Annotated in this window: 56 protein-coding genes and 1 riboswitch (1 of these 57 cut by a window edge); of the genes, 24 read left to right on the top strand and 32 right to left on the bottom strand. The window is 73.4% G+C overall.

All coding sequences use genetic code 11. The features are described from left to right. The 3 genes in view from ACGF12_RS14380 to ACGF12_RS14370 are tightly spaced (at most 49 nt apart) and all read right to left on the bottom strand, a layout consistent with a single transcriptional unit that may run on beyond the window. A protein-coding gene (locus ACGF12_RS14380; RefSeq protein ID WP_393028631.1) for an adenosine deaminase crosses the window boundary here: on the bottom strand, nucleotides 1–806 show its 5' portion. It extends 193 nt beyond the left edge of the window; the window shows 806 of its 999 coding nt (coding positions 1–806); the start codon lies at nucleotides 804–806; its stop codon lies beyond the left edge, outside the window. Between the two features lie 49 nt (nucleotides 807–855). Next, nucleotides 856–2,157: an MFS transporter gene (locus ACGF12_RS14375; RefSeq protein ID WP_393028629.1), complete on the bottom strand. Its 1,302-nt coding sequence runs from the start codon at nucleotides 2,155–2,157 to the stop codon at nucleotides 856–858. Next, nucleotides 2,154–2,747, bottom strand: a complete 594-nt coding sequence (locus ACGF12_RS14370) for an ArsR/SmtB family transcription factor (RefSeq protein WP_393028627.1) — start codon at nucleotides 2,745–2,747, stop codon at nucleotides 2,154–2,156. Before ACGF12_RS14370 ends, ACGF12_RS14375 begins: the two co-directional genes overlap by 4 nt. A gap of 152 nt (nucleotides 2,748–2,899) precedes the next feature. Between ACGF12_RS14370 and ACGF12_RS14365 the strand changes: the two genes are divergently transcribed. Beyond that, nucleotides 2,900–3,181 carry a DUF6158 family protein gene (locus tag ACGF12_RS14365; RefSeq protein ID WP_393028625.1) on the top strand — a complete coding sequence of 94 codons (282 nt, stop codon included), beginning with the start codon at nucleotides 2,900–2,902 and terminating at the stop codon, nucleotides 3,179–3,181. Nucleotides 3,182–3,298: 117 nt separating this feature from the next. Next, a complete protein-coding gene (locus ACGF12_RS14360) occupies nucleotides 3,299–4,687 on the top strand; it encodes an NADP-dependent succinic semialdehyde dehydrogenase (protein WP_393028623.1) in 1,389 nt (462 codons plus the stop codon). 30 nt (nucleotides 4,688–4,717) lie between these two features. On the opposite strand, the gene ACGF12_RS14355 is transcribed toward ACGF12_RS14360, so the two are convergent. Together ACGF12_RS14355 and ACGF12_RS14350 are read right to left on the bottom strand one after the other, a co-directional pair. Next, nucleotides 4,718–5,002, bottom strand: a complete 285-nt coding sequence (locus ACGF12_RS14355) for a hypothetical protein (protein ID WP_393028621.1) — start codon at nucleotides 5,000–5,002, stop codon at nucleotides 4,718–4,720. Between the two features lie 59 nt (nucleotides 5,003–5,061). Continuing rightward, nucleotides 5,062–5,994: a Ku protein gene (locus ACGF12_RS14350; protein WP_393028619.1), complete on the bottom strand. Its 933-nt coding sequence runs from the start codon at nucleotides 5,992–5,994 to the stop codon at nucleotides 5,062–5,064. 117 nt (nucleotides 5,995–6,111) lie between these two features. Here ACGF12_RS14350 and ACGF12_RS14345 point away from each other — a divergent pair, with 117 nt between their 5' ends. The 4 genes from ACGF12_RS14345 (at nucleotide 6,112) to ACGF12_RS14330 (ending at nucleotide 10,551) form a co-directional block, all read left to right on the top strand. After that, nucleotides 6,112–6,342 (top strand): hypothetical protein, encoded by a 231-nt coding sequence (locus tag ACGF12_RS14345; protein WP_393028617.1) that lies wholly within the window; start codon nucleotides 6,112–6,114, stop codon nucleotides 6,340–6,342. A gap of 251 nt (nucleotides 6,343–6,593) precedes the next feature. Then, nucleotides 6,594–8,033: an amino acid permease gene (locus ACGF12_RS14340; RefSeq protein ID WP_393028616.1), complete on the top strand. Its 1,440-nt coding sequence runs from the start codon at nucleotides 6,594–6,596 to the stop codon at nucleotides 8,031–8,033. Nucleotides 8,034–8,667: 634 nt separating this feature from the next. Next, nucleotides 8,668–9,348, top strand: coding sequence for a transglycosylase SLT domain-containing protein (locus ACGF12_RS14335; RefSeq protein ID WP_393028614.1), 681 nt, complete (start codon nucleotides 8,668–8,670; stop codon nucleotides 9,346–9,348). 198 nt (nucleotides 9,349–9,546) lie between these two features. Beyond that, a complete protein-coding gene (locus tag ACGF12_RS14330; protein WP_393028612.1) occupies nucleotides 9,547–10,551 on the top strand; it encodes a glycosyltransferase family 2 protein in 1,005 nt (334 codons plus the stop codon). 6 nt (nucleotides 10,552–10,557) lie between these two features. Here ACGF12_RS14330 and ACGF12_RS14325 read toward each other — a convergent pair whose 3' ends face one another. Then, the gene (locus tag ACGF12_RS14325) at nucleotides 10,558–10,755 is read right to left on the bottom strand and encodes a hypothetical protein (protein ID WP_393028610.1); all 198 of its coding nucleotides are present in this window, start codon (nucleotides 10,753–10,755) and stop codon (nucleotides 10,558–10,560) included. 242 nt (nucleotides 10,756–10,997) lie between these two features. Between ACGF12_RS14325 and ACGF12_RS14320 the strand changes: the two genes are divergently transcribed. Continuing rightward, nucleotides 10,998–13,883, top strand: coding sequence for an FAD-binding and (Fe-S)-binding domain-containing protein (locus ACGF12_RS14320; RefSeq protein ID WP_393028608.1), 2,886 nt, complete (start codon nucleotides 10,998–11,000; stop codon nucleotides 13,881–13,883). Nucleotides 13,884–13,885: 2 nt separating this feature from the next. Here ACGF12_RS14320 and ACGF12_RS14315 read toward each other — a convergent pair whose 3' ends face one another. Together ACGF12_RS14315 and ACGF12_RS14310 are read right to left on the bottom strand one after the other, a co-directional pair. Continuing rightward, nucleotides 13,886–14,392: a hypothetical protein gene (locus tag ACGF12_RS14315; protein ID WP_393028606.1), complete on the bottom strand. Its 507-nt coding sequence runs from the start codon at nucleotides 14,390–14,392 to the stop codon at nucleotides 13,886–13,888. Nucleotides 14,393–14,434: 42 nt separating this feature from the next. Beyond that, nucleotides 14,435–14,839, bottom strand: a complete 405-nt coding sequence (locus ACGF12_RS14310; RefSeq protein WP_393028604.1) for a DUF1453 domain-containing protein — start codon at nucleotides 14,837–14,839, stop codon at nucleotides 14,435–14,437. Between the two features lie 85 nt (nucleotides 14,840–14,924). Between ACGF12_RS14310 and ACGF12_RS14305 the strand changes: the two genes are divergently transcribed. After that, the gene (locus ACGF12_RS14305) at nucleotides 14,925–15,335 is read left to right on the top strand and encodes a PaaI family thioesterase (RefSeq protein ID WP_393028602.1); all 411 of its coding nucleotides are present in this window, start codon (nucleotides 14,925–14,927) and stop codon (nucleotides 15,333–15,335) included. 85 nt (nucleotides 15,336–15,420) lie between these two features. Here the strand turns inward: ACGF12_RS14305 and ACGF12_RS14300 are convergent, their stop codons facing one another. Together ACGF12_RS14300 and ACGF12_RS14295 are read right to left on the bottom strand one after the other, a co-directional pair. Continuing rightward, a complete protein-coding gene (locus ACGF12_RS14300) occupies nucleotides 15,421–15,873 on the bottom strand; it encodes a CBS domain-containing protein (RefSeq protein WP_393028600.1) in 453 nt (150 codons plus the stop codon). A 76-nt stretch (nucleotides 15,874–15,949) separates the two neighbouring features. Further along, entirely contained in the window at nucleotides 15,950–16,894 is a 945-nt protein-coding gene (locus ACGF12_RS14295; RefSeq protein ID WP_393028747.1) for a slipin family protein, read from the bottom strand. A gap of 228 nt (nucleotides 16,895–17,122) precedes the next feature. On the opposite strand from ACGF12_RS14295, the gene ACGF12_RS14290 reads away from it, so the two are divergent. Further along, nucleotides 17,123–17,896: a uracil-DNA glycosylase gene (locus tag ACGF12_RS14290; protein ID WP_393028598.1), complete on the top strand. Its 774-nt coding sequence runs from the start codon at nucleotides 17,123–17,125 to the stop codon at nucleotides 17,894–17,896. Nucleotides 17,897–17,943: 47 nt separating this feature from the next. Here ACGF12_RS14290 and ACGF12_RS14285 read toward each other — a convergent pair whose 3' ends face one another. Further along, entirely contained in the window at nucleotides 17,944–18,822 is an 879-nt protein-coding gene (locus ACGF12_RS14285; protein WP_393028596.1) for a CHAD domain-containing protein, read from the bottom strand. Between the two features lie 159 nt (nucleotides 18,823–18,981). Here ACGF12_RS14285 and ACGF12_RS14280 point away from each other — a divergent pair, with 159 nt between their 5' ends. The 3 genes from ACGF12_RS14280 (at nucleotide 18,982) to ACGF12_RS14270 (ending at nucleotide 21,362) form a co-directional block, all read left to right on the top strand. Further along, the gene (locus ACGF12_RS14280; RefSeq protein WP_393028595.1) at nucleotides 18,982–19,656 is read left to right on the top strand and encodes a hypothetical protein; all 675 of its coding nucleotides are present in this window, start codon (nucleotides 18,982–18,984) and stop codon (nucleotides 19,654–19,656) included. A gap of 154 nt (nucleotides 19,657–19,810) precedes the next feature. Further along, on the top strand, nucleotides 19,811–20,626 hold the full coding sequence (locus ACGF12_RS14275; protein ID WP_393028594.1) for a DsbA family protein: 816 nt from the start codon (nucleotides 19,811–19,813) through the stop codon (nucleotides 20,624–20,626). A gap of 79 nt (nucleotides 20,627–20,705) precedes the next feature. Beyond that, nucleotides 20,706–21,362: a vitamin K epoxide reductase family protein gene (locus tag ACGF12_RS14270; protein ID WP_393028593.1), complete on the top strand. Its 657-nt coding sequence runs from the start codon at nucleotides 20,706–20,708 to the stop codon at nucleotides 21,360–21,362. Between the two features lie 7 nt (nucleotides 21,363–21,369). On the opposite strand, the gene ACGF12_RS14265 is transcribed toward ACGF12_RS14270, so the two are convergent. The 4 genes from ACGF12_RS14265 to ACGF12_RS14250 form a co-directional block, all read right to left on the bottom strand. Then, complete coding sequence (locus tag ACGF12_RS14265; RefSeq protein ID WP_393028592.1) at nucleotides 21,370–21,870, bottom strand: NUDIX domain-containing protein; 501 nt, start codon at nucleotides 21,868–21,870, stop codon at nucleotides 21,370–21,372. Between the two features lie 128 nt (nucleotides 21,871–21,998). Then, nucleotides 21,999–23,072, bottom strand: a complete 1,074-nt coding sequence (locus tag ACGF12_RS14260; RefSeq protein WP_393028591.1) for a serine hydrolase domain-containing protein — start codon at nucleotides 23,070–23,072, stop codon at nucleotides 21,999–22,001. A 29-nt stretch (nucleotides 23,073–23,101) separates the two neighbouring features. Continuing rightward, nucleotides 23,102–23,617 carry a GNAT family N-acetyltransferase gene (locus tag ACGF12_RS14255; protein ID WP_393028590.1) on the bottom strand — a complete coding sequence of 172 codons (516 nt, stop codon included), beginning with the start codon at nucleotides 23,615–23,617 and terminating at the stop codon, nucleotides 23,102–23,104. 24 nt (nucleotides 23,618–23,641) lie between these two features. Beyond that, complete coding sequence (locus ACGF12_RS14250) at nucleotides 23,642–24,034, bottom strand: ankyrin repeat domain-containing protein (protein ID WP_393028589.1); 393 nt, start codon at nucleotides 24,032–24,034, stop codon at nucleotides 23,642–23,644. Nucleotides 24,035–24,418: 384 nt separating this feature from the next. On the opposite strand from ACGF12_RS14250, the gene ACGF12_RS14245 reads away from it, so the two are divergent. The 3 genes from ACGF12_RS14245 (at nucleotide 24,419) to ACGF12_RS14235 (ending at nucleotide 26,989) form a co-directional block, all read left to right on the top strand. Continuing rightward, nucleotides 24,419–24,613 (top strand): hypothetical protein, encoded by a 195-nt coding sequence (locus ACGF12_RS14245; RefSeq protein WP_355669189.1) that lies wholly within the window; start codon nucleotides 24,419–24,421, stop codon nucleotides 24,611–24,613. Nucleotides 24,614–24,724: 111 nt separating this feature from the next. Next, on the top strand, nucleotides 24,725–26,338 hold the full coding sequence (locus ACGF12_RS14240) for a hypothetical protein (protein WP_393028588.1): 1,614 nt from the start codon (nucleotides 24,725–24,727) through the stop codon (nucleotides 26,336–26,338). 276 nt (nucleotides 26,339–26,614) lie between these two features. After that, nucleotides 26,615–26,989, top strand: a complete 375-nt coding sequence (locus tag ACGF12_RS14235) for an RNA polymerase-binding protein RbpA (protein WP_355365562.1) — start codon at nucleotides 26,615–26,617, stop codon at nucleotides 26,987–26,989. A gap of 166 nt (nucleotides 26,990–27,155) precedes the next feature. On the opposite strand, the gene fxsA is transcribed toward ACGF12_RS14235, so the two are convergent. The 5 genes from fxsA to ACGF12_RS14210 form a co-directional block, all read right to left on the bottom strand. Beyond that, nucleotides 27,156–27,734: an FxsA family membrane protein gene (gene fxsA, locus ACGF12_RS14230; protein WP_393028587.1), complete on the bottom strand. Its 579-nt coding sequence runs from the start codon at nucleotides 27,732–27,734 to the stop codon at nucleotides 27,156–27,158. A 55-nt stretch (nucleotides 27,735–27,789) separates the two neighbouring features. After that, entirely contained in the window at nucleotides 27,790–29,439 is a 1,650-nt protein-coding gene (gene lnt / locus ACGF12_RS14225; protein ID WP_393028745.1) for an apolipoprotein N-acyltransferase, read from the bottom strand. A gap of 181 nt (nucleotides 29,440–29,620) precedes the next feature. Then, the gene (locus ACGF12_RS14220) at nucleotides 29,621–30,079 is read right to left on the bottom strand and encodes an N-acetyltransferase (RefSeq protein WP_393028586.1); all 459 of its coding nucleotides are present in this window, start codon (nucleotides 30,077–30,079) and stop codon (nucleotides 29,621–29,623) included. A 33-nt stretch (nucleotides 30,080–30,112) separates the two neighbouring features. After that, nucleotides 30,113–31,729 (bottom strand): amidohydrolase, encoded by a 1,617-nt coding sequence (locus tag ACGF12_RS14215; protein ID WP_393028585.1) that lies wholly within the window; start codon nucleotides 31,727–31,729, stop codon nucleotides 30,113–30,115. Between the two features lie 31 nt (nucleotides 31,730–31,760). Continuing rightward, complete coding sequence (locus tag ACGF12_RS14210) at nucleotides 31,761–32,201, bottom strand: Lrp/AsnC family transcriptional regulator (RefSeq protein WP_045694655.1); 441 nt, start codon at nucleotides 32,199–32,201, stop codon at nucleotides 31,761–31,763. A gap of 382 nt (nucleotides 32,202–32,583) precedes the next feature. Here ACGF12_RS14210 and ACGF12_RS14205 point away from each other — a divergent pair, with 382 nt between their 5' ends. Continuing rightward, a complete protein-coding gene (locus tag ACGF12_RS14205) occupies nucleotides 32,584–33,057 on the top strand; it encodes a hypothetical protein (protein WP_393028584.1) in 474 nt (157 codons plus the stop codon). A gap of 101 nt (nucleotides 33,058–33,158) precedes the next feature. On the opposite strand, the gene ACGF12_RS14200 is transcribed toward ACGF12_RS14205, so the two are convergent. After that, nucleotides 33,159–34,322 (bottom strand): acyl-CoA dehydrogenase family protein, encoded by a 1,164-nt coding sequence (locus ACGF12_RS14200; RefSeq protein ID WP_393028583.1) that lies wholly within the window; start codon nucleotides 34,320–34,322, stop codon nucleotides 33,159–33,161. A 213-nt stretch (nucleotides 34,323–34,535) separates the two neighbouring features. Here ACGF12_RS14200 and ACGF12_RS14195 point away from each other — a divergent pair, with 213 nt between their 5' ends. Continuing rightward, complete coding sequence (locus ACGF12_RS14195; protein ID WP_393028582.1) at nucleotides 34,536–35,168, top strand: uridine kinase; 633 nt, start codon at nucleotides 34,536–34,538, stop codon at nucleotides 35,166–35,168. Nucleotides 35,169–35,589: 421 nt separating this feature from the next. Next, the gene (locus tag ACGF12_RS14190; RefSeq protein ID WP_393028743.1) at nucleotides 35,590–37,521 is read left to right on the top strand and encodes an AAA family ATPase; all 1,932 of its coding nucleotides are present in this window, start codon (nucleotides 35,590–35,592) and stop codon (nucleotides 37,519–37,521) included. Nucleotides 37,522–37,590: 69 nt separating this feature from the next. Here the strand turns inward: ACGF12_RS14190 and ACGF12_RS14185 are convergent, their stop codons facing one another. From ACGF12_RS14185 to ACGF12_RS14135, 11 genes are all read right to left on the bottom strand, one after another. Next, nucleotides 37,591–38,577 (bottom strand): NAD-dependent epimerase/dehydratase family protein, encoded by a 987-nt coding sequence (locus tag ACGF12_RS14185; protein ID WP_393028581.1) that lies wholly within the window; start codon nucleotides 38,575–38,577, stop codon nucleotides 37,591–37,593. A gap of 98 nt (nucleotides 38,578–38,675) precedes the next feature. After that, nucleotides 38,676–39,722: a hemolysin family protein gene (locus tag ACGF12_RS14180; protein WP_393028580.1), complete on the bottom strand. Its 1,047-nt coding sequence runs from the start codon at nucleotides 39,720–39,722 to the stop codon at nucleotides 38,676–38,678. Next, entirely contained in the window at nucleotides 39,719–41,062 is a 1,344-nt protein-coding gene (locus ACGF12_RS14175; protein WP_393028579.1) for a hemolysin family protein, read from the bottom strand. Before ACGF12_RS14175 ends, ACGF12_RS14180 begins: the two co-directional genes overlap by 4 nt. 207 nt (nucleotides 41,063–41,269) lie before the next feature. After that, nucleotides 41,270–41,710 (bottom strand): PH domain-containing protein, encoded by a 441-nt coding sequence (locus ACGF12_RS14170; protein WP_393028578.1) that lies wholly within the window; start codon nucleotides 41,708–41,710, stop codon nucleotides 41,270–41,272. 138 nt (nucleotides 41,711–41,848) lie between these two features. Next, a complete protein-coding gene (hisG, locus tag ACGF12_RS14165; RefSeq protein WP_380611313.1) occupies nucleotides 41,849–42,697 on the bottom strand; it encodes an ATP phosphoribosyltransferase in 849 nt (282 codons plus the stop codon). A 60-nt stretch (nucleotides 42,698–42,757) separates the two neighbouring features. Further along, on the bottom strand, nucleotides 42,758–43,030 hold the full coding sequence (locus tag ACGF12_RS14160) for a phosphoribosyl-ATP diphosphatase (RefSeq protein WP_218200151.1): 273 nt from the start codon (nucleotides 43,028–43,030) through the stop codon (nucleotides 42,758–42,760). A gap of 102 nt (nucleotides 43,031–43,132) precedes the next feature. Beyond that, nucleotides 43,133–43,606: a 6,7-dimethyl-8-ribityllumazine synthase gene (ribH, locus tag ACGF12_RS14155; RefSeq protein WP_393028577.1), complete on the bottom strand. Its 474-nt coding sequence runs from the start codon at nucleotides 43,604–43,606 to the stop codon at nucleotides 43,133–43,135. Between the two features lie 84 nt (nucleotides 43,607–43,690). Next, the gene (locus tag ACGF12_RS14150) at nucleotides 43,691–44,962 is read right to left on the bottom strand and encodes a bifunctional 3,4-dihydroxy-2-butanone-4-phosphate synthase/GTP cyclohydrolase II (RefSeq protein WP_393028576.1); all 1,272 of its coding nucleotides are present in this window, start codon (nucleotides 44,960–44,962) and stop codon (nucleotides 43,691–43,693) included. Further along, nucleotides 44,959–45,606 carry a nicotinamide riboside transporter PnuC gene (locus ACGF12_RS14145; protein WP_393028575.1) on the bottom strand — a complete coding sequence of 216 codons (648 nt, stop codon included), beginning with the start codon at nucleotides 45,604–45,606 and terminating at the stop codon, nucleotides 44,959–44,961. The genes ACGF12_RS14150 and ACGF12_RS14145 overlap by 4 nt, the downstream gene beginning before the upstream one ends. Beyond that, a complete protein-coding gene (locus ACGF12_RS14140; protein WP_393028574.1) occupies nucleotides 45,603–46,280 on the bottom strand; it encodes a riboflavin synthase in 678 nt (225 codons plus the stop codon). Before ACGF12_RS14140 ends, ACGF12_RS14145 begins: the two co-directional genes overlap by 4 nt. 230 nt (nucleotides 46,281–46,510) lie before the next feature. Beyond that, nucleotides 46,511–46,638, bottom strand: a riboswitch (FMN riboswitch). Between the two features lie 327 nt (nucleotides 46,639–46,965). Further along, nucleotides 46,966–47,280 (bottom strand): antibiotic biosynthesis monooxygenase family protein, encoded by a 315-nt coding sequence (locus ACGF12_RS14135; RefSeq protein ID WP_393028573.1) that lies wholly within the window; start codon nucleotides 47,278–47,280, stop codon nucleotides 46,966–46,968. Between the two features lie 212 nt (nucleotides 47,281–47,492). On the opposite strand from ACGF12_RS14135, the gene ACGF12_RS14130 reads away from it, so the two are divergent. From ACGF12_RS14130 to ACGF12_RS14105, 6 genes are all read left to right on the top strand, one after another. Beyond that, the gene (locus ACGF12_RS14130; RefSeq protein WP_393028572.1) at nucleotides 47,493–48,188 is read left to right on the top strand and encodes an MSMEG_1061 family FMN-dependent PPOX-type flavoprotein; all 696 of its coding nucleotides are present in this window, start codon (nucleotides 47,493–47,495) and stop codon (nucleotides 48,186–48,188) included. A gap of 158 nt (nucleotides 48,189–48,346) precedes the next feature. Beyond that, nucleotides 48,347–48,763 (top strand): HIT family protein, encoded by a 417-nt coding sequence (locus ACGF12_RS14125; protein WP_393028571.1) that lies wholly within the window; start codon nucleotides 48,347–48,349, stop codon nucleotides 48,761–48,763. A 142-nt stretch (nucleotides 48,764–48,905) separates the two neighbouring features. Next, the gene (locus ACGF12_RS14120; protein ID WP_393028570.1) at nucleotides 48,906–49,949 is read left to right on the top strand and encodes a serine hydrolase domain-containing protein; all 1,044 of its coding nucleotides are present in this window, start codon (nucleotides 48,906–48,908) and stop codon (nucleotides 49,947–49,949) included. 251 nt (nucleotides 49,950–50,200) lie between these two features. After that, nucleotides 50,201–51,001, top strand: a complete 801-nt coding sequence (locus ACGF12_RS14115; RefSeq protein ID WP_393028569.1) for a hypothetical protein — start codon at nucleotides 50,201–50,203, stop codon at nucleotides 50,999–51,001. A gap of 101 nt (nucleotides 51,002–51,102) precedes the next feature. Beyond that, on the top strand, nucleotides 51,103–52,287 hold the full coding sequence (locus tag ACGF12_RS14110) for a thiolase family protein (RefSeq protein ID WP_393028568.1): 1,185 nt from the start codon (nucleotides 51,103–51,105) through the stop codon (nucleotides 52,285–52,287). 101 nt (nucleotides 52,288–52,388) lie between these two features. After that, complete coding sequence (locus ACGF12_RS14105; RefSeq protein WP_393028567.1) at nucleotides 52,389–53,582, top strand: alpha/beta hydrolase family protein; 1,194 nt, start codon at nucleotides 52,389–52,391, stop codon at nucleotides 53,580–53,582. Nucleotides 53,583–53,785 lie beyond the last annotated feature (203 nt).

Raw genomic sequence — 53,785 nt, 5'->3', positions numbered from 1 at the left:
GAGTTGACGGTGACCAGCAGGCCGGCGTCGAGCATCTCGCGCAGCGGGTGGTCGGCGAGGGTGTCGACGCAGCGCAGGCGGACGTTGGAGAGCGGGCAGAGGGTGAGCGGGATCTGCTCGCGGACCAGGCGGGCGACGAGTTCGCCGTCCTCCAGGCAGCGCAGGCCGTGGTCGATCCGCTCCACGCCGAGGACGTCCAGCGCCTCGGTGATGTACGAGGCCGGCCCCTCCTCGCCCGCGTGGGCGACGCGGCGCAGGCCGGCCTCGGCGGCCCGCCGGTAGACCTCGCGGAACTTCGCCGGCGGGTTGCCGACCTCGGCCGAGTCCAGGCCGATGCCCGAGATCCGGTCGAAGTAGGGGCGGGCGGCCTCGAAGGTCTCCAGCGCCGAGTCGGCGGACTCGTCGCGCAGGAAGCACATGATGAGCTGGGTGCTGATGCCGTACCGCTCCTCGCTGCGCGACAGCGCCCGCGTCAGCCCGTCCACCACCACGCCGAGCGGCACCCCGCGGGCGGTGTGCGCCTGGGGGTCGAAGAAGATCTCGGCGTGCCGCACGCCCTGCTCGGCGGCCCGGGCCAGGTACGCGTCGGCGAGGTCGGCGAAGTCCTGCTCGGTGCGCAGCACGGCCATCAGCGCGTAGTAGAGGTCCAGGAAGGACTGCAGGTCGCTGAAGGAGTACGCCTTCCGCAGTTCCTCGGTGTCGGTGTACGGGAGCGCGACGGCGTTGCGCTCGGCGAGGGCGAAGGCGAGTTCGGGCTCCAGGGTGCCTTCGATGTGCAGGTGGAGTTCGGCCTTGGGAAGCGGCATCAGCGATCTGTCCGGAGGTAGTGGGGCGAACCCGAAGATAGGGAGGAATTCATCCTATGATCTCTCCCGGCTGTGGGGGCGTGGTCGGCAGCTCCCGGACGGTGCGCAGCGGCGACAGCAGCGGGAGCGCGCCGCACAGCGCCATCAGGCCGGTCATCACCCACATGGTGGCGCGCAGCCCGATCACCGCGCCCAGTTCGCCGCCCGCCAGGGCGCCGAGCGGGATGGTGGCGTGGTTGGCGAACATCAAGGTGGCGCTCACCCGGCTGAGCAGCGCGGGCGGGGTGTAGGACTGCCGGAAGCTGGCGAGCACGACGTTGACGAACACCACCGCGGCGACCACGAAGAGCAGCCCGACCAGGTAGAGCACCGTGCCGAGGCCCGGGCCGGCCAGCGGCATCAGCAGACCGAACGGCGAGGCGGTGACCAGCACGATCCGCACCCCGCGCGCGCTGCCCAGTCGCCTGCAGAGCGGCCGGGCCACCAGCGCGCCGAGCACTCCGCCGACCGCGCCGGCCGAGGCGAGCCCGCCGACCCAGCCGGGGGCGATCCCGGCCACCCGGACCAGGAACAGCGCGCTGATCGACTGGTAGCCCATGAGGGCGAAGTTCACCGCCGCGCCGTAGAGGGTGAAGGAGCGAAGGTAGGGGTCGCGCAGCAGGAAGGCCAGGCCTTCCCGGACCTGTCGCGGCAGGCTCTCCCCGGCGGGCTCGGCCGTGACCGGCCGGGGCGTGGTCCGGATCCGCAGCAGGGTCACCGTCGCGATCAGGAAGCTCACCGCGTCGGCGAGCAACCCGGCCGTCGCGCCGAGCAGTTGGACGGTCAGGCCGGCCAGTCCGCGGCCGGCGACCTCGGCGGCCGAGGCGCTGCCCGCCAGCTTGGCGTTGCCCTCGATCAGATCCTTGGCCGGGACGAGTTCGGGCAGGTAGACGTGGAAGGCCGCGTCGAAGAACACCGAGGCGACCCCGCTCAGGAAGGCGACGGCCAGCAGCTGGGCCAGGGTGAGCACCCCGAACCAGCCCGCCACCGGCACGCTCGCGAACAGCGCCGCCGAGCTGAGGTTGCAGGCGATCATCACAGCGCGCCGGGACACCCGGCCGACCCAGACCCCGGCGGGCAGGCCGAACAGCAGCCAGGGCAGCCAGACGGCGCCGGTCAGCAGGCCGGCCGCGATCGGCCCGACGCCCAGGGTGAGCACCGCGACCAGCGGCAGCGCGATGGAGGTGATGCTGCTGCCGAGCCGGCTGACGGTCTGCCCCGCCCACAGCAGCCGGAAGTCGCGCTGGGCGAACAGGCCCCAGCGGGAACGGACCTGAGGGCTTTCGGACGGCGGGGAGAGGGTGCTGGTCACGGCTTGGCCGGGACGCTGTGGGAGAAGGCGAGGACGGTCTCGCGCTCCCGCCCGTCCTGGGGCACCGGCCGGTCGGCCCACTTCTGGATCACCGCGTGGAGGTCGGCGGCCAGCTCCCGGGCCTCGTCCGGGGTGAGCCGCAGCCAGGCCTGGGTGGCCACCGAGCAACCGTCCCGCCAGTCGGGCCCGTACCCGCCGCGCCGCACGGCCCATTCGCGGACCAGCTCGACCTGGCGTTCCAGCAGGATCGACCCGGCCGCGTCCGCGACGGCCTCGGCGACCGGATCGCCGTCGAAGTCGACCCGGGCCCAGCTGAGGTCCTTGTCCGCGAGCCGCCACCAGCGCTCGCGCCGGTCCCGGGCGAGTTCCGGCGCCTCCACGATCAGTCCGCTCTCGGCCAGCACCTTCAGGTGGTGGCTGACGTTGCCGACCGCCTGTTCGGTGCGCTCGGCGAGCTGCCCGACGGTGGCCGGGCCGTGCACCTTGAGCAGGTCGAGCAGCCGGCGGCGCAGCGGGTGGGTGAGGGCGGCGAGCACCCGGGAGTCGGAGATCTCCCGGGTGCCGCGCGGTTGGTCCGTCGTGTCGTCCATGGCTGGAGAATATCCACAAGAGCTCTTGTACGACAGCCCTTTTACAACTTCCCTTGTGCAATTCGCCGGCACATCCCACTCACCAGCACGGGTGTACGAGAAGGGGCCACCGGGCACCCGGTAAAGGGGGCTTCCGCCGAGGAGGTACCGAGATGCGGCACGCCAACGACCCGCACATCCGGCCCGAGGGCATCTCCCCGCACGCTCTGGGCAACGACACCCTGCTGCACGAGCTGGAGCAGCTGCACCGCACCCGCCACGAGACCTTCCTCTACGGATCGGAAGAGGCGCTGAAGCGCCACACGCTGCGCACCGGGGAGCTGGAGGCCGAGTACCTGCACCGCTTTCCCAACCGGCAGGTGACCGCGGCCCGGACCAGGGCCGGAGCCCGGGCCCGGGAGGCGGCGGCCCGGGTGGAGTCACTGCCGGAATGACGGACCGGCCCTCACCCCCGGCGGGACACGCCGGGCGGCGGTGGCGCGCCCGGGGCGGGCCGTCGGGGAGGGTGTGAGGGCAGACGCACCGGACCCGGACCCATCAGGGAGCCCCGCATGCCCATCGCCAGCGTCAACCCCGCGACCGGCGAGACCGTCCAGACCTTCGAACCGCTCGACGCGGCCGGGATCGAGCGGCGGCTGGCCCGCGCCGAGGCCGCCTTCCACAGCTACCGCAACACCTCCTTCGCCGCCCGCGCCGAGCTGCTGCGCCGGGCCGCCGACCTGCTGGACCAGGACCAGGAAACCGTCGCCCGCACCATGACCGAGGAGATGGGCAAGCCGCTCGCCGCCGCCCGGGCCGAGGCCGCCAAGTGCGCCAAGGCGATGCGCTGGTACGCCGAGAACGCCGAGGAGCTGCTCGCCGACGAGCACCCGGCCCAGGCCGACGTGGCCGACTCCGGGGCCGCCCGCGCGTACGTCCGCTACCGCCCGCTGGGGCCAGTCCTCGCCGTGATGCCGTGGAACTTCCCGTTCTGGCAGGTGATCCGCTTCGCCGCGCCGGCCCTGATGGCGGGCAACGTGGGGCTGCTCAAGCACGCCTCCAACGTGCCGCGGACGGCGCTCGCGATCGAGGAGCTGTTCCGGCGGGCCGGCTTCCCCGAGGGCTGCTTCCAGACCCTGCTGATCGGCTCGGGCGCGGTCGAGGGCGTGGTCCGGGACCGCCGGGTCGCCGCCGTCACCCTCACCGGCAGCGAGCCGGCCGGGCGGTCGGTCGCCGCCGCCGCCGCGGACGAGGTGAAGAAGGCGGTGCTGGAGCTGGGCGGCAGCGACCCGTACGTGGTCATGCCGAGCGCCGACCTGGAGGCGGCGGTGGGCACCGCCGTCCGGGCCCGGGTGCAGAACAACGGCCAGTCCTGCATCGCCGCCAAGCGCTTCATCGTGCACACCGACGTCTACGACCGCTTCACCGCGGCCTTCACCGAGGCGATGCGCTCACTGCGGGTCGGCGATCCGATGGACGAGGCCACCGACGTCGGCCCGCTGGCCAGCCGCCAGGGCCGGGACGACCTGGAGGAGCTGGTCGAGGACGCCCGCACCCACGGCGCCCGGGTCGAGTGCGGCGGCGGCCGCCCGATGGGCTGGGACACCGGCTACTTCTACGAGCCGACCGTGCTGACCGGCATCACCCCGGCGATGCGGATCCACCTGGAGGAGACCTTCGGCCCGGTCGCCACCGTCTACCGGGTCGCCGACCTGGACGAGGCGGTGGCCGTCGCCAACGACACCCCGTTCGGGCTCAGCTCCAACGTCTGGACCACCGACCAGGCCGAGCAGGAGCGCTTCGTCCGCGACATCCAGGCCGGCGGGGTCTTCTTCAACGGCATGACGGCCTCCCACCCGGCGCTGCCCTTCGGCGGCGTCAAGCGCTCGGGCTTCGGCCGGGAGCTGTCCGGGCACGGCATCCGGGAGTTCTGCAACGTCACCACGGTGTGGATCGGCTGAGCCCTCCCGGACGCCGTTCCACCGGCCGGGTCAGGAGGCCGCCATCCGGTGCCTGCCCCGGCCGGGCGTCGCCCAGCGCGCGAGGACGCCGGCCAGGGCGATGAACGTCAGGAACCAGAAGAAGGCCATCAGGCCGAGCATCGGCGCCCAGTTCGTCTGGACGCCGACCATGGCCAGGCCGATCGAGAGCGCGACCATGAAGGTCACGACGGTGGGGCTGAGGCTGAGCAGCCAGCGCCACGCCCGGTGCCCGAGGCTCGGGTTCGGCGGGGCGTCGGGGCCGGTTTCGGCTTCCTTGTAGGTGAGCAGGTCCATCGGGATCGCCTCCAATGCTGGACGGGACGGTGGGCGGGACGGAACGCCTGGCCCGGAGGTCAGGAGGCCTTGCGCGGAGCCGTGGACTTACGGGCGGGTGTCTTCTCGGGTGTCTTCTTCGCCGAGGAGGTCTTCCTGGCGGCCGCGGCGGTCTTCTTCGCCGGGGCGCGCTTGCGGGGCGCGGGCTCCTCCTGCGGCTCCGCGGCCGGCGCCCGTCCGCCCTTGGCCTGCTTGAGGCTGCTGCGCAGCGCCTCCATCAGGTCGATCACGTTGTCCGGCGCCGGGCCGGGCTCCTCCTCGTGCGGCAGCTCGACGCCGTCCAGCCGGGCGGTGATCACCTGCTGGAGCGCCTGCTGGTAGTCGTCGTGCAGCTGGGAAAGGTCGAAGTCCTCGGAGAGGGTGTCCATCAGCGACCGTGCCATCTTGAGCTCCTGCGGCCGGACGGTGGCGTTCCCCTCGGGCGCGATCCCGGCCGCCGGGCGGACCTCGTCGGGCCAGATGCAGGTCTGCAGCACCAGCGTCCCGTCGTGCACCCGCAGTACGGCGGGCGACTCCCGGGTCCGCAGCGCGATCTTGGTGACCGCGATCTGCCCGGAGTCCACCAGCGCGTCGCGCAGCAGGGCGTACGGCTTGGCGGCCGCCTGGTCGGCGACGCCGACGTAGTACGCCTTGGAGAACATCAGCGGGTCGATCTCGCCCGCGTCCACGAAGGCCAGCACGTCGATGATCTTCTTGCTGGGCAGCGGCAGGTCCGCGAGGTCCTCGTCGGTGAGGGTGACGGTCCGGCCGTCCGGCGACTCGTAGCCCTTGGCGATCTCGGCGTACGGGACCTCCTTCTCCTCCCGCTCGCAGTACCGCTTCATCCGCACCCGACCGCCGTCCTTGGCGTGCACCTGGTGCAGCGGGACGTCGTGCTCCTGGGTCGCGGAGTAGAGGTGGACGGGGATGCTGACCAGCCCGAAGCTGATCGTCCCCTTCCAGGTGGTCTGCATGGGGTCGCTCCTGAACAGGCCGAGCGGCGTCGGAATTGCCCCGAGACTCCCACTCTGCCCGGGTTTGCGTCGATCGGCCACACCGCGTCCACAATGGGCCGGAGGAGGTCGATGCCGATGACCGTCCGGAGCCGGAGGAGCCTCGGCGGCCCGGCGCCGCCGCCGGAGCGGACCACGTACCGGGTGGCGTACGCGGTACGCGGCGAGGCCGTGGCGCGGCGGGCCGAGGTGACGCTGCTGCCCGGGCACTCCCAGGAGTCCGACGTCCCCCGGATCCTGGCCGCCCGCCTCACCGGGCGACCGGCGGACGCCGAACTGATCACCGTCCTGGAGCTCCGCCCGGGCTGAGTTCCGGAGCTCCCGCAGGGCATGGCGACCTTCCGCCACCCTGACGAATGGTCAGATTTGAGCTTTTCCCGCCACCTCCGCACCCACTCTGACCTGGCCCTTTATATTCGGTAGGCGAACAGTTATCAAAAGATTGTTCCGATACTCGGGCGTAGAAGTTACGTTTCACCGCATTGCGCGGGTCTGTCCCCCACCCTCCGGCGCGACGAGCCGAGGGTCATGCCGCGCTGGAAAGGCACAGGGCACCCTTGATGAGTGCGAAGACCACCAAGCCGGCGGTAGCCGACTCGGCTCCCGGCCAGTCGGGCCCGATCGGACACGGCGGCGACGGCCACCTGAAGGCCGGGCTCAAGAACCGCCACCTGTCGATGATCGCCATCGGCGGCGTGATCGGCGCCGGCCTGTTCGTCGGCTCCGGCGCGGGCATCGCGTCCACCGGCCCGGGCATCCTGCTCTCCTACACCCTGGCCGGCGTGCTGGTCGTGCTGGTGATGCGGATGCTCGGCGAGATGGCGGCGGCCGACCCGCAGAGCGGCTCCTTCTCGGCGTACGCGGACCGCGCGCTGGGCCGCTGGGCCGGGTTCACCATCGGCTGGCTGTACTGGTTCTTCTGGGTCGTCGTGCTCGCGGTCGAGGCGACCGCCGGCGCCAAGATCCTCAACAACTGGGTGCCCGGCGTGCCGCAGTGGGGCTGGGCGCTGATAGTGATGGCAGTGCTGACCGCCACCAACCTGTTCTCGGTCGCCTCCTACGGCGAGTTCGAGTTCTGGTTCGCCGGCATCAAGGTGGTCGCGATCGCCGCGTTCCTGGTGATCGGCACCCTCGCCGCCTTCGGCGTGCTGCCGGGCACCCACGCGGTCGGCACCAGCAACCTGACCGGCCACGGCGGCTTCCTGCCGCACGGCGTGGGCGCGGTGTTCACCGGCATGCTCACCGTGGTCTTCGCCTTCATGGGCAGCGAGATCGTCACCCTGGCCGCCGGCGAGTCCGAGGACCCGGAGAAGGCGGTCAGCAAGGCCACCAACAGCGTGATCTGGCGCATCGGTGTGTTCTACCTGGGCTCGATCCTGCTCGTGGTGACCCTCCTGCCCTGGGACTCCGCCGACGTCAAGGCCAGCCCGTACGTGGCCGTGCTGGACCACGTGGGCATCCCGCACGCCGGCCAGGTGATGGACGTGATCGTGCTGACGGCGGTGCTCTCCTGCCTCAACTCCGGGATGTACACCGCCTCCCGGATGGCCTTCTCGCTCGGCCAGCGCGGCGACGCCCCGAAGGCCTTCGCGACCGTGACCTCGCGCGGCGTGCCGCGGGTGGCCATCCTCTCCTCGGTGGTGTTCGGCTTCATCGCCGTCTTCTTCAACTACGCCTACCCGGAGACCGTGTTCGCCTTCCTGCTGAACTCCTCCGGGGCGGTCGCGCTGTTCGTCTGGCTGGTGATCTGCGCGACCCAGCTGCGGATGCGCAAGATCATCGAGCGCGAGATGCCCGAGCGGCACACTGTCCGGATGTGGCTGTACCCGTACCTGACCTGGGTCGCCATCGGCATGATCGGTTTCGTGATGGCGTACATGTTCACCGACGCCGACGGTCGCAAGCAGATGTACCTGTCGCTGGCCGCCGCGGTAGTCGTGATCGCGGCCTCGGCCGTGGTCGGCCGACGCCGACGGGCGGCGGTCGCCGCGCAGTCCTGACCCGTCCGGGCCGCGCCAAAAACGCCGGGCCCGGGAGCCGTTGCGGAGGCTCCCGGGCCCGGTTTGCCGTTCCGGGCCGGTGAATCAGCCCGCGCAGGTGACGAAGCGGTCACTCTGCGCCGAAGTCGGCGCCGCAAACATGTGAGCCCGCCCACAGGGGGTTTCGCATCTACGGTCCTCGATAGTGGACGCCTCGGGCCCACCGGCCGCCCCGCCGCCCCGACCGGAACCCGGCCGCGCCCGCAGTCGCCGCGCCCGGCCCGAAGAACGCAGGCCACCGGCCCTCGCACCCTCGTGTACCGCCATTGCCGCCCGCCCGCGACTCACAGGTGAGCAATTCGGACAAATCGCCCCAAACTACTCGCCATGCCCGGCCGCGCCCTCCTCGCAGCCACTACCCGACGTAGTAGCGAGCACCTTTGCCACCCGTCCTCGGCCCTGCCAAGAATGGCCCGTCGCCAGGCAGCGCCGGCCGGCCCCGTCCGCCGTGCGCAGCCCGCCAGCCCCGCCGTCACCGTCGGGGCGCCACGGCCGTCCCGGACGGCCGCGCGGGCCCCGCTCACCCGGAGCCCACGCGAAGCCCCGAGCCCAGTGCCACCGGCACGGCCCCCGACGGAAAAGGACCGCCCGCTTCATGCAGCTCAGCCATGCCCGCCGCAACTCCCTGATCACCGGCATCGCCACCCTCGTGGTTTCCGGCGCCGCCACCGCCGCCCTCGCCATCCCGCAGACCGCGCACAACACCGAGGCCGTAGCCCCGGTGGCCGCCGTCGTGGCGGACGGCAAGCCGGCCGCCGACCAGGCCCAGGCTGACACCGCTGCCGCTGCTGCCCAGCAGACCACCCAGGAGGCCCAGGCCGCCCAGGCCGCCCAGGCCAAGTCCGAGGCGGACGCCACCGCCCAGGCGCAGGCCCAGGCCGCCGCGCAGGCCCAGGCCGAGGCCGAGGCGAAGGCCCAGGCGGACGCCAAGGCCCAGGCCGACGCCGCCGCCTCCCGCTCCCAGCAGCGCCAGGGCCTCAGCAGCTACTCCGGCACCCCGCAGCAGATCGCCGCGCAGATCGTGCCGGCCGGCCAGCTGCAGTGCTTCAGCAACATCGTGTTCCGCGAGAGCAGCTGGAACCCGCTGGCCGTCAACGCCTCCTCCGGCGCCTACGGCCTGGTCCAGGCGCTGCCCGGCTCCAAGATGGCCTCGGCCGGCGCCGACTGGCGCACCAACCCGGTCACCCAGATCAAGTGGGGCCTGAACTACATGAACACCCGCTACGGCAGCCCCTGCTCCGCCTGGTCGTTCTGGCAGGCCCACCACTGGTACTGAGCCGACCCCCGCTCGGCACCCCCGGCCCGCGACGCGCACCCCGCGTCGCGGGCCGTGCCACGTTGCCGGTCGGCGTGTGCACGCCCAGAAGGCGGCGTGAAGATATGGCGCACGGTCGTACGATTTGCCACGATTGCCCTGGGTTACGCACCGTCAGGGCTTTGCCACGGTTCGCGCGCCCTCTTACGCTCCGGCGTCATGCCCTCACCCCTGATCAGCGTCGTGCTCCCCGCCTACGACCAGCACGGACAGCTCGCCGACTGCCTGGACCCGCTGCTCGCCCAGACCCTGGCGGACGTCGAGGTGATCGTGGTCGCCGACCGCTCCCCGGAGACCCCGGGCGGGCTCGCCGACGCGTACGCGGCACAGCACCCGCGGGTCTCGGCACTGCACCTGAACGCGGCGGTCGGGGTCGGGGTGGCCCGGAACGCGGGCGCGGCGCGGGCCGCCGGCGAGTACCTGCTGTTCCTCGACGCCGACCACCTGCTGCCCCGGGACGCCCTCCAGACGCTCGCCGACCGGCTCAAGCAGACCGGCCCGGTGGACGTGCTGCTGTTCGGCCACTCCCGGCGCCACAACGACCGCGACTGGCCCGGCGGCGCCGAGGCGCTGCTCGCCGAGACCGGCCCCGAGGTGTTCGGCCCCTTCGACCAGCCCGCGCTGTTCGGCGCGCCACCGCTCATCTGGGACCGGCTGATCCGCCGCGGCCACTGGGAGGAGCTGAAGCTCGCCTTCCCCGACGGCAGGTACGAGGAGGTCCCGGTCGCCCACGCGGCGCTGATCGGCGCGCAGAAGGCCGCCGTACTGCCGCGCGAGTGCGTCCAGCTGCGCCGCCGGGAGACCGTCCACCCGGCCGGCGGCCCCGGCAGCAGCGTCTTCGACCTGTTCGACCAGTACGAGCGCAGCTTCGCCCTGCTGGAGGACCAGCCGCACCTGTACGCGGTGCGTGACGCGCTGTTCGTCCGGATGATCCGGCACTACCTGTTCGTCTTCGACCTGGCCGGCTGCGTCTCCCGGGCCGAGCGCCCCCAGTTCTTCCACCGGGCCGCCGAGCACCACCGTCGCTTCCAGCCCCCGGGCCACCGCAAGCCGGGCGGGCGCGAGGGGATCAAGTTCTCGCTGCTGGCCGGCGGCGCCTACCCGGCCTTCGAGGTCGCCAAGCTCTCGCACATCGCGCGCGGCACCATCACCGGGCGGAAATAGCCGGCCTCAGACGTGCGCCGTCCCGCCCTCGGCCGCCATCGCGGCGGCGGCCCGGCGGGCGCGTTCGGCCCACACCTCGGCGGGCAGCGGCGGCAGCACGTCCATCCACAGCGGCAGCGTGGAGCCGCGCAGCTGCGTCAGGCCCTCGGGCCGGGCGATCAGCCACAGGTGCAGGTGCGCGCCGCCGCCGCCCCAGCGGTTCACGTGAACAGATGTCCCAGGACGGCGCGCCATCCGTCGGGACGGGCGGGCGCTCGCCGATCGGCAGGCGGGCGAGGTAGGCGCCGGGGCCAGCCGGGTCCGCGACCGTGGGATCGATGATCATGAGCGCCGAGGGTGCCACACGCCACCCCTACGGCGGTACCCCCGTCGTGCCCGGTACCCGTACGGCGCCCCGGCTGCGATCATCGGCGGAGCCGCTGCCGCACCCGCCCGGGAGGTCCCTGGTGAGCCGTCCGTCCGCCGCCCCTGGGGCCGCGCTGGCCCGTGAGCTGGCCGCCGTGCTGCGCGGGGAGGTCCGCTTCGGCGCCGCCGAGCGGACCGTCTACAGCCACGACGCCTCCAACTACCGGCAGCTGCCGCTCGGCGTGGTCAAGCCCGCCGACCTGGACGACGTGCGCACGACGCTGGCGCTGTGCCGCGAGTACCGGGTACCGGTGGTGCCGCGCGGGGCGGGGACGAGCATCGGCGGGCAGGCGATCGGCCCGGGCGCGGTGGTGCTGGACTTCCGCCGCCACCTCGGCTCGGTGCTGGAGATCGACCCGCAGGCCCGCACCGCGCGCGTTCAGCCCGGCACCGTGCTGGACGACCTCCAGCGCGCCGCCAAGCCGTACGGGCTGCGCTTCGGCCCGGACCCGTCCACCCACAGCCGCTGCACGATCGGCGGCATGATCGGCAACGACTCCTGCGGCTCCCACTCGCTCGCCTGGGGGCGCACCGCGGACAACGTGGAGCGGCTGGAGCTGCTGCTCGCGGACGGCACCGAGCTGACCGTCGGCGGCCGACTCACCGCCGCCGAGCGGACAGCGCTGCGCTCCGCACCCGGGCGGGTCGGTCAACTGCACCGTGAGCTCCAGGAGTTCACCGACCGCAACCTGGCCACCATCCGGCAGGGCATGCCCCAGCTGCCGCGCCGCACCTCCGGATACCCGCTGGACGCGCTGCTGCCCGAGCAGGGCCACGACCTGGCCCGGGCGCTGACCGGCACCGAGGGCACCTGCGCACTGCTGCTCGGCGCCACCGTCCGCCTCGTCGAGGACCCACCGGCGCGTGCCCTGGTGGTGGCCGGCTACCCCGACGAGGGCGCCGCCGCCGACGCCGTCCCGGCGCTGCTGCCGCTGGGCCCGCTGACCGCCGAGGGCATGGCCGCCGACCTGATCGCCGCACTGCTCGCCGCCGGCCCGCGCCCGCCCGCGCTGGACCGGCTACCCGCGGGCGAGTGCTGGCTGTTCCTGGAGACCGGCGGCGCCACGGCGCTGGAGGCCTACCAGGCCGCCCGCCGGCTCGCCGACGCGGTGCGCCGCGAGCCCTCCGCCACCGTCGCGCTGGTCACCGACCCGGTGGAGCAGCGCCAGCTGTGGGCGGTCCGGGAGGCGGGCGCCGGGATCGTCACCCGGCTGCCGGGCGGCGGCGAGGCCTGGCCCGGCTGGGAGGACTCCGCCGTCCCGCCCGAGCGGCTCGGCGACTACCTGCGGGACCTGCGCGCCCTGCTGCGCCGGCACAGCCTGCGCGGCGTCCCGTACGGGCACTTCGGCGACGGCTGCGTGCACCTGCGGATCGACTTCCCGCTGGACGAGCCCCAAGGGGTGCTGGTGTTCCGGGAGTTCCTGGAGCAGGCGGCCGATCTGGTGGTGTCGTACGGCGGCTCGCTCTCCGGCGAGCACGGCGACGGGCAGGCCCGCTCCGAGCTGCTGCCGCGCATGTATCCGCCCGAAGTCATCGACCTGTTCGGCGAGTTCAAGCGGATCTGGGATCCGGGGAACCTGCTCAACCCGGGCGCGCTGGTGGACCCGCGCCCGCTCGACGCCGACCTGCGCTTCGTCACCGGCCCGCGCCGCCCGCTGCCGCTGGCCCTGCCGTACGAGCAGGACGACGGGAGCCTGGCCAAGGCGGTGCACCGCTGCGTGGGCGTCGCCAAGTGCGTGGACCCGACCACCGGGGTGATGTGCCCGAGCTACATGGCCACCGGCGAGGAGCGGCACTCCACCCGGGGCCGGGCGCGGCTGCTCGCCGAGATGCTGCGCGGCGACGCGATCCCCGACGGCTGGCGCTCGGCGGAGGTCCGGGAGGCGCTGGACCTCTGCCTGAGCTGCAAGGGCTGCGCCAGCGACTGCCCGGTGCGCGTCGACATGGCGACCTACAAGACGGAGTTCCTGTACCAGCACTACCGGCACCGGCCGCGTCCGCTCGCGCACTACTCGATGGGCTGGCTGCCGCTGTGGCTGCGGGCGGTGGCGATCGCGCCCGCGGCGGCGAACTCGCTTGCCCGCTCCCCGGCCGGCGCCCTGCTCAAGCGGCTCGGCGGGATCGACCGGCGCCGGGTGCTGCCGGTCTTCCCGCCGGAGACCTTCACCCGCTGGTACCGACGGCACCGGGCCACCCACCCGGCCCCGACGGGCGCCCGGCCGGTGCTGCTGTGGCCGGACACCTTCTCGAACCACCTGCAGCCGAACGTGCTGCGCTCGGCCGTCGAGGTGCTGGAGCACCTGGGCTTCGACGTCCGGCTGCCCGAGGGCCCGGTCTGCTGCGGCCTCACCTGGTACTCCACCGGCCAACTCGGCACCGCCCGCCGGGTGTTGCGGCGCAGCCTGCGCACGCTGGCGGAGGCCGGGCTCCCGGCCGACACCCCCGTGGTCGGCCTGGACCCCAGCTGCACCGCCACCCTGCGCGAGGACCTGCCCCGGCTGCTCGGTGCGGACGGCCGCCCGCTCGCCGAACGCACCCGCACCTTCGCCGAGTTCATCGACGAGTACGCCCCCGACGCCCCGCTCCCCCGGATCCCGCTGGACGCCGTCACCCAGACCCACTGCCACCAGCACGCGGTGCTCGGCAGCGCCGCGGACCGCCGGGTCGAGGCCCGACTGGGACTGCACAACCGGGTGTTGGACTCCGGCTGCTGCGGACTGGCGGGCAACTTCGGTTTCGAGAGCGGGCACTTCGAGGTGTCCGAGGCGATCGCCGAGCGGGTCCTACTGCCGGAGGTCCGGGCGGCCGGGCCGGAGACGGTGGTACTGGCGGACGGCTTCAGCTGCCGCACCCAGATCTCCCAACTCGCCGACGGCCGGCGGGCGCTGCACCTGGCGGAGCTGATCGCCCGGGAACTGAGGGCTTAGACCTACGAGTGCCCGGCGAGGAAGGCCCCGGCGTGCGCCGCGGCCTCCTCCCGGGTCGGATAGCCGGTGGCCGCCCCGCCGCTCGTCCCGTCGGCACCGACCGCCGTCCAGCGCCAGCCCTCAGCGACCTCTTCCCGCAGCAACTCGGCGGTACCACCGAACAGTTCGAGCGAGCCCGGCCGGGCCGCCGGGCGACTGACGACCTCGGGCCACTTCTTCCGGGCGCCCTGCCGGGTGATGCCCCAGGCTGCGCCGAGCTGTTCGTAACTGGCGCCGTAGGAGCCGGCGGTGGCGGCCGCGATCGCGGTGAGCCGCTTGACCTCCGCATCCACCAGCTTCCAGGCGGACAGGACGGAGAGGGCGACTTCGGCCGGGTCGGCGTTCCACATCCGCTCCTCGGGCAGCCCGGCGGCCCGGGACCGCACGGCGGCGGCAAGGGGGTTGAGCGCGTCGAGGAGGGCCTTGGCCAGCTCCGCCTGCTCCTCTGGGGTGATCTCCACGGCAGTCATGATGACAACTGTAGTTACCGATTACGTTTTCGACAACCAACGTTACCACCAGGATCGACCCGAACCGGGCGACGAGCCCGAGTCCTTGCGCTCGGGCGCGAACGGAGTCCCGGAGGAAAGCGCCCGGCGGCCCACCACCAGCGCCTCCCCCAGGAAGCCGACGCCGATCGACAGCTGCACCGGCCGGGCGTCCGCGGCCAGGCCGTTGTGCTCGGCGAGCATCGCGAAGCCCGTCATCACCGCCAGCGAGACCGCCGCCATCAGGAAGGTCCAGCCGGTGTAGCGCTGCCACAGCACCCCCTCGCGTTCGTAGACCCGGATGGTGGCGCCGCGGATCGCCCCGAACGCGGTGCCGAGCACGGCGCCCACACCCTCCCAGACGTAGCCCCCCACCCCGAGGCCGTGGTGCTGCGACATCGCCCACAGGCCGAGGCCGGTGAGCACCACCGGCGGCCCGAAGAGGTCCCGGGCGTTCAGCGGAGACCCTGGCCGACTCCTGACACCGCGCCAAGGCTCTTGGCACAATGGCCCGATGACCCTCACCACCGCCGATGCGGACAAACTCCTGGCCGACAACTTCGCCCCCTGGGTGCAGGCGCTCGGCCTGTCCGCCATCGAGACCGGCGAGCGGCACGCCGTGCTGCGACTGCCCTGGTCCGACCAACTCGCCCGGGAGGGCGGCGGGTTGTCCGGCCAGGCGCTGATGGCCGCCGCCGACACCGCGTGCGTGGTCGCGGTCTCGGCCGCGCGCGGCGGCTTCGCGCCGATGACCACCGTCCAGCAGTCCACCAGCTTCCAGCGCGCGGTCGCCGGCCAGGACGTCCTGGTCCACGCCCGGGTGACCAAGCTCGGACGGCGGATCGCCTTCCTCGACGTCACCCTCACCGCCGAAGGCGCCGAGGAGCCCGCCGCCCAGGCCACCTCCGTCTACGCCCTGGGCTGACGCCCGCCCAGCGTCACGGTGCGACCGGCCCCGGCGGGGCGTACGAACGCCCCGCCGGGGCCGGTCGAGTCTTCGATCAGCCGGGTCAGGCCTGCAACGCCTCCTTCCTGGGCGGCTCCTCCGCGCACACCGCCGCCACGAACTCCGCGAGCCGCGCCTGCGGCAGCCCGCGCGCGATGTCCGCCTCGCTGATCATGCCGACCAGTTTGTGCTCCGGGTGGTTGATCACCGGCAGCCGGCGGACCTGGTACTGCTCCATCACGCGCAGCACCTGCTCGCAGTCCTCGTCCGCCTCCACCGTCATCGGCCGCCCCAGCGCCAGGTCGCCCGCCGTCACCTGCGCCGGGTCGCGCCCCTCCGCGACGCAGCGCAGCACGATGTCGCGGTCGGTCACGATCCCCAGCAGCTTGTCGTTCTCCCCGCAGATGGGCAGTGCGCCCACATGCCGTTCCCGCATGATCCGGGCGGCGGCCGCGAGCGTCTCGTGCTCGCGGATGCACTCCGCGCCCGGGTGCATGATGTCGCCGGCTCTGGTCATGGTCCGCCTCCTGACCTGGCTTGCTCCCTCTCGTCCATCGTGGTCCGGGCCGATGGCGCACGCCACCGGGCACCCGTCAGGACGCCGCCTCCGACTCCGTGCGCTCCTGTGCCCCGGCCCGACCGTCCGCCTCCGCGCGTCCGCGCTCCAGGTCCGTGCTCTCCAGCGGCGAGTGGGACAACAGCTCCTCCAGCGCCGGGAGTTCGTGCGTGGCCGGTTCGCGGCCGACCTCCACCTCGGGGACCTCGCCGCTCTCCACCGCCTGCTCCGCGGACTTCGCGGCGGCGGCGACCGCGGCGGCCGCCAGCAGATCGCGCTGCTGGGACTCCGTCGCGCTGTCCAGGAAGCGCAGCAGCTCCACCGGGAACGGCAGCACCAGCGTCGAGTTCTTCTCCGCCGCCACCTCCACCACGGTCTGCAGCAGCCGCAGTTGCAGGGCCGCTGGGGTCGCGCTCATCACCGCGGCCGCCTCCGACAGCCGGGCCGAGGCCTGGTACTCGCCGTCCGCCGTGATGATCCGGGCCCGCCGCTCACGCTCGGCCTCCGCCTGGCGCGCGATCGAGCGCTTCATCGACTCCGGCAGCGCGACGTCCTTGATCTCCACCCGGTCGATCTGGATGCCCCAGCCCAGCGCCGGGCTGTCGATCATCAACTCCAGCCCTTGGTTGATCGGTTCGCGGTTGGCCAGCAGGTCGTCCAGCTCGCTCTTGCCGATGATCGACCGCAGCGAGGTCTGCGCGACCTGGGAGATCGCGAAGTTGTAGTCCTGCACGTTGACCGTCGCCTTCACCGGGTCCAGCACCCGGAAGTAGACCACCGCGTCCACCCGCACGGTCACGTTGTCCCGGGTGATGCCCTCCTGCGCCGGGATCGGCATCGTCACGATCTGCACGTTCACCCGGCGCAGCCGGTCCGCGATCGGCATCAGCGCGACCAGCCCCGGCCGGCGGACCTCCTCGCGCACCCGCCCGAAGCGGAACACCACGCCCTTCTGCCACTGCTGGACCACCCGGATGCTCATGGCCGCCCACAGCGCCCCCAGCCCGGCCAGCCCCCCGAGCGCCCCCAGCACCGCATCGACGATCATCGCGGCCTCCTCGCGGCCTCCGCGCACACCGGCACGTCCGGCCACCGCCGACCCGGCCCGGCCGGGGGCCACCGGAGCAACTGGTTCCACGCTACTCCTGACCGCTGACGCCGGAACGCGACGTCCTACGGACCCTCGGAGCGGAGACCCTAGGATCGGGCCATGCCGCAGTCCCCCGCCGACGACCCCGGCCACCCCCGCCACCCCGCCGAGGCCGCCGCCCGGGCCGCCGGACTCACCGCGCTGGACCGCGTCGTCACCGGCTGCCGGGCCTGCCCCCGCCTGGTCGACTGGCGCGAGGAGACCGCCCGCACCAAGCGCCGCGCCTACCAGGACTGGGACTACTGGGCCCGCCCCATCCCCGGCTTCGGCCCGCCCGACGCCCCGCTCGTCCTGGTCGGCCTCGCCCCCGCCGCCCACGGCGCCAACCGCACCGGCCGGATCTTCACCGGCGACCCCTCCGGCGACCTCCTCTACGCCGCCCTCTACGACCTCGGGCTCGCCAACCGCCCCGAGTCGATCCGCTACGGCGACGGCCTGGAACTGTACGGCGTGCGGATCACCGACCCGGTCCGCTGCGCCCCGCCCGACAACAAGCCCAGCACCGCCGAACGCGACACCTGCCGTCCCTGGATCACCCGCGAACTGCAACTGCTGCGCCCCACCGTACGCACCGTCGTCGCCCTCGGCGGCTTCGCCTGGCAGGCCGTGCTCCCGGCGATCGCCGACGCCGGCTGGCAGGTCCCCCGCCCCCGCCCGGCCTTCGGCCACGCCGCGCGGGTCACCCTCCCCGCCCGTGACGGCGGCCCCGACCTGCGGCTCTACGGCTGCTACCACGTCAGCCCGCGCAACACCAACACCGGCCGCCTGACCACGGCGATGCTCCGCGAGCTGCTCCGCGACGCCGCCCGCTCGGCGGGGCTCAGCCCCCGGTAGCCCGTCCCGACAGCGCGGCCGGACCGGCCGCACCCGGGGGACGGGCCCTACCCGAACCGCGTCAGCTTCCGCTCCCCCGCCGGCTCCCACACCTCCGCCAGCCGGCCGCGCGCGGCCGCCGCCGCCGCGAGCTGGCGGGCGTACAGGGCGCCGTAACCGAAGGGCTCGCCACCCGCGTCCGGCTGGGCGGCGAGGGCCGCGGCGGCGACCACCGCGTCCTGGTGCTCGCCCAGGACCTCCTGGACGGCCTTCATCCGCTCCGCGTACAGCTCGGCCGCCGGGCCGACCGCCGTGGCGGCGGTCTCGCCGGCGTAGCGGGCCCGTTTGGCGCACTTGCGGGCCTCGTGCAGCGCCCGGTCGCGGTCCTCCGGGTCGGCGGTGAGGGCGGCGTGGACCCGCTCGGCCGTGCGACGCTGCTCGCGGGCCGCGACCCGGGACAGCTCGGGGACGGCCGGACGGGCCGCACGCCGCCGCAGTGGCGGGTCGGCGAGCAGGGTGGTCAGGGCCTCGGCCAGAGCGCGGCGACGGGGGCTGTCCAGGGCCGCGACCACCTCGGGCCGGACCCGGCGGTACTCGGCCTCGCCCCACCGCTCCAGCGCGCCCGCGACCCGCTCCGGTCCGCACTCGGCCGGCAGCTCGCGGGCCTGAGTGGCCAGCCGCTCGGCGAGCACCTCGCGGTCCCGGGCGCGGCCCAGGGCGGCGCCCAGCCAGCGCAGGTCGGCGACGACACCGTCGGTGGTGCCGGGGGCGAGGAGCCGACGGAAGGTCCGCAGGGCGCTGCGCAGCCGCCGGCAGGCGACCCGCATCCGGTGGACCGCGTCGGGCTCGTCCGCCCGGACGGCCTCGTCCAGACCGGCCAGCACCACGGCCTGGGCCTCGATGCGGTCGAGCAGCACCTGTCCCACCGTGGTTTCGGGCCTCGCCATGTGCGTCCACCCCCTCGTCGGGGTCGCCGGGAACGCCTTCCAGGCTAGTCGCGCGCCGACGGCTGTCGACCCCGCTTGGGCCGCTGAGGGGACGTCATGCGAGCGCGAACGACCATGTGCCCTCGTGCCGGGCGTCAGTGCCATGGCATACTCCCGAGCGTGACGACCTCCACCCATGCGACCAGGGCCCTGCGGGCCGCGGTGTTCACCGCGCTCGCCGTGCCGATGGCCGCGTTGGGCCAGGTGGTCATCACCGGCCGCCCGCTGCCGCTGTCGCTGGTGGCCACGGCGAGCGTCGTCGTCTTCCTGGTCGTGGCCGCGCTGGCCGGCGGGGAGCGGCGGCTGCTGCACATCTCCGCTGTGATGGTGCCGGTCGAGCTGCTGCTCAACACCACCTTCAACCTGGGCCAGACCGGCTGTGGGCCGGTCCTGTCCGAGCACGTGTCCGCGCGCGGGGTGAACCTCCTGGTCTGCGGCGGCGGTTCGATGGACGGCTCGCTGCTGGGCGGCCCGCTGGGCCACGCCGGGCAGTTGGCGCCCGCCGCGACCCAGCTGCTGCTCCTGGTGGTGCACCTGGCGATCGCGCTGGCCGCCTCGGCCTGGCTGCGGCTGGGCGACGCGGCGCTGTCGGGCCTGGCCCGGGCGCTGCGCGCGCTGCGCCAGTCGCTGACCCGCCCGCTGCGGGCGCTGGTCGTCCTGCTGCTCCCCGCCCCGGCGCGCCCGGTGCTGCGGGTGCCGCTGCCGGTGTCGGACCGTGAGCGGCCGCGCCGCGAGGACGTGGTGCTGAGCCCGGCGCCCCGGCGTGGTCCGCCCTCCTTCGCGCCTGCCTGCTGACCCGGTCACGTACCGGGGTTCCGTCCCGTACGTCCCGTACATCCCGTACGCCCGCAGGCAGTGCGCACGACTCCCGCGTTCACCGACCCCGCCGCACCCGTGTGTGCGGCTCCCCGCGCGCACCCGCGCGCCGCGTACAGGAGTTGACTTTCCCGTGGCTCAGTCCCCGACCAAGCAGCAGGCCAAGCGCATCAGCGTCCGTGAGCGGATCCAGGAGGCACAGCGCCGCGAGCAGCAGGCGGCCAAGCGCCGTCAGCGGATCGTCGTGACCGTCTCCGCCGTCGTCGTCCTCGCCCTCGCGGGCGGTGTCGCGCTCGCGATCAACACGGGCTCGAAGAAGGACGACAAGGCCTCTGCGGCCTCCTCCGCCGCCCCGCTGGTCGTCCCGGCCAACGCCTCCGGCCCGGACGGCACGGTGATCACCTACGGCAAGGCCGACGCCCCGCACACCATGGAGGTGTACGAGGACTTCCGCTGCCCGGTCTGCAAGCACTTCGAGGCGGCGAACGGCCAGACCGTCAAGGAGATCACCCAGGAGGGCCAGATCAAGGTGGAGTTCCACCTGGCCGCCTTCCTCGACAAGAACCTCGGCGGCAAGGGCTCGCGCACCGCGCTGGCGGCGGCCGGCGCCGCGCTCAACGAGGGCGTGGACAAGTTCAAGGCGTTCCACGACGTGCTGTACGCCAACCAGCCGGACGAGCGCAGCGACGCCTTCGGCGACGTCAACCACCTCCTCGACCTGGCCGGCCAGGTGCCCGGGCTGAAGACGGACGCCTTCGTGAAGGCCGTCACCGACAAGACCTACGCGCCGTGGGCGGCGAAGGTCGCCGACGCGTTCAACGACAGCGGGGTGACGGGCACTCCGACGGTCAAGGTGGACGGCAAGCCGATCAACCTGTTCGCCGGCAACTCCGCCGCGACTCCGGAGCAGTTCACCGCGCAGGTCAAGCAGGCCGCCGGCCTCCAGTAGGCCGCACCGCACGGCACCACCGGCCCGGCCGAACTCCCGGCCGGGCCGGCCCTTCCGAGCCAGCCACCGGAGTGCTTCCATGACCGCCGCGACCACCGTTCACCTGTCCCGACCCGCCCCCGACGCCGCCGACGCCGGCCGAGCCGCGATCGGCGCGAGCCGGGCCTTCGCGATCCTGCTGTTCCTCGGCGGGCTGATCGGGCTGGCCGCCTCGGCCGTCCTGACCTTCGACAAGCTCCGCATCCTGGAGAACCCCTCCTACGTCCCCAGCTGCAACATCAACCCGGTGATCAGCTGCGGTTCGGTGATGCGCACCGAGCAGGCCTCGGTGTTCGGCTTCCCCAACCCGCTGCTCGGCCTGGCGGCCTTCGGCGCGCTGGCGGCGATCGGCGCGGGGCTGCTGGCCGGTGCCGCGTACCGGCGCTGGTTCTGGCTGGGCCTGCAAGGCGGGACGGTGCTGGGCGTCGTGTTCACGCACTGGCTGATCGTCCAGGCGCTGTACGACATCGGCGCGCTGTGCCCGTACTGCATGGTGGTGTGGGCGACGGTGGTGGCGCTGTTCTGGTACACCACCCTGCACAACCTGCGGACGGGCGTGATCCCGGTCGGGCCGAGGATGCGGGCGGTCGTCCGGGAGGCGGCACGCTACCACTGGGCGGTGCCCGTGCTGTGGGCGGCGGTGATCGCGCTGCTGGTCCTCAACCGGTTCTGGTACTACTGGAGCACCCTGGTCTGAGACCCGCTCACCCCACGTACCCCGCCGAGTGCAGCAGTGCGGCGACGCCGGTCCGCCGGGCCTCCAGGGCCCCGGTGAGCCGGCGCGCCGCGCAGGGGTGCAGCAGGGCGACGGCCCGGGCGGGGGTGAAGTACCCGTGGTCGGCGATCTCCTCGGCCTGGAGGCGGACCACCGCATTCGTCTCGACCGTGCCGCCGTCGAACATGAAGTGCACGGCCGGGTGGGCATGTCGGCCCTGGTCGGGGATCGCCTCGCGCCACTCCACCACCAGCAGCCGCAGTTCGCCCGCCACCAGCCCCGTCTCCTCCAGCAGTTCCCGCGCGGCGCACTCGGCGGGCGCCTCCCCCGGGTCCATCCCGCCGCCGGGGAACTGCCACTGGTCGCGGTAACTGGCCTGCAGCAGCAGGACCTTGCCCTGCTCGTCGGTGAGCAGCACGCTGCACCCGATGTAGGCGCGCACTATCCCGGCGAGCCACTCCTCCTCCGAGAGGACCCAGGTCTCCGTCATCGCGCCTCCTCCGCCGGGTGCTCCTGTCGCCGCCACCGTGCCCGATCACCGTCGCGCCAAAGGCGGTTCGCGCCTAATCCACCCGATCGGGTGCCAGGGCCCGCCTCCTGGGTCCCGAGCCCCAGGGCCTAACCGAACACCGCGCGCCGGAAGGCGTTGCGCAGGTCGGTGAGCGGCTGGGTGGTCCGGTCGTAGTGCACCTTGTTGGTGAGCAGCAGCGCCCAGCGGCCGAGCCGGCGGGAGACCCAGATGCCGGTGCCGGTGAAGCCGTAGTGGACGAAGGTGCCCTCGGCGGGTTCGGTGCCGGGGGCGTACAGCCAGGACAGCCCGCGGGCGGGGGCGAGGCCGCCGGTCTGCTCGCGCAGTGATTCGGTGATCCACGCTTCGCCCCAGGGCAGTTGGGGCGGCGGGGCGAGCAGGGCGGTGAGGAAGCGGGCGAGGTCGCGGGTGGTGGAGAAGGCCCCGGCGTTGCCGGAGACCCCGCCGAGCAGCCGGGCGGAGGGGTCGTGCACCACACCGCGCAGATGGGCGCCGACCGACTCCTCGTACTCGGTGGGCGCGGTACGGGCGGTCGCCGCGGTGTCGAGCGGGCCGTACCGGGTGTCGGCCATGCCCAGCGGCCGCCAGACCCAGCGCGCGGCGAGTCGGTCCAGCGGCGCGCCGCCGAGGTCCTCGACCAGGTAGGTGAGCAGCACGGCGGCGCGGTCGGTGTACTCGACGGCGGCACCCGGTTCGCGGTGCAGCGGGGCGGCGATCACCCCGGCCCGGATCGCCGCGAGGTCCCGCCCGTAGCGCCGCTCGAAGCGGGTGCGCGGGAGCATTCCGGCCGTGTGCGCGAGGAGTTGGCGAACCGTCACGGTTCCGGACGGGTGCCCCGCGGCGGGCTGCCACCAGCGGCCGAGCGGTTCGTCCAGTGGCAGCCGCCCGGACTGCCGCAGCACGCCCGCGCAGGGCCAGAGCGCGACGATCTTGGTGAGGCTGGCGAGGTCGTACAGCGTGTCCGGACCGGGCACGAGCTCCACGTACGGGCCCTGCCCGAGCACGCCGTGGCTGCCGCCGCCGAGCGTGCCGCCGGCGTCACCGACGGCCCAGACGGCGCCCGCGCCCACGGTGCGCACGCCGTCCCGGAGCAGTCGGTCCAACTCCCCGCCGGGCTCGGCCAGGGCGGGGAGTCGTTCGGCTTCGGGGGGTCGGTGGCTCACCACGGGTGTCTACCCGGCACGGCGGCCGCTCAGACCGCCTCGACGAGCTCCTTGCCGAGGCAGACGCTCAGCGGGTGGTCCTTGTAGATGCCGAACTTCCGGATCGCGACGTAGCCCTCGGACTCGTACAGCGCGATGGCCTCGGGCTGCTCGGTGCCGGTCTCCAGGATGAAGCGGGTGCGCGAGGCCTCGACGGCGGTCCGCTCCAGGCGGCGCAGCACCGCCCTGGCCAGGCCGCGGCCGCGGGCGTCGGGTATCACGAACATCCGCTTCAGCTCGGCGTCGCCGTCGCGCAGCCCGTCCGGCCCGGCCTGCTTGGCCCGCCAGCCGCCGCAGGCGACCGGGCGGCCGTCCAGGTAGGCGATCATGAACAGTCCGGCCGGCGCCTCGAAGTCCTCGGGGTGCATCACGGTGTCGTCCGGCTCGCCGTAACGGCGGACGTACTCCTGCTGGACCTCCGCCGACAGGGCCTGGGCGTCGGGGTGGGCGTAACCGGTGACGCGGAACTCGACGGTGCCGGTGTCCTTGATGGCGGTGCTCTCCATGGTTGGAAAGCCTACGGTCCCGCCTCAGCGACCCTCGAACCGGGCGAGCAGCTCGGTCTTGCCGAACATCGCGGCGGCCTCGACGGCGGAGGGGTAGCCGGCCTTCGGGTCGGCGCCACCGGCCAGCAGGGCGTCCACGACGTCCACGGTGCCCTTGAAGACGGCTCCGGCCAGCGGGGTCTGGCCCTTGTCGTTGGCACGGTTCGGGTCGGCGCCGCGCGCGAGCAGCGCCTCGACGGTGGCGGTGTGGCCGTGGTAGGCGGCCAGCATGACCAGGGTGTCGCCGCTGCCGTTGGTGAGGTCCGCGGAGACGCCCGCGTCGACGGCGGCGGTCAGGGTGTCGGTGTCTCCGGCCCGGGCGGCGTCGAAGAGCTTCCCGGCGAGCGCGATCACCTCGGCGTCGGGGGCATCGGTCATGGCGGGCTGCCTTTCCTGGGAACTGGCGAGGGAGCGGTGCGTACCGCACCGTATCGGCCGGCGCGAAACCGGGCCAGCCGGTGTCCGGATTCCGGATGACGGCCGGCCCCGGCGGGACACCCGGCCGCGCGGGTTGCGCAGCCGTTCGAGCGACTTCCCGGAGCCCCCGGAAAGCTCCCGCCCACTCCCCGGGAATGCCTCCCGCACCGAATCCGCGCGGCACAAGGCCCCACCCCGGCCGGTTCGCATACCCCCCGTCCGTTCTCCCGGGCGGCATTGAACGGCAGAACCACCCGTTTGCACCGTTCCATCAGCTATTACTTTTTGTCACGATTAGAGCACTTTAAGTAACACTGTCCCCGTCCCCTCCCCGAGGAGCAGAACGTGATCCTCAATGTCTCCGCGCTCGTCCTGTTCGGCACCGTCGCCTTTCTGTTTTTCCGCAGAGACGGCCTGAAGATGTCGCACGCCATCGTCTGCGCCCTCTTCGGCTTCTACATCGCCGGTTCCTCGATCGCCCCGAGCATCACGGCGGGCGGCGCCAGCCTGGCGAGCCTGCTCGGCGGCATCAAGTTCTAGGACCGCCACTCCCCGTACGGGCCCGGGCGCGGATCCCACCGCCCCGGGCCCCGTCGTACCCGAGCAGTCCTCCCTCACCCCACCCGTCCCACTCGCCCGGGGAGTCACGGAATGCCGCTCCACCGCCATCTCACCAAGGGCCGCGAGATCGCCCGAACCGCCGGGGACCACGCCTCCGACATGTTCGCCCCGCTCGCCGTGATCGGCCGGGGCCTGCGTCACCACGCCGACTGGGCCAGGACCCGCTGGCAGGCCACCCCGCAGGAGCGCCGCGGCCCGACCCTGTTCCTGACCGCCGCGACGCTGATCGGCATCTACCTGCTGCCGCACGGCCTGCTGTTCGCACTGATCGCCCTGATGGCCAGCTCCGCCTGGGCCGGCCGGCCCCCCAAGGCCGCGCCCGCCCCACCCGCGCCCGACGTCACCGAGATCAAGCTGAGCGCCCTCTACTCGGCGCTCACCCCGTACCTGGGCGGGCCCGAGGACGCCAACCCGCTGTACCACTTCGAGGGCAGCTACAAGAGCGCCTTCAGCTCCTGGGAGTTCGACGGCGAGGGCCGGCTCTCCCGGCTGGAGCTGGGCTACCCGGCGTACTTCACCGACACCGAGCCGGCCGCCCGCGCACGGATCGAGCAGGTCGTCCAGGGCAAGGCCGGGCGGGCCCGGGAGTACCGCTTCGACTGGGACGAGGAGTCCAACCGGCTGCGCATCGCCGCGCTGACACCGCTGGCCACCGACATCGTCGCCCAGCACTTCGTGGCCGCCCCGGGCGAGATCGTGCTCGGCTTCACCGACGAGGACGGCACCGCCCGCACCATCCCGGTCAGCCAGGGCGGCACCACCGCCCAGCAGCCGCCGGTGGTCTGGCGCACCGGCCCGCGCTCCTCCGAGCCGCACCTACTGGCCCTCGGGGTCGCCGGCTACGGCACCTCCAGCCTGCTGCGCTCGCTCGCGCTCCAGGCCCTCCCGTACGCCGACCTGGTGGTGATCGACGGCGCCGGCACCGGGGAGCACGCCTGCCTGGTGAACCGGCCCGGCGTGTACACCGTGGAGACCAGTCTGCACGGCGCGCTGGCCGCGCTGGAGTGGGCCGCCGGGGAGACCGACCGCCGGCTCGCCGCGCTGAACGCCGCCCGGCACGCCGGGACCGCCCCGCCGGAGGACGCCACCCGGCCGCTGTGGCTGCTGCTGGACCACCCGACCGAGCTGAGTGAGCTCGCCCACGCCGAGGGCCGCCCCGACCCCCAGGACCTGCTGGAACTGCCACTGCGGCACGGCCGGGCCGCCCGGGTCACCGTGGTGATCGCCGACGACATCGAGGCCCGGGACCGGCTCACCCCGACCGTCCGGGCCACCACCCGGGCCCGGGTGGTGCTCGGCCCGGCCGGACCCGAGGAGGGCCACGCCGCACTCGGCGCACCGCTGGACATCGCGCCCGCCGCGCACGCCCCGATCGGCCGCGGCTACGCCCGGATCGGCAACGGCGCCCCGGTCCGGCTCCAGGTGCCCACCACCGTCGACCCGCTGGACGACGAGGCCCCGCCGCAGCTGCGGGACGCGGTGATCGCCCTGCTGCCGCACCGCGACAGCCGGACCGAGGCCGTCCCGGGAACGCCGCCCCGTCCGGAGCACCCGCCGACGATCCCGGCCGACGGGGCGCCCGGAGCCCACCCGGTCGACCTCGGCAAGGCCGAGCCGATGATCCGTTCCCGACCGATCTCCTGAACACGGGGAAGAGGGGGCGGCGACGGCCGTCGAATCCCGTCCCGGTAGGCTCGACACGGAAAGGCCGACCGATCACCGGATGTGAAATAGGTGACACCTGGGGTGATATCACCGGCCAGATGTGACAAATCGGGCGCTGGTGGGTACAAACAGGGGCGGCACGACAGACGACGCATGTCCCGGGACGGGAATCTTCGTCGGAAGCCGAGCGTTGACCGAACGACGAAGAACAGCGACCACTAGTCCTGTGGGCCATAAGCCCGGGAGGCACGATTCATGAGCGAGCGAGCTCTCCGCGGCACGCGACTCGGGGCCACTAGCTACGAGACCGACCGTGGTATCGATCTGGCTCCCCGCCAGACCGTCGAGTACGCATGTCAGAACGGACACCGTTTCGAGGTTCCTTTCTCGGTCGAGGCGGAGATCCCCGCGACCTGGGAATGCCGCTTCTGTGGGCAGGAGGCGGCACTTCTCGACGGTGACGAGCCGGAGGAGAAGAAGGTCAAGCCCACGCGCACCCATTGGGACATGCTGATGGAGCGCCGGACGCGCGAGGAACTGGAGGAGGTGCTGGCCGAGCGGCTGGCCGTGCTCCGCTCCGGCGGGATGAACCTCGCGGTGCACCCGCGGGACACCCGCAAGAGCGCCTGACACACCTCTCTCCCGCCGCTGGGCGGGAGGACGCGAAAAGGGACCCTGGCCACCAGGGTCCCTTTCGCGTTGTCCGGGGTGTCCGGAGCGGTACTGCCCTGGAGCGGTACGGGCCGGGAACGGCAACGGGCCGCCCGGTCGGGCGGCCCGTGCCGGTCCGTGCGGCTCAGCCGGTGATCGGCGGGCGGTAGGTGGTGTCCGGGCCCTGCGGGCCGCGCGGGCCGGCGTCCGGCTCGACCACCTCGCCCTGGATCACCTTGCCGTCCGGTCGGTGGATGCGTATCTGCTCCTGCAGCCGCATCGCGTCCGCGAACGGGTCGGCGCCGACGGTGGAGGTGCTGCGCAGCGCCTTGTCCGCGATCCGGCGCCCGGCGGCCCGCCACAGCGCCCGGGTGGGCGGGAGCAGCAGGGTCAGGGCGATCAGGTCCGACAGGAAGCCGGGGATGATCAGCAGCAGCCCGGCCAGCACGGTCATGCTGGTGCCGGTCTGCGGCTGCTGGGACTGCGGGTTCTTGCTCTGTTCGATGGCCGCCGACAGCGCCTTCAGCCCGGCCCGCTTGATCAGCGAGCCGCCGATCACCCCGCCGGCGATGAGCAGCAGCAGGACGGCGAAGCCGCCCAGCCACGAGCCCACCAGGACCAGCAGCCAGATCTCCAGCACCAGCCAGGCGGTGATCAGCAGCGGCAGCACCCGTCGGAGCCTGCTCCGCGGGGCCGGACGCGTGGGGGTAGCTTGCTGGGTCACGGTACGAATCCACTCCAAGCGGTGCTCTGCGCGCCGCACGGGGGGTCCGGGCCGGCTACGGCACCACCTGGTCCAACGATTCCCCGGCGGCGGGTGTTCCGGCGCCGGCCTTCTTGCGGCGGCCGACCAGCACGGCGGCGCCGCAGGCCAGCAGGCCGCCGATCGCCAGCGTCCACTCCGGGGCGGCGCCGACCTCGTCGGCCACCGTGGTGCCGTCGCGCAGCGGGACGGTCGCGGACAGTTCGGCCGGGGTCAGCTCCTGGGTGCGCTGCTCGACCGTGCCGTCCGGGGCGATCACCGCGCTGATACCGCTGGTGGCGGCGATCAGGACGGCCCGGCCGTGCTCGACCGCGCGCAGCCGGCTCATCGCGAGCTGCTGCTCGGGCTGGCCGGTCTCGGCGTAGGTCGCGTTGTTGGTCTGCACCACCAGGACGCGGGCGCCGCTGTCCACGGTGTCCCGGACGATCTCGTCGTAGGCCACCTCGAAGCAGATCACGTCGCCGATCTTCGCCGGGCCGAGCTGCATCACGCCGTTGTGGTCGCCCGGGTAGAAGTCGCGGGCGACCCGCTGGAGGCGGGTGATCACCTTCATCAGCTGGGCGCGGAACGGCACGTACTCGCCGAAGGGGACGGGGTGCTGCTTGGTGTAGGAGGCGCCGGGGCCGGTGACCGGGTCCCAGACGATGCCCTCGTTCTGGACGTGCTGGGCGTCCGGGCCGTCCACCAGGGTGCCGACCAGGGTGGGCACGCCGACGGCCTGGACCGCCTCGTCGATGCGCTGGCGGGCCAGCGGGTCGCTGAACGGGTCCAGGTCGGAGGAGTTCTCCGGCCAGATCACGACGTCGGGGCGCGGGAGCTTGCCGGCCTGGATGTCGGCGGCCAGCCGCTCGGTGGCCGAGGCGTGGTTGTTGAGGACCATCATCGGGCGACCGAGGAAGTCCATGCCCGGGTTGGGCACGTTGCCCTGGACGATGGCGACCTTGACGGTGTCGTTCGCGGCGGTCGGCACCGGCACGAGGTAGCCGGCCAGCAGCGCGGCCACCGCGCCGAGCGCCGCCAGCGCGGCCGCCCTGGGGGCCTTGTGCGGACCGCGCAGGCGCAGCGCGGCCCAGGCCAGCAGGGTGCCGGAGAGGGCGACGGCGAAGGTCACCAGCGGCGCGCCGCCGATCGCTGCCAGCGGGGTGAACGGGGTGGCGGTGTTGGCGAAGGCGAGCCGGCCCCAGGGGAAGCCGCCGAGCGGCAGCCGGTCGCGCGCCCACTCCTGGGTGATCCACAGGCAGGCCGCCCAGAGCGGCCAGCCGGGCAGCCGGGAGGTGAGCGCCAGCGCGCCGCCGAGCAGGGCCAGGAACAGCGCCTCGACGACGGACAGGCCGACCGTAGCGTCCCAGCCGACCACCCGCAGCCAGCTGAGCAGCATCAGGAAGAACGGCAGGCCGAAGGCGAAGCCCGTCCACAGGCCCTGGCGGAAGGTGCGGCCGCGGGTGAGCAGCGAGAGCGCGGCGACGCCGAGCAGCGACAGCGGCCAGAGGTCGTAGGGCGGGAAGGCCAGCGCGAGCAGCAGGCCGGCCAGTGCGGCGAGGCCGGTCCGGGGCAGCCCGGCGCGGACCTTGGCGAGCGCGCGGGCGGCGCGGCCGGGCTTGCCGGGTGTGGGGGCCGGGTCCTGCGGCTCCGGAGCGGTCCCGGACCGCTCCTGGGTGACGGGCATGGCCACCGGCGCACCATCTTCCTGGGGCTTGCTGTTCGGACGCTGTCCGAAGAAGGTACCCCGGAAGGTCGGTGTCGCGTGAGGTCAGGGTGGTACGGTCCGCCCCCGGTCCGCCCCCTCTCCGGCCCCCTCTCTCCGGTCCCCTCTCCGGCCCCCTCCGCCGGGCCCGCCCGCGCCCGGATCAGCGCTCGGCGTAGCGGACGTCGCGCAGCGGCCAGTGCTCGGCGAGCCAGCCGGAGACGGCCCGGTACAGCGGGGCGTCCAGCTCGGCGCGGTCGGCCCGGACCCAGGAGCTGACCGAGACCACGGACGGGTCCTCGCGGTCCGGGTACATGTAGACGCAGCCGATCACCTCGTCCCGGTCCGGTTCCAGGACGGTGTAGGTGAAGCCGGTGCGGGCCTCGAAGTCGGCGGCGTGGCGGCGCAGGTCGTCGAGGTTGCGGTCGAGCGGCATTCCGCCCGCGGGCGGCCAGCCGCGGCCCGCCCAGCCGGGGGTGGCGCGGATGTGGTCGATGCTGCCGGTCCACGCGGCGTGGTCGGAGTCGTTGTGCTGCTCGCCCAGGGGCTCCAGGCGGAACTCCGGGGCGAGCAGCTCGCGCGGGACGGTGAAGTCGGCGGGCACCAGGGGGTCGGTCGTCATGGTGAGCAACCTAAGCGCGCCGGGCCCGCCGGCTCATCCGGTTTGGCGCTGGTGCACGGTGCGGCCGCGGACCACGGTGCGCAGGCAGGTGGGCAGCTCGCGGCCCGGGGTGAGGTCGGGCAGGCCGGGGGTGCCGGAGCGCGGGTCGGTGGACCAGCCGGCCACCCGGGCGTCGGGGGCCTGGACGACCAGTTCCTCGGCGGCCCAGATCGCGTAGCTGGCGACCGCGCCGGGGACCAGCACGCCGTCCTGGTCGCGGCCGATCGCGCGCCAGCCGCCGCGGGTGTGGGCGGTGAAGGCGGCGCGGACCGAGATCCGGTGCTCCAGGTTCTGGTGGAAGGCCGCCGCGCGGATGGTGCCCCAGGGGTCGAGCGGGGTGACCGGGGCGTCCGAGCCGAAGGCCAGCGGGACGCCGGCCCGCAGCAGGGCGGCGAAGGGATTGAGCGCGGCGGCCCGCTCGGTGCCCAGGCGCTGCACGTACATGCCGTCCGGGCCGCCCCAGGCGGCGTCGAAGGCGGGCTGGACGGAGGCGGTGAGGCCGAGCTCGGCGAAGGCGGCGATGGCCTTGTCGTCCAGGGCCTCGGCGTGCTCGACGCGGTGGCGCAGGGCCTTGACCCGGCCGGCGCCGACCCGTTCGCCGGCCGCGCGGACGCCCTCGACGACCGCCGCCACGGCGGCGTCGCCGATGGCGTGGAAGCCGGCCTGCAGCCCGGCCTCGGTGCAGGCGGCGACGTGGTCGGCGACCTGCTCGGCGCTCAGGTAGGCAGTGCCGGTGTGCTCGGCGTCGGCGTACGGGGTGTGCAGGCAGGCGGTGCGCGAGCCGAGCGCGCCGTCCACGAAGAGGTCGCCGCCGGCACCCACCGCGCCGAGTCGGCCGGCGGTCTCGATGCCGCCCAACTCGCCCCAGTAGCCGAAGACTTCGGGGCCCTCGCGGTCGGCGGCCAGCTCCAGCAGGGCGGCCAGGTCGGCCTCGGAGGAGATCTCCGGGCCCGCGCACTCGTGCAGGGCGCCGATGCCGAGTTCGGCGGCGCGCGCGAGGGTGGCGCGCTGGGCGCGGCGGCGCTGCTCGGGGGTGAGGTGGGCGAGCGCGGTCTGCCGGACGGCGTGGTGGGCGTCCTTGGTGAGCGGACCCTCGGCGTCGAAGCCGGGCCGCTCGGTGAGGCCCTCGGCGAGGGTGCGCAGCGCGGTGGTGGCGAGCGCGGAGTGCACGTCGGTGCGGGAGAGGTAGAGCGCGGCGCCGCGGGCGGCGTCGTCGAGCTCGGCGAGCGTGGGCGGGCGGCCCTCGGGCCAGCCGCTCTCGTCCCAGCCGTGACCGATCAGTACCCCGCCGGACTCGGGCCGGGCTTCGACGTAGGCGGTGACGGCCGCCAGGGTGGCGGCCAGCGAGGGGCTGCCGGTGAGGTCGAGGCCGGTGAGCGCCAGACCGGTGGAGGTGGCGTGGACGTGGGCGTCCACGAAGGCGGGGGTGACCAGGGCGCCGTCCAGCTCGACGATCTCGTCCGCGGTGGCGGCGTACGCCTCGGCGGCGCCGTCGCTGCCGACCCAGGCGATGTGCTCGCCCTCCACGAGCATCGCGGTGGCGAAGGGATCGGCGGGGCTGTAGACGGCGCCGCCGCGCAGCAGGACGGTTCGTGGGGTGCGTTCGGTCATGCCGCTAAGTCTGCACCCCACCGGTTCGACCTCAGAGCTTCGGGGGTCGGGCCTCGTAGGGGGTGGAGAGCACGACGGTGGTGCGGGTGGAGACGCCGGCGGCGCTGCGGATGCGGGCGAGCAGGTCCTCCAGGTCGCCGGGGGCGCCGACACGCACCTTGAGGATGTAGTTCTCGTCGCCGGCGACGCTGTGGCAAGCCTCGATCTCGGGCAGGCCAGCCAGTCTCTCCGGGGTGTCGTCCGGGGCGCTGGGGTCGAAGGGTTTGACCGAGATGAACGCGGTCAGCGCCAGGTCGACGGCGTCGGGGTCGATGATCGCGGTGTAGCCGCGGATCACCCCGCGCTGTTCGAGGCGGCGCACCCGCTGGTGCACCGCCGAGGTGGACAGGCCGGTGGCCTTGCCCAGGTCCGTGTAGCTCATCCGGCCGTCCTCTAGGAGCAGCTGGACGATGCGTTGGTCGAGATCCTCCACAGTGCGCAAACCTACCCGCTGGGGAGTACGGGGGCGCACGCGGTGGCGCATCGCCCCGAGCCGAAGGGCGTGCCGGTGCCGAAAGCGACGGGCGACGAGTAGAGGACGAGCGCCGGAGGGTGGACCCCTTCTGCCCGAGGGCGGGCAAGGAGGGTGCACGTCGGCGCCGGGTCAAGGGCGCACGGAGGCGAGCGGGCGGATCACTGGAAGGCCTGCAGGTGTCAGACAGGCAAGTGCCGGATGAATGTGGCGCGCGGTGTGGCCAAGGACACACCCGGTGCATCACGGTGCACATCACCGCAGGGTTATGAGCCCGAATCACAGGGAAGTGCTGGTTGTGGCCCTGAGCGACCACGCCGGGCCCGATCCTAGGGGGATCCTCATGCCTGCTACTGACCAGCGCGTGCTGGGCGCCGACGAGACCGACGATATGACCGGCCGCGACGACCTCGCGGTCGACCACGCGCCGGGCAGCGACCCCGTCGAGGTCGAGACCTGGGACGTCTTCCGGGTCCACTGCCCCGAGTGCCGCCGTCCGATCGCCCTGGTGGCGGACGAGGAACGGCTGCCGCAGCACGCCCTGCTCCCCACCGCCTGGAATCCCTTCGCCCCCGCGATCTGCCCGGGTTCGGGTGCGCCGACCGACGACCTGGCGGAGGTCGAGGAAGCGGAGGACGCCGAGTCGGCCGGCTTCAACGCGCTGTTCAAGCTCCCGAGCGAGCTCGACTGGCGCACCCAGCCGTTCTCGCACGCGCTGGTGCACCGTCCGGCGCGGGGCGCGGCCGGTCAGGCCCAGGCCGCGCGGCCGGTCACGACGGTCATCCCGGAGCAGCGCCGGCGGCTGGTGCGGCGCTGACCGCCGCCCGCCGTACGTGAATTGACGCTCGGTCGAGAACGCCTGCGGCCGTCACTCCGCACCCTGGAGTGACGGCCGCAGGCCGTATCGGGGAAGGTTCGTCAGGCCTTCGTGAGGTGACGGCCGATCACCAGCCGCTGGATCTGGTTGGTGCCCTCGACGATCTGCAGCACCTTGGCCTCGCGCATGAAGCGCTCGGCCGGGAAGTCCTGGGTGTAGCCGTAGCCGCCGAGCACCTGGACGGCGTCGGTGGTCACCCGCATCACCGTGTCGGTGCAGAACAGCTTGGCCATCGCCGCCTCCTTGGAGAACGGCCGGCCCGCGTCCCGCAGCCGCGCGGCGGACAGGTAGAGCGCGCGCCCGGCCTCGATCTGGGTGGCCATGTCGGCGAGCATGAAGGACAGGCCCTGGAACTCGGCGATCGGGCGGCCGAACTGGCTCCGGGTGCGTGCGTAGTCCACCGCGAGGTCGAGCGCGGCCTGGGCGACGCCGATCGCGCAGGCGGCGATGCCGAGACGGCCGGAGTCCAGCGCGGCGAGCGCGATCTGGAAGCCCTGGCCCTCCTCGCCGATCAGCCGGTCGCGGGAGACCCGGGCACCGTCGAAGTGCAGCTGGGCGGTCGGCGAGGAGCGCATGCCCATCTTGTGCTCCGGCGGCGCGGCCGACAGGCCCTGCTGGGCGCCGGGGACGAGCAGGCAGCTGATGCCCTTGGGGCCCTCGACGCCGGTGCGCACCAGGGCGCTGTAGAAGTCGGCCTGCCCGCCGTGGGTGATCCACGCCTTGGTGCCGTTGACGACGTACTCCTCGCCGTCCAGGTCGGCGCGGGTGCGCAGGGCGGCCGCGTCCGAGCCGGACTGCGGCTCGGAGAGGCAGTAGGCGCCGAGCTGCTCGCCGGAGAGCATGCCGGGCAGCCACTGCTCGCGCTGCTCGTCGCTGCCGAAGGTGGCCAGCGCATGGCAGGACAGGGTGTGCACGCTGACACCGAGGCCGACGGCCAGCCAGCCGGCCGCGAGCTCCTCCAGCACCTGCAGGTACACCTCGTACGGCTGCTCGCCGCCGCCGTACTTCTCGTCGTACGGGAGGGACAGCAGGCCGGCCTCGCCGAGGGTGCGGAAGACCTCCCGGGGGAAGCGGCCGACGGCCTCGTCCTCCGCCGCGCGCGGCTGCAGCTCGCGCTGGACCAGGTCCCGGGTGAGGCTCAGCAGCTCGCGGGCCTCCTCGCTCGGCAGCTGGCGCTCCACGGCTTTCACGGGGGAGGGGGTCATGGCGGCGGTCGCCTCCTCGATCGGGCACCGGACCGAGGGTGTCGGCTGGTCCGGCGCGGGGTGTGGCAGGTCTGCCCGACCGGCACCGGGTTGCGGTGAACGGCCGTTCACAGGCTTGGCGAAGGCGAGTATGCCCGAAACCCGCGCCGCCGTCACGACCAGCACAGATGAACTGTCCGCAGTGGTGGGCTACGGCACCGTAGGGTTGACGTTGTGGCTGTTTCCGGAACCCTCCCCTCCCCCCGTACGCCCGCGACCGGCGATCCGCTGACCTCGCTCGCCGCCGAGCTGCGCGCGCTGCCGCCCTCCTGCGGACCGGTGCGGCTGGTCGCGGTGGACGGGCACGCGGGCTCCGGCAAGACGACCTTCGCCGGGCGGCTGGCGGCGGCGCTCGACGGGGCTCCGGTGGTCCACCTCGACGACCTGGCCACCCACACCGAGTTCTTCGAATGGACCGGGCGGCTGCGCGAGCAGGTGCTGGAGCCGCTGGCGGCCGGCCGGGACGCCTCGTACCGGGTGTACGACTGGACGCTGTGCCGCTTCGCGGCCACCGCCGCGGTGCCGGCCGCCCCGGTGGTGCTGGTGGAGGGGGTCGGCGCGGGGCGCCGGGAGGTGCGCCCCCGGCTGGCCCGGGTGATCTGGATGGAGCTGGACGCCGTCGCGGCCCGGCGGCGCGGCGAGGAGCGGGACGGTCCGGAACTGGCCGAGTTCTGGGCCGGCTGGGCGCGGGCGGAGGCGGCGCACTTCGCCGGCGACCCGAGCCGCCCGTACGCCGCCACGCGCGTGGACGGGGTGACCGGACGGATCCTGCCGGGTACCGTCGGTGAACCTTCAACAAGCCCTTGACCTGCGACATCACCAGGATCTAGGTTCTCCTCAGCCGCCGGAACGCACTGTTCCGGCCGCCTCGGACCCGACGTCCCCGGCTTGTTCCCCCGTGAGCCGGGGGCGTCGTCCGGTCCGCTCCCACGTTGCGTCCCGCCGTCGGCGTTGCCCGGCTTTTCAGCCATCCGACCGCTCAACGACCGTGTACGCGATCCCATTTGACCCCGTACGGCACCCTTCCGGATCAGCCCCGCGCCGGTACGATTCCTGGCAGGCGCATATGCGCCCCGGGGGCTTCCGACCACCGGCCCGGCAACGCTGAGGCGAACCGCCGGCCGAGCCCCGGGCCACACCGCGGGGGGCGTGAGTGACGACGGTGGACAGTTCCGACAGCACGGCGGGCGGCCCGGACCGGCTCGCCGACCGCGCCTGGCTGCGTGCCATGGACGCCTACACGGCCGGCGCCTACGCCCGCGCCGAGGAGGAGTTCCGGGCCGCCGTCCGGCTGGACCCGGGCATGGCCGACGCCTGGCTCGGCCTGCACGCCCTGCGCAGCGACACCTCGGCGGCCCTGCTGGCCATGTACCGCCACCAGAAGCGCTTCGGCGAGCAGCGGCGACTGCACCGGCGCCCGCTCAGCTCCTGGTACTGGCTGGGCTGGTGGGTGCAACCCGTCCTGGAGGACGCCCGCGACCTCGCGCTGGCGCACGCCTCGCACTGGCTGGACGGCCGCCACCTGGCCGAGCTGGACCGGGCACTGGAGCAGTGCCCGGCGCCCAGCGAGGACCCGTCCGCCCAGTTCCTGTACGCCTGCCGCTCCTATCTGCTCAAGGACTGGGAGCAGCTGATCCGGGACACCGACCACCTGCTGGACGACCCACTGCTGGGCATAGAGGCCGGGCTGTTCGCCGGGATGGCGCGGGTCCGCCTCGACATGTGCGCCCAGGCGCAGGCGCCGCTGGCCGCCTCGCTGGCGCGCTGCCGCTCCGAGCAGCCGCAGCGCAAGGAGCTGCGGTACTGGCTGGCCCGGGCGTACGAGGGGGCCGGACGCAGTGCGGCGGCACTGCCGCTGTACCGGGCGGTGCACCGGGCGGATCCGGCGTTCATGGACACCGCGACCCGGCTGGCGGCCATCGCGGCGGAGGACGCGCTCGCGGACGGGCTGCTGGCGGGCGGGCTCTCGGGCGGGGCGGAGACGACCGGGCCGGGGTACCGGGACGACACCGGGTACGCCGAAGGGCCGTTCTACGGTGAGGAGTTCGGGACCGGGACGGCCGCGCCGGGAGGCGGGCCCTCGGTCGACGCGAGCCTGGTGGACGGCGTCACCGGCGGCGTCGCGGACGGCATCGCGGACGGCGCTCCGGCCGGGCCGACGGGCGGCAGCGCTCCGCAGGCGGCCGGGGAGCGGTCCGGCTCGGGCCTCCCGGCCGGCCCCGCCGCACCCGTCCCGCTGCCGGTCCGCGGCGCGGCGCAGCCCCGGGTCGCGCCCGAGCCCGCGCCCGCCCAGCCGGAGGGCGACGAGCGGGAGTTGGACGCGGCACTGGCCGAACTCTCACTGATGGTGGGCCTGGAGCCGGTGAAGCGACAAGTACGGGCGCTCTCGGCCCAGTTGAGAATGAGCCGGCTGCGCGCCGAACAGGGCCTGCCGGTCCAACCACCGAAGCGGCACTTCGTCTTCTCCGGCCCCTCCGGCACCGGCAAGACCACCGTGGCGCGGATCCTCGGCCGGGTCTTCCACGCCCTCGGCCTGCTCTCCGGCGACCACCTGGTGGAGGCCCAAAGAGCCGACCTGGTCGGGGAGTTCCTCGGCCAGACGGCCGTCAAAGCGAACGACCTGATCGACTCCGCGCTGGACGGCGTGCTGTTCATCGACGAGGCGTACAGCCTCTCCAACTCCGGCTACACCAAGGGCGACGCGTACGGCGACGAGGCGCTGCAGGTGCTGCTGAAGCGGGCCGAGGACAACCGGGACCGGCTGGTGGTGATCCTGGCCGGCTACCCCGAGGGGATGAACCGGCTGCTCGCCACCAACCCCGGCCTCAACTCCCGCTTCACCACCCGGGTCGACTTCCCCAGCTACCGCCCGAACGAGCTGACCGCGATCGGCGCGGCACTGGCCGGCCGGGACGGCGACGGCTGGGACGACGACGCGGCCGAGGAGCTGGCCAGCATCTGCACCCACGTGGTGCGCGAGGGCTGGATCGACGAGCTGGGCAACGGCCGGTTCATCCGCACCCTGTACGAGAAGTCCTGCGCCTACCGGGACCTGCGGCTGTCGCTGCTGCGCGAGCCGCCGGGCCGGGAGGACCTGGCGACGCTGCGGCTCCCGGACCTGGTGCAGGCCTACGGGGAGCTGATCGACGGCCGGGGCTGACGACCGGCTCCCCCTCCCACCGGCTCCCCTACGACCCGCTCCCCCCTCCCACCCGCTCCCCCTACGACCTCACCCCTGGAGCAGCCTCGCCTCGCGCTCCGGGTCGAGCCCGACGTTCGGCCGGTCGGCGCGCAGGGGGGCGTCACCGCCGATGGAGCGCAGCCAGGCCCAGGTGTCCTCGACCGTCTCGGCGACCGGGCGGCAGCGCAGCCCGGCGTCGACCGCGCGGGCGACCGAGGCACCGTGCAGGAAGTCGTACAGCTCGCCGGGCGGGAGCCAGATCGGCAGCTCGGTCCACGGCTCGACGCCCGCCGCGAGGATCCGCTCCGGGTCGGTCCAGCGCAGCTCGGCGTCCGAGCCGGTGGTCCGGACGCAGGCCGCCAGCAGTTCGCCCATGGTGGTGTGGCCGGCGAGGCTGACCACGTTGTACGGGCCGCCCAGGCGGGCCGCCACCGCGTCCAGGGTCCAGATCGCGAGGTCGCGGGCGTCGATGTACTGCAGCGCCGTGTCGCGCGGGCCGGGGGCGAGCACCGGTCCGCCGCGGGCGATCCGGTTCAGCCACCAGGGCAGTCGGCCGATGTTCTCGTACGGGCCGAGGATCAGCCCGGCCCGGACCAGCAGGGCGCGCCCGTCGTACTCCGCCTCCAGGGCCAGTTCGGCGCCGCGCTTGGCCTCGGCGTAGGCCACCGCGCCGGTCAGGTCCGGGGAGGAGGGGACCACCGGCGCCGTCTCGTCCGCCCCGGCCCGCAGCGGGTGGTCGTACACCGACCGGCTGGAGACGTACGCGTAGTGGCCGACCCGGCCGGCCAGCCGCCGGGCGCTGTCGCGCACCGCCGCCGGGGCCCAGGACCAGGTGTCCACCACCGCGTCCCACTCCCCCGTGGCGAGCGCCGCGAGGCCGTCCTCGGCCGTGCGGTCGCCCGCCAGCACCCGCACACCCTCGGGCGCGGGCCGGGTACCGCGGTTGAGGGCGGTCACCTCCCAGCCCCTGGCCAGGGCCTCCTCGGCGACGGCGCGTCCGACGAACTCGGTTCCACCCAGCAGCAGAAGTCTCATGCCGACCACCCTGCTCCGAGGGTGGCCGGCATGGGAACCGCTGAACGCTCTGGGCGGAATCGCCGCTGGCGGACACGCCGTCAGCGAAAGCGGGAACCTCAGGCAGTGGTGCGGTGGTCGGGGTCGTGCATCTCGCCGACCAGCTCCTCCAGCACGTCCTCCAGCATCACCACGCCCGTCGTGCGGCCGTCCTGGTCCAGCACAGCAGCCAGGTGGCAGGTGGCCCGGCGCATCGCGCCGAGGGCGTCGTCCAGCGGGAGGCCGCCGCGCAGCACCGTGATCGGCCGCCACAGGCGGGCCGGGACGGGCGCCGACGGGTCCTCCACGTCGAGGATGTCCTTGAGGTGGAGGTACCCGAGGTAGCCGTGGCCGGCCGGGTCGCCGTCGGTGACCGGGAAGCGCGAGAAGCCGGTGCGCAGGGCGAGCGCCTCGACCTCGGCGGCGGTCATCTTGGGGTCCACGGTGACCAGTTCCTCCGGCCGCAGCAGCACGTCGGTGACCGGTCGCCGGCCCAGCTCCAGGGCGTCCTCCAGACGCTCCTGCCGATCCTCGTCGAGCAGGCCGGCGTCCCGGGAGTCGACCAGCAGGTACATCAGCTGCTCGGTGGTGAAGACCGACTCGACCTCGTCCTTGGGCTCGACCCGGAACAGCCTCAGCACGCCGTTGGCGGAGGCGTTGAGCAGCCGGATCACCGGGGCGAGCCAGCGGGCCAGCCGGTCCAGCGGCGGGCCGAGCCAGAGCGCGGCCTTCTCCGGTCCGGCCATGGCCATGTTCTTCGGCACCATCTCGCCCATCACCATGTGGAGGAAGACCACGACGGCGAGCGAGATCCCGTAGGAGAGCGGGTGCATCAGGCCGGACGGGACGCCGATCGCGTGGAACGGACCCTCCAGCACGGCGGCGATGGTCGGCTCGGCGAGCGCACCGAGGCCCAGCGAGCAGACGGTGATGCCGAGCTGGGCGGCGGCCAGCATCGCGGAGACGTTGGACAGCCCGTGCAGCACGACGCGGGCGCGCTTGTGCCCGGCCTCGGCGAGCGGCTCGATCTGGCTGCGACGCACCGAGACGACGGCGAACTCGGCGCCGACGAAGAAGGCGTTGCCGAGCAGCAGCAGGAGGGCGAGGCCCAGTTGCAGCACGGTCATCGGGTCCCCTCCTCGTCCTCGCCGAACAGCGCGGACACGGAGGTGCGCTCCACCCGGACCTGGCTGGTGCGGTGCCGGTCGACGCCGGTCACGGTGAACCGCCAGCCGGGGAGCCCGGCCTGCTCGCCCACCTCGGGGAGCTTGCCGAGCAGGTCGGCGACCAGGCCGGCCAGGGTCTCGTACGGGCCGTCGGGGGCGTTCAGGCCGATGGTCTCCAGCTGGTCGAGCCGGGCGCGGCCGTCGGCCTCCCAGGCGGGCCGGCCGTCGACGGCCGGCAGCGGAAGCAGCTCGGGCCGGTCGGCCGGGTCGTGCTCGTCCTGCACCTCGCCGACGATCTCCTCGACGATGTCCTCGACGGTGACGACGCCGGCGGTGCCGCCGTACTCGTCGACCACGATGGCCATCGGCTGGAGGCGGCGCAGCTGGTCGAGCAGCCGTTCGGCGGGCAGGGTCTCGGGCACCAGCAGCGGCGGCGAGGTCAGCTCGGCCACCCGCACCAGGCCGCGCCGGGCGGCCGGGACGGCCAGGGCGTCCTTGAGCGTCACGATGCCGGTGACCTCGTCCAGGCTGTCGCTGTAGACCGGGAAGCGGGACAGGCCGGTGGCCCGGGTCAGGTTGATGACGTCGGAGGCGGTGGCGTCGCGCTGGAGGGCGGAGACGTCGACCCGCGGGGTCATCACGGACTCCGCGGTCAGCTCGCCGAGACCCAGGGTGCGGACGAACAGGGCCGCCGACTCCTCGTCTATCGCGCCGGCCTTGGCCGAGTGACGGGCCAGCGAGACCAGCTCGGCCGGGGTCCGGGCGTGCTCCAACTCCTCGTGCGGCTCGATGCCGAAGGCCCGGACGGTCTTGTCGGCGGCGCCGTTCAGGAAGCTGATCAGCGGGCGGCAGACGAAGGAGAAGGCCATGTGCGGGGCGGCGACCGCGCGGCCCACCTGGAGCGGGCGGGAGATCGCCCAGTTCTTCGGGACCAGCTCGCCGATCACCATCTGGACGACGGTCGCCAGCACCATGCCGACCACCACCGCGGCGCCGCGGGCGACCGGGTCGGGCACGCCGATGCCCGCCATCACGGGCCTGAGCAGGGTCGACAGGGCCGGCTGGGCGAGCATGCCGACCACCAGCGAGGTGATGGTGATGCCCAGCTGGGCGCCGGAGAGTTCGAAGGAGAGGTGCCGCAGGGCCCTGGCGACCCGGCCGGACTTGGCGTCGCCGGCCGCGGCGGAGCGTTCCACCGCACCGCGGTCGGCGGTCACGAAGGCGAACTCGGCGGCCACGAAGAGGCCGTTGGCGAGGATCAGGAGAAGGGCTGCGAACAACAGCAGCCAGGCGGTGATCACAGTGCCGCCTGCCTTCCGGGGTTCGGAAGCAAGGCGGCGCAGGTACTACCGGACGGATCGTCCATCGAGGGGGAGAGTCACTCCTCAGGTCGGTTCGACTCGGGTCGCTTTCGGGCAGGACTGAATTTTTGCCCTGCTTTTACCAGCGTAGACCATACCTGTGCGATGGCAGGAAGCGTGTTCGGGATCCGCCGGGCCGCGGCCCGCTCAGCCCTGGGCGCGGCTCTCGACCAGGTCGCGCAGCGCGCGGGCGTCCGCGATCGCCTGGGACTTGCCGACGCCGGACTGGATGCCGACCACCGCGAGCGAGGTGCCGTCGGAGAGGTCGAGGGTGGCCCACGGGTCGCCCTGGCGGAAGTTGACCCGGACGATCTCGGCCCAGGCGAGCCGGCGGCTGCGGACGAAGTTGACCACCGTCACGCCCTCCGCGTCCGCACGCACCCGGGGGCGGGCCAGCATGAGGCCCACGCAGGCGAACAGCACACCGCTGCCGATCATCATGATCCGGTCGTTGAGCTGCCAGTTCTCCGGCAGCAGGAAGGCCAGCACGGCGAACAGCACCACCAGCAGGGCGCAGACCGGCAGCAGCACCGCGCGGGTGCGACGGGGCGCCCAGGTGACGGGGAACTGGACGGGCGGCGTGGACACGTGGGGTCTCCGGTGGTTCTGGTGGCGGCGTGCGGCGCGCCGGGTGCTGACGGCGAAGGGCGGGGACGCCGGTCGGCGTCCCCGCCCCTATTGAACCGTTCTTTACTCTCAGCCTGCCGGGCAGGTCGTTGGAGCAGGTCAGAGGCGGCAGGCGTGGATGTTGGTGACCAGGATGGCCCGGGCGCCGATGCTCCAGAGGTCGTCCATGATCTGCTGGGCCTCCTTGCGGAGCACCATCGAGCGGACGGCCACCCAGCCCTCGGTGTGCAGCGGGGAGACGGTCGGCGACTCCAGGCCGGGGGTGAGCGCCACGGCGGCGCTGACCTTCTCGGCGCGGATGTCGTAGTCCATCAGCACGTAGCGGCGGGCCACCAGCACGCCCTGCAGGCGGCGCAGGAACTGCTCCACCCGCGGGTCCTCGCCCGCGCCCTTGGGGCGGATCACCACGGCGTCCGAGATCAGGATCGGCTCGCCGAAGACCTCCAGGCCGGCGTTGCGCAGGCTGGTGCCGGTCTCCACCACGTCGGCGATGACGTCGGCGACGCCCAGCTGCACCGCGGTCTCGACCGCGCCGTCCAGCTTGGTGACCGTCGCCTTCACGCCGTGGTCGGCCAGGTGCTGCTCGACCAGGCCGGTGTAGGAGGTGGCGATCCGCAGGCCCTCCAGGCCCGTCACGTCCTTGACGTCGACACCCTCGGGGCGGGCGAAGCGGAAGGTCGACCCGGCGAAGCCGAGGGCGAGCACCTCCTCCGCGTTGGAGTGCGAGTCCAGCAGCAGGTCGCGGCCGGTGATGCCGACGTCGAGGCGGCCGGAGCCGACGTAGACGGCGATGTCGCGCGGGCGCAGGAAGAAGAACTCGACCTCGTTGTTCGGGTCGACGAGGACGAGCTCCTTGGGGTCCTTCCGCTGGCGGTAGCCGGCCTCATGGAGCATCTCCGCCGCGGGACCCGAGAGCGAACCCTTGTTGGGGACGGCGATGCGCAGCATGGGAGGTTGCTTCCTTACCTGTTGGGAGGGGGGTGTGCTCGGGGAGCTTGAGGGTGAGGTTCAGAGGTACTTGTAGACGTCGTCGAGCGTCAGCCCGCGGGCGACCATCATCACCTGAAGGTGGTAGAGGAGCTGGGAGATCTCCTCCGCCGTCTGCTCGTCCGACTGGAACTCGGCGGCCATCCAGACCTCGGCGGCCTCCTCGACGACCTTCTTGCCGATCGCATGGACGCCCTGCTGGACGAGCTGCGCGGTACGGGAGGACGAGGGGTCGCCGGTGGCGGCCTTCTGCTGGAGCTCGGCGAAGAGCTCCTCGAATGTCTTCGAAGCCATGATGGGAATCACCATACGGCGTGCGAGCAGACCGGCGGTAAACGGTCCCGGACCGTGGACGGTCGAGTGGACGTCCACGGTCCGGGAACGGTCGCGTGCGGGTCAGGCGGTGGCGCGCAGCACCGCGGCGGTGGCGACGGCGGCGGTGACGGCCTCGTGGCCCTTGTCCTCGGCGGAGCCCGGCAGGCCGGCCCGGTCGAGCGCCTGCTCGTCGTTGTCGCAGGTCAGCACGCCGAAACCGACCGGGACGCCGGTGTCGACGCTGACCTGGGTGAGGCCGACGGTGGCCGCCTGGCAGACGTAGTCGAAGTGCGGGGTGCCGCCGCGGATGACCACGCCCAGGGCGATCACCGCGTCGTAGCCGCGCTCGGCGAGGCGCTTGGCGGCGACCGGCAGCTCGAAGGTGCCGGGCACCCGCAGCACGGTCGGCTCGGCGATGCCCAGCTCCTTGAGCGCGCGGTGGGCGCCGTCCAGCAGGCCGTTCATCACCGTGTCGTGCCACTGGGCCGCGACGACGGCGACCTTGAGGTCGGCGGCGCCGTCGATGGTCAGCTCGGGGGCTCCGTGGCCGCTCATGTCGTTACTTCCGTTCCTTGGTGTGGGTCGTTGCGGATCTCGGCTGCCGGGCCCGCGGGTGTCGGGAGCCCGGGCGTGCGTCTGTCAGGAGCCCAGGCCGGGCAGGTCGTGGCCCATCCGGTCGCGCTTGGTGCGCAGGTAGCGCAGGTTGTGCTCGCCCGGCGCGATCTCGACCGCCTCGCGCCCCTTGACCTTGAGGCCGTGCTCGGTGAGCGCGGTCAGCTTCTGCGGGTTGTTGGTGAGCAGGGTGAGCGAGCGGACGCCGAGGTCCACCAGCATCTGCGCCGCGATGCTGTAGTCGCGGGCGTCGGCGGGCAGGCCGAGGTCCAGGTTGGCGTCCACGGTGTCGCGGCCCTGCTCCTGGAGTTCGTACGCGCGCAGCTTGTGGGCCAGGCCGATCCCCCGGCCCTCGTGGCCGCGCAGGTAGAGCACCACGCCGCGGCCGGCCTCGGCGACCCGCTGCAACGAGGCCTCCAGCTGCGGGCCGCAGTCGCAGCGCAGCGAGCCGAAGACGTCGCCGGTCAGGCACTCGGAGTGGACCCGGACCAGGACGTCCTCGCCGTCCGGCAGCTGTCCGTCCGCGTCGAGGCCGCCGGTCACCAGGGCGATGTGCTCGACGCCGTCGATGGTGCCCCGGTAGCCGACCGCGGTGAACTCGCCGTGGGTGGTGGGCAGGGCGGTGACGGCGGCCCGGTCGACGTGCAGCTCGGTGCGGCGGCGGTAGGCGATCAGGTCCTCGATGGAGATGATCGCGAGGCCGTGCTCACGGGCGAAGGCGACCAGCTCGGGCAGCCGGGCCATGGTGCCGTCGTCGTTGACCACCTCGGCGATCGCGCCGGCCGGCGCCAGCCCGGCGAGCCGGGCCAGGTCGACGGCGGCCTCGGTGTGGCCGGGGCGGACCAGCACGCCGCCCTCGACGGCGCGCAGCGGGAAGACGTGGCCGGGACGGGTCAGGTCTCCGGGCTCGGTGCCGGGCGAGGAGAGCAGCCGTACGGTGCGGGCGCGGTCGGCGGCGGAGATGCCGGTGTCGACCCCCTCGCGGGCGTCCACCGAGACGGTGTACGCGGTGCCCTTGCGGTCCTCGTTGACCTGGGTCATCGGCGGGAGCTTGAGGCGGTCCAGCTCCTCGCCGGTCATCGGCGCGCAGATCACGCCGGAGCTGTAGCGGATGGTGAAGGCCATCAGCTCGGGGGTGGCGGCGGAGGCGGCGAAGACGATGTCGCCCTCGTTCTCGCGGTCCTCGTCGTCGACCACGATCACCGCGCGACCGAGCGCGATGTCGGCGATCGCCCGCTCGACGGGGTCGAGGACGAGCTCTCCACCGATGCCGCTCTCGAAGGTCTGGTTCTCGGTCATGCCGTGACTCCCTGCGGGACGTTGGTGGACGTGACTCGCGGCTCACGGGTGCTCAGCCACCAGGAGCGCAGGCCGAGCAGCACCAGGACGAAGTAGATCGAGTAGGTGAGGCCGGAGAAGGTGTAGCCGCTGTTGAAGGCGAACGGGACGCCGACCGCGTCGACGGCGATCCAGGCGAACCAGAACTCCAGCCAGCCGCGCGCCTGGGCGACCATCGCGGCGAGCGTGCCGACGAAGATGTAGGCGTCCGACCAGGGGCTCCAGGACAGACTGGGGTAGGCGGTGAACAGCGTCGCCAGGGCGACGGTGCCGACCGCGGTGCCGACCACCAGGGCGGCCCGCTCGGGCCAGCTGGCGAACCGTACGGCGATGGTGCCGGTGTCGCGGCGGCCGCGGTTCCACTGCGTCCAGCCCCAGGCGGCGGTGACGATGACGATCAGCTGCTTGCCGATCAGGCCGGGGACGTGGCCCCCGAGGTAGGCGGTGATCAGCACGACGCCGGACAGGAGTTGGACCGGCCAGCTCCACACCGAGCGGCGCCAGCCGAGCGCGAGGCCGCCGAGGCCGAACAGGTTGCCGATCATGTCGGCCCACTTCACGTGCTCACCGAGGACGGTGAACGCCTCTCCGCTGAGCCAGCTCACTTGGACTCCCCCGTGATGTGCTCCAGGTCCGGCAGGGTCGGCAGCGCGCGCGATTCGAGCAGCCGCTCCACGTACTTGGCGAGCACGTCCACCTCGAGGTTGACGCTCTCGCCGGTGGTCTTGGCGCCGAGCGTGGTCAGCGCGAGGGTGGCCGGGATGAGACTGACGGTGAAGCTGTCGCGGGCCGCCTCCACCACGGTGAGGCTGACGCCGTCGACCGTGATCGAGCCCTTCTCCACCAGGTAGCGGGAGATCGACTCCGGCAGCGAGAAGCGCAGCACCTCCCAGCGCAGATTGCCGTCCGCGTCGCGCTCGCCGGGCTCGCGGCTCAACAGCCGTCCGGTGGCGTCGACATGGCCCTGCACCAGGTGGCCGCCGAGGCGGGCGCCGAGCGCCATGGCGCGCTCCAGGTTGACCCGGGAGCCGGGCTTCAACTCGCCCAGGCTGGAACGGTGCAGCGTCTCGGCCATCACGTCGGCGCTGAACTCGCCGGTCTCGGCGGCCAGTTGCTCGGGGCTGTCGACAACGGTCAGGCAGACACCGTTGACCGCGATGGAGTCGCCGTGCCGCGCACCGGAACAGACCACCGGGCCGCGCAGGCGGATTCGCGAGGAGTCGCCGATCTCCTCGATCGACACGACCTCGCCGAGCTCTTCGATGATGCCGGTGAACACCCGGGTCTCCTCGCGCTTGGGGCGCGGACTCCGGGGCGGCAGAGGGAGATGACACGGACGGGCAACGGTGCGCGAACCCGCGGACACGACCCGTCGCCGGGGTGCCGGAGCCGCCGGGAGATCGCTCGCCCGGCCCGGGAGAGACCTCTCCCGCCGTTCACCTGACCGCGGTCCGGGCCGGTCCGGTTTCTCCGGTTCCGATGGACCACGGGTACTGCTCTTCGTCCGCCCGCGCACGCCTCCCATCCGGACTTTAACCGTCGGTCCAGGAATTTCACCTGGTCAACCGGCCGCTGGCTGCGGACGGGTCGCGGACTGTAACCGCCGGTTCGGATTTTCACCGACCCCGGAGTGCGCTGAACGTCACTGCTGTTGACGTCATTCTGCCACGCGCGGTGCGAGCCCAGGGAGGGGCTTCGACTGTGGTCTGTTTCACGGTTGGCGCGGGGAATGCGCGGCGGGGTGGCGGGCGCTGGTTCCGGGCCCGCTGGTGTGGGGACCTGGTGGCACGATCGGGCGGCACCCGGCGGACGGGATCCACCGGTGCCGTGGTCCGCGTAGGACCCCGGTGTGCGGGGGCCCCTCGGCTTCCGAAAGCCTCTCGGCGTTCCAGGGCTTCTCGGTGTTCGAGGGCCCCTCGGTGTTCGAGGAGCGGCGTAAGGCCCTGGTGTTCGGGGTCGGCGGTTCAGAGGGTGGCGGGTGCGGCGATCGACAGGAAGTGGGTGACCTCCGGGGGGTGCGCGAGAAAGCACAGTTCGCCCTCCGCCCCGACCGGCCGGATCCGCCACATCGGCCCGGCGTAGCCGCGCAGGGCCTCCTCGTCGCGCCAGCGACTCACCACGAGCACCCGGTGCCCGCCCTCGGTCACCGAGCGCAGCAGCTCGCCGCCGAGGCAGCCGTCTGTACGCCCCAGCTGCGGGATCACCTGGGTGGTCAGGTGCGCGCAGAACTCCTCGATGCGATCGGACACGACCTGCCCGGCCCAGATTCTGACGATCACGACCACCACCTCCGGCTGGCTGGAGTCCCTGGCCCCATTATCAGCGGAAAACCGCTGGTGGGGAGGGGTACGGCGGCACTTTCACGGACAGTTGGGGGCGCGCCGGCGGGCGGCCGGGGCGGCGGTGCGGGCCGGAGCCGGTCGCGGATCGCGGCCCGGGGTGTGGTGAAGGACTCCGGCTCGGCCTCCCGGGAGTCCCGTACATTCCCGGTATGACCACCACACCGGATGCTGCCGTACCGTCAACCACCGCTCCGGACGCGCCGAACCGCCTGTTCGCCGCCCTCAGCGCGGGCGCCCTCACCGAGCCGGCCCAGCTGCGCGAGATCTACGAGCAGCCGGGCGATCACGCACGCCGCAAGCAGGTCGACCGTCTGCACGAGGTCGCCCAGCGGCTGATCGCGTGCTCCTCGCTGGTCTTCGTCGCCAGCTCCGACGCCGCCGGGCGCTGCGACGTCTCCCCGCGTGGCGGGCCGGCCGGGCTGGTCTCGGTGCTCGACGAGCACACCCTGGCCATACCGGACGCCACCGGCAACAAGCGCCTGGACACCCTGCACAACATCCTGGAGAACGGCCGCGTCGGGCTGCTCTTCGTCGTGCCGGGCCGGGACACCACGCTGCGGGTCAACGGGCGGGCCTGCGTCTCGACCGACCCGGAGCTGCTGAGCCGGCTGACGGCGGTCGGCAAGCCGCCGCGCAGCGCGATCGTGGTGGCGGTGGAGGAGGTGTACGCGCACTGCCCGAAGGCGCTCCTGCGCGGGTCGGCGTGGAAGCCGGAGAACTGGCTGGCCAAGGACGCTCAGCCGAGTTCGGCGGAGGTCACGCTGTCGCACCTGCGGGACGAGTCGCTGACCATCGGGATCATCGAGCAGACGGAGCGGGAGGCGCTGCTGTACCGGTACGAGTAGGGGCACGGGTCGCGCCGCACTGATCGCTCCCCCGCCGCACCGTGCGCCCGGGGCGGGGGCGGGGGCGGGCGCACCCGCGCGGCGGCCGGACGGGTGACGTCGGGCGGGCCGGGGTTCGCAGGGGTGCCGGGGCCGCCGCCGGTCGCTTGAATGGACGGATGGACTGCGTGTTCTGTGCGGTGGTGGCGGGCGAGGAGCCCGCGCACCGGGTGCTGGACGACGAGGCGGCGGTGGCCTTCCTGGACCGCCGGCCGCTGTTCCCGGGCCATGTGCTGGTCGTGCCGCGCGCCCACCACCGGACCCTGGCGGACCTGCCGCCGGCCGAGGTCGGGCCGTTCTTCCTGCGGGTGCAGCGGGTGGCGGCGGCCGTCGAGCGGGGGCTGGGCGCGGCCGGCAGTTTCGTGGCGGCGAACAACCGGATCAGCCAGTCGGTGCCGCACCTGCACGTCCACGTGGTGCCGCGCAATCCGAAGGACGGGCTGCGCGGGTTCTTCTGGCCGCGGGGGAAGTACCCCGACGAGGCGGGGGCGGCGGAGGTCGCGGCCCGGCTGCGGGCGGCGCTCGGGGAGCCGTAGCCGGCCGCGAGGGTGGCCACGCCGTGGTGTCCGTACCGTGCGGGGAGCAGCGGGGCGTACATCCGGAGAAGCAGCGGGAGGGGGTCGAAATCGGCTTCCAGGCGGACGAATTCGCAGGTCGGGGCGGCCTAGGCTGATGGCCATGGAAGAACTCGTCAGCCTCGTGAAGCAGACCGCCGACCGGCTCGCGGGCCGGCACGTCGGCGCGGTGGTCGCCGGGCTGGCCGACGGCGCCGTGGAGATCCACGGCGCCGGCCGGACCGGTTCGGGCGGCGGTGTGCCCGGACCGCACACCCTTTTTGAAATCGGTTCCGTCACCAAGGTGTTCACCTCGCTCGTGCTCGCGCGACTGGCCCTCGACGAGGCGGTGGGGCTCGACGAGCCGCTCGCGGAGGTGCTCGCGGACACGCCGACCGTCCCGGTGCGGGGCGGGCAGCCGGTCACCCTGCGGCACCTCGCCACCCACACCTCGGGGCTCCCCCGGCTGCCGAGGGGCATCGCCGCGCGGGCGCTGCTCATGCCCAACAGGCCGGATCCGTACGCCGGTTGCACGGCCGAGACGGTACTGCGCGGGCTCGCCAGGACGCGGTTGCGGGCCGCGCCCGGGCGCAGCTTCCGCTACTCCAACCTCGGGGTCGGGCTGCTCGGGCTGGCCCTCGCCCAGCGGGCCGGCACCGGGTACGGGGAACTGGTGGCGCGCGAGGTCTGCGAGCCGCTGGGGCTCACGGACACCTGCCTGCGGCCGGGCGAGGAGCAGTCCGGGCGGCTGGCGCGCGGGCACGCGCCGGGCGGGCGGCCGGTGCCGTACTGGGACCTGGCGGCGATACCGGGCATGGGCGGGCTCCGCTCCACGGCCGCGGACCTCGCGGCACTCCTGCGGGCCCAGCTGTCCGCCGACCGCGAGCCGGACGGGCCGCTGGCGCCCGCGATCACGCTCACCCGGGACACCCGGCACCGGGTCAACCCGTTCGCCTGGACGCACCTCGGCTGGCTCGGGCACCGGCTGCACAGCCAGCAGGGCGGCCATCTGCAGCTGTGGCACAACGGGGGCACGGGCGGGTTCAGTTCCTTCGTCGCGTTCGATCCGGAGAAGCAGGTGGGGGTGGTGGTCCTGGCGAACACCCGGAGGTCGGTGGACCCGGCCGGGACGGCGCTGCTGCGGAGGCTGCAGCTCGGGCGTGTCTGACGATCCCCGCCGGGCGCGCGGATCGTCGGAAACACCCGAATCGTCGGAAACACCCGAGTCGTCGGACACGCCCCAGGCCGGCGCGGCGCGGCGCTGATCGGTGCCTCTCGGGGTGGATCGGGACACGGTCCGGCCGTTTCGGGCCAAAAGGTGTCGATTGGCACTGTTCCCGGGGATGGCAAGGCCTTGATGCTGGTGATCCAACAGTCGCGATTCCGCTTGGAGGGATCACCGAGGGCAAGGAGGCCGAAGTGGCGATGGTGTGGTCGCCGGTGTGGGCGCGGTCGCTCATGCCGGAGGGCGGCCAGGCTCGGCGCGGGCCGACCGGACCGCTCGGGCCGGTGGTCCGGGTGCACCACGGCTTCCGGCCACTGCCCTGGCGGGCGCGGACCTGGGTGGACGCCGGGGCGGCGGTCCTCGCGGTGCTGCTCTGCCTGGCGCTCGGCCAGTGGTGGCCCGCGCCCGTGGTGGCCGCCGCAGCAGTGCTAGCCACCAGCGGCTACGGGCGGCCGCGCCCCGGGCTCGGCTCGCGGTCCGTACGGCTCCACGAAGGCGGACTGGCGCTGGTCGGGGCGGACGGCGACGAGCGACTGCTGCCGTGGAGCGAGGTGGAGGCCACCGAATACTTCCCCGGCGGGCGGCACGGGGAGCCCGAGCAGGGGCGAATATGGCCGGCCGGCGCCGACGAGCCGCTCGTACTGACGCAGTTGCGCGGGCTGGAGGGGCTGTGCCGGGAGGTGGACGAGCGGCTCTCCCCCGGCCTTCGGGCCGCGCTGCAGGAGGCGCTGCGCACCGAGGGGAGCGTCCGGTTCGCCCGGGGGCGGCTGACGGTGACGACCGGCGGGCTGGTGCACCGGCCGCCGCATCCGCCGGCCACGACGGAGGCGTACCGGTGGTCGGAGGTGCGCGAGGCCCGGGCGTCCGGCCTCGGGGAGTTGGAGATCCGGACCCACTCGGCCGGACTGCCGCTCACCCTGCCGGTGCCCAATGCCCGTGCGGCGGCCGAGTTCCTGGAGGAGGTGCGGGCTCGGAGCGTCGAGCGGAGCGCCTAGCGGGTCCGATTCCCGAATCCTCGGAGGGTTGGATTTTCAAACTCGCAGACCTCTAGTGAGTTTGCTTTTCCAACGACCCTGCACAGGAGAGGCGGCCCGCCATGCGCGATGCCGTGATCGTCGAAGCCGTCCGCACCCCCGTCGGGAAGGGCAAGCCGGGAGGCTCCCTCTCCGACGTCCACCCGGTGGAACTGCTCGCCCACACCCTCCAGGCCCTGATCGGGCGCAGCGGCATCGACCCGGCCCTGGTCGACGACGTGATCGGCGGCTGCGTGGACCAGGTCGCCGAGCAGGCGATGAACACCACCCGCTATGCCTGGCTGGCGGCCGGGTTCCCGGACTCCGTACCGGCGACCACGATCGACCGACAGTGCGGCTCCTCCCAGCAGGCCGTGCACTTCGCCGCGCAGGGGGTGATCGCCGGGGCGTACGACGTGGTGGTGGCCTGCGGGATCGAGTCGATGAGCCGGGTGCCGATGTGGTCCAACGTGCCGGCCGGGGCGGACCCGTTCGGCACCTCGGTCGCGGCCCGCTACCCGGGCGGGCTGGTCCCGCAGGGCGTCAGCGCCGAGCTGATCGCCGCCAAGTGGTCGATCACGCGGGAGGCGATGGACGAGTTCGCGGCCGGTTCGCACGCCAAGGCGGCCCGGGCCCACACCGAGGGCCGCTTCGCGGACGAGCTGATCCCGGTGCAGACGCCCGGCGGGCTGGTGACCATGGACGAGTCGGTGCGCCCGGGCAGCACGCCCGAGGTGCTGGCGGGCCTGCGCCCGGCCTTCGCCGACCCGTCCTACGCCGAGCGCTTCCCGCAGATCGCCTGGTCGGTGACGGCGGGCAACAGCAGCCCGATCAACGACGGCGCCTCCGCCGTGCTGATCACCAGCAGCGAGACCGCCGCCCGGCTCGGCCTGCGTCCGCTGGCCCGGCTGCACTCCTTCGCGGTCACCGGCTCCGACCCGCTGCTGATGCTCACCGGCGTGCTGCCCGCGACCGAGAAGGTGCTGCGCCGCTCGGGCCTCTCGCTCGCCGACATCGACCTGTTCGAGGTGAACGAGGCCTTCGCCAGCGTGGTCCTGGCCTGGCTGCAGGAGACCGGCGCCGATCCGGCCCGGCTCAACGTCAACGGCGGCGCGATCGCCCTCGGCCACCCGCTGGGCGCCAGCGGCACCCGGCTGATGACCACCCTGGTGCACGAACTGCGCCGCAGCGGCGGGCGGTTCGCCTTGCAGACCATGTGCGAGGCGGGCGGCCTGGCCAACGCCACGATCCTGGAGGCGATCGACTGATCCCGCCCACCCCCTAGGGGCGGAAGGGGGACCTCCCGCAAGGGATCAGTACATCGCTGAGTGGACGTCAGCTCTGGTGCCCGCGACCTACCTTCGGTCACATGAGCCGACTTCGCACAACCGCCGCCGCGGCAGCCCTGTTGCTCGCGCTGCCGCTGTCCGTCGCCGCCGCCGCACCGGCCCTGGCCGCGCCCGCGCCCGCGCCCGCGCCCGCCGCCTCGGCCGGTGCCACCGCCCCGACCGCCGTCCACGTCCAGCTTCCTCGCCCGACCGGGCCGTACGCGGTCGGGCGGGAGGACCTGCACCTGGTCGACCTGGGCCGTCCGGACCCGTGGGTCCCCTCCGCCGGTCCGCGTCAGCTGATGGTCTCGATGTACTACCCCGCGCACGCCGGGACGGGCAGCCCGGCCCCGTACATGACCGCCGCGGCCGCCCGGATGCTGCTGGACGGGAAGCTCCCGGGCAACTCCATCCCGACCGAGTCGGTGACCGACACCCGGACCTGGGCCGAGTCCGGCGCACGCCCCCAGGGCGGCCACTATCCGATGGTGGTGCTCTCGCCCGGCTTCACCATGCCTCGCGCCTCGCTCACCAGCCTCGCCGAGGACCTGACCAGCCGCGGGTACGTCGTGGCCCTGATCGACCACACCTACGAGAACACCGGGACCACCTTCCCCGACGGGCGGACGCTGCCCTGCGTCATGTGCGGCAAGCTCACCACCCATGAGGCCTGGAAGGGGCTGGAGGAGAGCCGGGCGAAGGACGTCTCCTTCGTCATCGACCAGCTGACCGACCGCCCCCACCCCGCCTGGCGGTACGCCCGCATGATCGACCGCGACCGGATCGGCATGGCCGGGCACTCGATCGGCGGCGCGTCCACCGTCCCGGCGCTGGTGACCGACGACCGGATCCAGGCCGGGGTGGACCTGGACGGCAGCATGGAGTACCCGGTGCCGGAGTCCGGGATCGGCGGCAAGCCGTACCTGATGATCGGCCACTCGCTGGGTGGCGGCGTCGAGGACTCCAGCTGGACCGAGAACTGGCCCCGGCTCGACGGCTGGAAGCAGTGGCTGACCGTCGACGGCACCAACCACGGCAGCTTCACCGACTACCCGCTGTTCTACGAGGCGCTCGGTATCCCCCAGGACCCGGGCACCACCGTCTCGGGCCGGCGCGCCATCGACCTCACCCGCCAGTACGTCGGCGCCTTCTTCGACCTCCAGCTGAAGGGCGTCGAGCAGCCGCTCCTCGACGGGCCGACCGCCGCCAACCCGGAGGTCCGGTTCCACAGCTGACCCCTGCGCCCCGCGAGGCCGTCGGTGACCCGCCGACGGCCTCGTCGGCGTACGGGCCCCGGGCTCAACTCCGGGGCCGGGCCCAGGCCCGGACCTGGACCCGGACGTCGATCTAGGCCCAACGCCGTGTAGATAGAGCCTTGGGCGGTTGCGTCAAGTCGCCTGAAATGGGACGGAGCTCCTGCTAGAACCGTGTCGGCCAA

Origin of the sequence: Kitasatospora sp. NPDC048296 (genome assembly GCF_043201815.1) — a bacterium.
GTDB lineage: Bacteria > Actinomycetota > Actinomycetes > Streptomycetales > Streptomycetaceae > Kitasatospora.
This window is presented reverse-complemented; position numbering and strand designations above follow the sequence as displayed.

Excerpts from the sequence above, each read along its gene's own strand:
- ACGF12_RS14370 (WP_393028627.1), bottom strand. The coding sequence starts at position 2,747 with ATGGACGACACGACGGACCAACCGCGCGGCACCCGGGAGATCTCCGAC.
- ACGF12_RS14365 (WP_393028625.1), top strand. The coding sequence starts at position 2,900 with ATGCGGCACGCCAACGACCCGCACATCCGGCCCGAGGGCATCTCCCCG.
- ACGF12_RS14360 (WP_393028623.1), top strand. The coding sequence starts at position 3,299 with ATGCCCATCGCCAGCGTCAACCCCGCGACCGGCGAGACCGTCCAGACC.
- ACGF12_RS14355 (WP_393028621.1), bottom strand. The coding sequence starts at position 5,002 with ATGGACCTGCTCACCTACAAGGAAGCCGAAACCGGCCCCGACGCCCCG.
- ACGF12_RS14350 (WP_393028619.1), bottom strand. The coding sequence starts at position 5,994 with ATGCAGACCACCTGGAAGGGGACGATCAGCTTCGGGCTGGTCAGCATC.
- ACGF12_RS14345 (WP_393028617.1), top strand. The coding sequence starts at position 6,112 with ATGACCGTCCGGAGCCGGAGGAGCCTCGGCGGCCCGGCGCCGCCGCCG.
- ACGF12_RS14340 (WP_393028616.1), top strand. The coding sequence starts at position 6,594 with ATGAGTGCGAAGACCACCAAGCCGGCGGTAGCCGACTCGGCTCCCGGC.
- ACGF12_RS14335 (WP_393028614.1), top strand. The coding sequence starts at position 8,668 with ATGCAGCTCAGCCATGCCCGCCGCAACTCCCTGATCACCGGCATCGCC.
- ACGF12_RS14330 (WP_393028612.1), top strand. The coding sequence starts at position 9,547 with ATGCCCTCACCCCTGATCAGCGTCGTGCTCCCCGCCTACGACCAGCAC.
- ACGF12_RS14315 (WP_393028606.1), bottom strand. The coding sequence starts at position 14,392 with ATGACTGCCGTGGAGATCACCCCAGAGGAGCAGGCGGAGCTGGCCAAG.
- ACGF12_RS14305 (WP_393028602.1), top strand. The coding sequence starts at position 14,925 with ATGACCCTCACCACCGCCGATGCGGACAAACTCCTGGCCGACAACTTC.
- ACGF12_RS14300 (WP_393028600.1), bottom strand. The coding sequence starts at position 15,873 with ATGACCAGAGCCGGCGACATCATGCACCCGGGCGCGGAGTGCATCCGC.
- ACGF12_RS14295 (WP_393028747.1), bottom strand. The coding sequence starts at position 16,894 with ATGAGCATCCGGGTGGTCCAGCAGTGGCAGAAGGGCGTGGTGTTCCGC.
- ACGF12_RS14290 (WP_393028598.1), top strand. The coding sequence starts at position 17,123 with ATGCCGCAGTCCCCCGCCGACGACCCCGGCCACCCCCGCCACCCCGCC.
- ACGF12_RS14285 (WP_393028596.1), bottom strand. The coding sequence starts at position 18,822 with ATGGCGAGGCCCGAAACCACGGTGGGACAGGTGCTGCTCGACCGCATC.
- ACGF12_RS14270 (WP_393028593.1), top strand. The coding sequence starts at position 20,706 with ATGACCGCCGCGACCACCGTTCACCTGTCCCGACCCGCCCCCGACGCC.
- ACGF12_RS14265 (WP_393028592.1), bottom strand. The coding sequence starts at position 21,870 with ATGACGGAGACCTGGGTCCTCTCGGAGGAGGAGTGGCTCGCCGGGATA.
- ACGF12_RS14255 (WP_393028590.1), bottom strand. The coding sequence starts at position 23,617 with ATGGAGAGCACCGCCATCAAGGACACCGGCACCGTCGAGTTCCGCGTC.
- ACGF12_RS14250 (WP_393028589.1), bottom strand. The coding sequence starts at position 24,034 with ATGACCGATGCCCCCGACGCCGAGGTGATCGCGCTCGCCGGGAAGCTC.
- ACGF12_RS14240 (WP_393028588.1), top strand. The coding sequence starts at position 24,725 with ATGCCGCTCCACCGCCATCTCACCAAGGGCCGCGAGATCGCCCGAACC.
- ACGF12_RS14235 (WP_355365562.1), top strand. The coding sequence starts at position 26,615 with ATGAGCGAGCGAGCTCTCCGCGGCACGCGACTCGGGGCCACTAGCTAC.
- lnt (WP_393028745.1), bottom strand. The coding sequence starts at position 29,439 with ATGCCCGTCACCCAGGAGCGGTCCGGGACCGCTCCGGAGCCGCAGGAC.
- ACGF12_RS14220 (WP_393028586.1), bottom strand. The coding sequence starts at position 30,079 with ATGACGACCGACCCCCTGGTGCCCGCCGACTTCACCGTCCCGCGCGAG.
- ACGF12_RS14215 (WP_393028585.1), bottom strand. The coding sequence starts at position 31,729 with ATGACCGAACGCACCCCACGAACCGTCCTGCTGCGCGGCGGCGCCGTC.
- ACGF12_RS14205 (WP_393028584.1), top strand. The coding sequence starts at position 32,584 with ATGCCTGCTACTGACCAGCGCGTGCTGGGCGCCGACGAGACCGACGAT.
- ACGF12_RS14200 (WP_393028583.1), bottom strand. The coding sequence starts at position 34,322 with ATGACCCCCTCCCCCGTGAAAGCCGTGGAGCGCCAGCTGCCGAGCGAG.
- ACGF12_RS14190 (WP_393028743.1), top strand. The coding sequence starts at position 35,590 with ATGGACGCCTACACGGCCGGCGCCTACGCCCGCGCCGAGGAGGAGTTC.
- ACGF12_RS14185 (WP_393028581.1), bottom strand. The coding sequence starts at position 38,577 with ATGAGACTTCTGCTGCTGGGTGGAACCGAGTTCGTCGGACGCGCCGTC.
- ACGF12_RS14180 (WP_393028580.1), bottom strand. The coding sequence starts at position 39,722 with ATGACCGTGCTGCAACTGGGCCTCGCCCTCCTGCTGCTGCTCGGCAAC.
- hisG (WP_380611313.1), bottom strand. The coding sequence starts at position 42,697 with ATGCTGCGCATCGCCGTCCCCAACAAGGGTTCGCTCTCGGGTCCCGCG.
- ACGF12_RS14160 (WP_218200151.1), bottom strand. The coding sequence starts at position 43,030 with ATGGCTTCGAAGACATTCGAGGAGCTCTTCGCCGAGCTCCAGCAGAAG.
- ribH (WP_393028577.1), bottom strand. The coding sequence starts at position 43,606 with ATGAGCGGCCACGGAGCCCCCGAGCTGACCATCGACGGCGCCGCCGAC.
- ACGF12_RS14150 (WP_393028576.1), bottom strand. The coding sequence starts at position 44,962 with ATGACCGAGAACCAGACCTTCGAGAGCGGCATCGGTGGAGAGCTCGTC.
- ACGF12_RS14130 (WP_393028572.1), top strand. The coding sequence starts at position 47,493 with ATGACCACCACACCGGATGCTGCCGTACCGTCAACCACCGCTCCGGAC.
- ACGF12_RS14125 (WP_393028571.1), top strand. The coding sequence starts at position 48,347 with ATGGACTGCGTGTTCTGTGCGGTGGTGGCGGGCGAGGAGCCCGCGCAC.
- ACGF12_RS14120 (WP_393028570.1), top strand. The coding sequence starts at position 48,906 with ATGGAAGAACTCGTCAGCCTCGTGAAGCAGACCGCCGACCGGCTCGCG.
- ACGF12_RS14110 (WP_393028568.1), top strand. The coding sequence starts at position 51,103 with ATGCGCGATGCCGTGATCGTCGAAGCCGTCCGCACCCCCGTCGGGAAG.
- ACGF12_RS14105 (WP_393028567.1), top strand. The coding sequence starts at position 52,389 with ATGAGCCGACTTCGCACAACCGCCGCCGCGGCAGCCCTGTTGCTCGCG.